This window comes from Pseudoalteromonas sp. 10-33 (genome assembly GCF_001469195.1).
In the GTDB taxonomy this organism is placed as follows: Bacteria; Pseudomonadota; Gammaproteobacteria; order Enterobacterales; family Alteromonadaceae; genus Pseudoalteromonas.
In genome coordinates, this window is sequence record NZ_LOFI01000009.1 from 1 (window position 1) to 57,671 (window position 57,671).

General features: G+C 40.2%; 56 protein-coding genes (1 of these 56 running past the window's edge). 31 read left to right on the forward strand and 25 right to left on the reverse strand.

Annotated elements, in window-relative coordinates:
• Positions 1-420 precede the first annotated feature (420 nt).
• Positions 421-957, forward strand: a complete 537-nt coding sequence (locus tag ATS76_RS07095) for a gamma carbonic anhydrase family protein (protein WP_058551602.1) — start codon at positions 421-423, stop codon at positions 955-957.
• Here the strand turns inward: ATS76_RS07095 and ATS76_RS07100 are convergent.
• Positions 940-1,200 carry a DUF1488 domain-containing protein gene (locus ATS76_RS07100; RefSeq protein ID WP_006794011.1) on the reverse strand — a complete coding sequence of 87 codons (261 nt, stop codon included), beginning with the start codon at positions 1,198-1,200 and terminating at the stop codon, positions 940-942. The genes ATS76_RS07095 and ATS76_RS07100 overlap by 18 nt on opposite strands.
• A complete protein-coding gene (gene aroE, locus ATS76_RS07105) occupies positions 1,197-2,021 on the reverse strand; it encodes a shikimate dehydrogenase (protein ID WP_006794010.1) in 825 nt (274 codons plus the stop codon). Before aroE ends, ATS76_RS07100 begins: the two co-directional genes overlap by 4 nt.
• A gap of 53 nt (positions 2,022-2,074) precedes the next feature.
• Between aroE and ATS76_RS07110 the strand changes: the two genes are divergently transcribed.
• Positions 2,075-2,512, forward strand: coding sequence for a group II truncated hemoglobin (locus tag ATS76_RS07110; protein WP_058551623.1), 438 nt, complete (start codon positions 2,075-2,077; stop codon positions 2,510-2,512).
• Positions 2,513-2,554: 42 nt separating this feature from the next.
• Here the strand turns inward: ATS76_RS07110 and hemF are convergent, their stop codons facing one another.
• From hemF to ATS76_RS07140, 6 genes are all read right to left on the reverse strand, one after another.
• A complete protein-coding gene (gene hemF, locus ATS76_RS07115) occupies positions 2,555-3,505 on the reverse strand; it encodes an oxygen-dependent coproporphyrinogen oxidase (protein ID WP_058551603.1) in 951 nt (316 codons plus the stop codon).
• A 1-nt stretch (position 3,506) separates the two neighbouring features.
• Positions 3,507-4,070 (reverse strand): L-threonylcarbamoyladenylate synthase, encoded by a 564-nt coding sequence (locus tag ATS76_RS07120; protein WP_006794007.1) that lies wholly within the window; start codon positions 4,068-4,070, stop codon positions 3,507-3,509.
• A gap of 24 nt (positions 4,071-4,094) precedes the next feature.
• Positions 4,095-4,664, reverse strand: a complete 570-nt coding sequence (locus tag ATS76_RS07125; RefSeq protein WP_010558124.1) for a DNA topoisomerase family protein — start codon at positions 4,662-4,664, stop codon at positions 4,095-4,097.
• A 118-nt stretch (positions 4,665-4,782) separates the two neighbouring features.
• Positions 4,783-5,256, reverse strand: coding sequence for a DUF494 family protein (locus ATS76_RS07130; protein ID WP_006794005.1), 474 nt, complete (start codon positions 5,254-5,256; stop codon positions 4,783-4,785).
• Between the two features lies 1 nt (position 5,257).
• Complete coding sequence (gene dprA / locus ATS76_RS07135; RefSeq protein ID WP_058551604.1) at positions 5,258-6,349, reverse strand: DNA-processing protein DprA; 1,092 nt, start codon at positions 6,347-6,349, stop codon at positions 5,258-5,260.
• A gap of 31 nt (positions 6,350-6,380) precedes the next feature.
• A complete protein-coding gene (locus tag ATS76_RS07140) occupies positions 6,381-7,502 on the reverse strand; it encodes a LysM peptidoglycan-binding domain-containing protein (protein WP_058551605.1) in 1,122 nt (373 codons plus the stop codon).
• A gap of 119 nt (positions 7,503-7,621) precedes the next feature.
• Between ATS76_RS07140 and def the strand changes: the two genes are divergently transcribed.
• From def to trkA, 4 genes are all read left to right on the forward strand, one after another.
• Entirely contained in the window at positions 7,622-8,128 is a 507-nt protein-coding gene (gene def / locus ATS76_RS07145; RefSeq protein ID WP_006794002.1) for a peptide deformylase, read from the forward strand.
• Between the two features lie 21 nt (positions 8,129-8,149).
• Positions 8,150-9,103 carry a methionyl-tRNA formyltransferase gene (fmt, locus tag ATS76_RS07150; RefSeq protein WP_058551606.1) on the forward strand — a complete coding sequence of 318 codons (954 nt, stop codon included), beginning with the start codon at positions 8,150-8,152 and terminating at the stop codon, positions 9,101-9,103.
• Complete coding sequence (rsmB, locus tag ATS76_RS07155) at positions 9,096-10,391, forward strand: 16S rRNA (cytosine(967)-C(5))-methyltransferase RsmB (RefSeq protein ID WP_010558121.1); 1,296 nt, start codon at positions 9,096-9,098, stop codon at positions 10,389-10,391. The genes fmt and rsmB overlap by 8 nt, the downstream gene beginning before the upstream one ends.
• Before the next feature lie 85 nt (positions 10,392-10,476).
• Positions 10,477-11,853, forward strand: a complete 1,377-nt coding sequence (trkA, locus tag ATS76_RS07160) for a Trk system potassium transporter TrkA (protein WP_006793999.1) — start codon at positions 10,477-10,479, stop codon at positions 11,851-11,853.
• A 67-nt stretch (positions 11,854-11,920) separates the two neighbouring features.
• On the opposite strand, the gene ATS76_RS07165 is transcribed toward trkA, so the two are convergent.
• From ATS76_RS07165 to ATS76_RS07200, 8 genes are all read right to left on the reverse strand, one after another.
• Positions 11,921-12,136 (reverse strand): calmodulin, encoded by a 216-nt coding sequence (locus ATS76_RS07165; RefSeq protein WP_006793998.1) that lies wholly within the window; start codon positions 12,134-12,136, stop codon positions 11,921-11,923.
• Between the two features lie 80 nt (positions 12,137-12,216).
• Positions 12,217-12,429 (reverse strand): calmodulin, encoded by a 213-nt coding sequence (locus ATS76_RS07170; RefSeq protein ID WP_006793997.1) that lies wholly within the window; start codon positions 12,427-12,429, stop codon positions 12,217-12,219.
• A 144-nt stretch (positions 12,430-12,573) separates the two neighbouring features.
• On the reverse strand, positions 12,574-12,786 hold the full coding sequence (locus ATS76_RS07175; RefSeq protein WP_006793996.1) for an EF-hand domain-containing protein: 213 nt from the start codon (positions 12,784-12,786) through the stop codon (positions 12,574-12,576).
• Between the two features lie 464 nt (positions 12,787-13,250).
• Positions 13,251-13,913 (reverse strand): flagellar brake domain-containing protein, encoded by a 663-nt coding sequence (locus tag ATS76_RS07180; protein ID WP_033019722.1) that lies wholly within the window; start codon positions 13,911-13,913, stop codon positions 13,251-13,253.
• 36 nt (positions 13,914-13,949) lie between these two features.
• Positions 13,950-15,401 (reverse strand): TrkH family potassium uptake protein, encoded by a 1,452-nt coding sequence (locus tag ATS76_RS07185; protein ID WP_008130797.1) that lies wholly within the window; start codon positions 15,399-15,401, stop codon positions 13,950-13,952.
• Between the two features lie 96 nt (positions 15,402-15,497).
• Positions 15,498-16,112 (reverse strand): YigZ family protein, encoded by a 615-nt coding sequence (locus tag ATS76_RS07190; RefSeq protein WP_006793993.1) that lies wholly within the window; start codon positions 16,110-16,112, stop codon positions 15,498-15,500.
• Between the two features lie 57 nt (positions 16,113-16,169).
• Complete coding sequence (gene pepQ, locus ATS76_RS07195; RefSeq protein ID WP_058551607.1) at positions 16,170-17,492, reverse strand: Xaa-Pro dipeptidase; 1,323 nt, start codon at positions 17,490-17,492, stop codon at positions 16,170-16,172.
• A 116-nt stretch (positions 17,493-17,608) separates the two neighbouring features.
• Positions 17,609-19,495 (reverse strand): transglycosylase SLT domain-containing protein, encoded by a 1,887-nt coding sequence (locus ATS76_RS07200; RefSeq protein WP_058551608.1) that lies wholly within the window; start codon positions 19,493-19,495, stop codon positions 17,609-17,611.
• Positions 19,496-19,687: 192 nt separating this feature from the next.
• Between ATS76_RS07200 and fadB the strand changes: the two genes are divergently transcribed.
• The 3 genes from fadB to tusA all read left to right on the forward strand — a co-directional run bounded on the left by fadB (position 19,688) and on the right by tusA (position 23,551).
• Entirely contained in the window at positions 19,688-21,847 is a 2,160-nt protein-coding gene (gene fadB, locus ATS76_RS07205; protein WP_008130792.1) for a fatty acid oxidation complex subunit alpha FadB, read from the forward strand.
• Positions 21,848-21,851: 4 nt separating this feature from the next.
• Complete coding sequence (fadA, locus tag ATS76_RS07210; RefSeq protein WP_008130791.1) at positions 21,852-23,021, forward strand: acetyl-CoA C-acyltransferase FadA; 1,170 nt, start codon at positions 21,852-21,854, stop codon at positions 23,019-23,021.
• Between the two features lie 290 nt (positions 23,022-23,311).
• Entirely contained in the window at positions 23,312-23,551 is a 240-nt protein-coding gene (gene tusA / locus ATS76_RS07215) for a sulfurtransferase TusA (RefSeq protein ID WP_006793987.1), read from the forward strand.
• Here the strand turns inward: tusA and ATS76_RS07220 are convergent.
• From ATS76_RS07220 to dnaA, 8 genes are all read right to left on the reverse strand, one after another.
• Positions 23,548-24,495, reverse strand: a complete 948-nt coding sequence (locus tag ATS76_RS07220) for a hypothetical protein (RefSeq protein WP_058551609.1) — start codon at positions 24,493-24,495, stop codon at positions 23,548-23,550. The genes tusA and ATS76_RS07220 overlap by 4 nt on opposite strands.
• Positions 24,496-24,601: 106 nt before the next feature.
• Positions 24,602-25,051, reverse strand: coding sequence for a hypothetical protein (locus ATS76_RS07225; RefSeq protein WP_058551610.1), 450 nt, complete (start codon positions 25,049-25,051; stop codon positions 24,602-24,604).
• Positions 25,052-25,154: 103 nt separating this feature from the next.
• Positions 25,155-27,224 (reverse strand): glycine--tRNA ligase subunit beta, encoded by a 2,070-nt coding sequence (gene glyS / locus ATS76_RS07230; RefSeq protein WP_058551611.1) that lies wholly within the window; start codon positions 27,222-27,224, stop codon positions 25,155-25,157.
• Positions 27,225-27,226: 2 nt separating this feature from the next.
• Positions 27,227-28,129, reverse strand: a complete 903-nt coding sequence (gene glyQ / locus ATS76_RS07235; RefSeq protein WP_013463645.1) for a glycine--tRNA ligase subunit alpha — start codon at positions 28,127-28,129, stop codon at positions 27,227-27,229.
• Between the two features lie 141 nt (positions 28,130-28,270).
• Positions 28,271-30,697: a DNA topoisomerase (ATP-hydrolyzing) subunit B gene (gene gyrB / locus ATS76_RS07240; protein WP_058551612.1), complete on the reverse strand. Its 2,427-nt coding sequence runs from the start codon at positions 30,695-30,697 to the stop codon at positions 28,271-28,273.
• 12 nt (positions 30,698-30,709) lie between these two features.
• Entirely contained in the window at positions 30,710-31,804 is a 1,095-nt protein-coding gene (gene recF, locus ATS76_RS07245; RefSeq protein WP_058551613.1) for a DNA replication/repair protein RecF, read from the reverse strand.
• 15 nt (positions 31,805-31,819) lie between these two features.
• The gene (gene dnaN / locus ATS76_RS07250; RefSeq protein ID WP_006793980.1) at positions 31,820-32,923 is read right to left on the reverse strand and encodes a DNA polymerase III subunit beta; all 1,104 of its coding nucleotides are present in this window, start codon (positions 32,921-32,923) and stop codon (positions 31,820-31,822) included.
• A gap of 13 nt (positions 32,924-32,936) precedes the next feature.
• Complete coding sequence (dnaA, locus tag ATS76_RS07255; RefSeq protein ID WP_058405172.1) at positions 32,937-34,325, reverse strand: chromosomal replication initiator protein DnaA; 1,389 nt, start codon at positions 34,323-34,325, stop codon at positions 32,937-32,939.
• A 518-nt stretch (positions 34,326-34,843) separates the two neighbouring features.
• Between dnaA and rpmH the strand changes: the two genes are divergently transcribed.
• From rpmH to glmU, 20 genes are all read left to right on the forward strand, one after another.
• Positions 34,844-34,978 carry a 50S ribosomal protein L34 gene (gene rpmH / locus ATS76_RS07260; RefSeq protein ID WP_004335215.1) on the forward strand — a complete coding sequence of 45 codons (135 nt, stop codon included), beginning with the start codon at positions 34,844-34,846 and terminating at the stop codon, positions 34,976-34,978.
• Between the two features lie 7 nt (positions 34,979-34,985).
• On the forward strand, positions 34,986-35,411 hold the full coding sequence (gene rnpA, locus ATS76_RS07265) for a ribonuclease P protein component (RefSeq protein ID WP_058405171.1): 426 nt from the start codon (positions 34,986-34,988) through the stop codon (positions 35,409-35,411).
• Positions 35,412-35,537: 126 nt separating this feature from the next.
• A complete protein-coding gene (gene yidD, locus ATS76_RS07270) occupies positions 35,538-35,813 on the forward strand; it encodes a membrane protein insertion efficiency factor YidD (protein WP_006793977.1) in 276 nt (91 codons plus the stop codon).
• 8 nt (positions 35,814-35,821) lie between these two features.
• On the forward strand, positions 35,822-37,456 hold the full coding sequence (yidC, locus tag ATS76_RS07275) for a membrane protein insertase YidC (protein ID WP_058405170.1): 1,635 nt from the start codon (positions 35,822-35,824) through the stop codon (positions 37,454-37,456).
• Between the two features lie 134 nt (positions 37,457-37,590).
• Positions 37,591-38,955: a tRNA uridine-5-carboxymethylaminomethyl(34) synthesis GTPase MnmE gene (gene mnmE / locus ATS76_RS07280; RefSeq protein WP_058551614.1), complete on the forward strand. Its 1,365-nt coding sequence runs from the start codon at positions 37,591-37,593 to the stop codon at positions 38,953-38,955.
• A gap of 939 nt (positions 38,956-39,894) precedes the next feature.
• The gene (gene mioC / locus ATS76_RS07285; protein WP_058551615.1) at positions 39,895-40,344 is read left to right on the forward strand and encodes an FMN-binding protein MioC; all 450 of its coding nucleotides are present in this window, start codon (positions 39,895-39,897) and stop codon (positions 40,342-40,344) included.
• A gap of 426 nt (positions 40,345-40,770) precedes the next feature.
• Positions 40,771-42,660 carry a tRNA uridine-5-carboxymethylaminomethyl(34) synthesis enzyme MnmG gene (gene mnmG, locus ATS76_RS07290; protein WP_058551616.1) on the forward strand — a complete coding sequence of 630 codons (1,890 nt, stop codon included), beginning with the start codon at positions 40,771-40,773 and terminating at the stop codon, positions 42,658-42,660.
• A gap of 15 nt (positions 42,661-42,675) precedes the next feature.
• The gene (rsmG, locus tag ATS76_RS07295) at positions 42,676-43,296 is read left to right on the forward strand and encodes a 16S rRNA (guanine(527)-N(7))-methyltransferase RsmG (RefSeq protein ID WP_058405166.1); all 621 of its coding nucleotides are present in this window, start codon (positions 42,676-42,678) and stop codon (positions 43,294-43,296) included.
• Between the two features lie 14 nt (positions 43,297-43,310).
• On the forward strand, positions 43,311-44,096 hold the full coding sequence (locus ATS76_RS07300) for a ParA family protein (protein WP_006793958.1): 786 nt from the start codon (positions 43,311-43,313) through the stop codon (positions 44,094-44,096).
• Positions 44,097-44,116: 20 nt separating this feature from the next.
• On the forward strand, positions 44,117-45,043 hold the full coding sequence (locus ATS76_RS07305) for a ParB/RepB/Spo0J family partition protein (RefSeq protein WP_058551617.1): 927 nt from the start codon (positions 44,117-44,119) through the stop codon (positions 45,041-45,043).
• A 142-nt stretch (positions 45,044-45,185) separates the two neighbouring features.
• On the forward strand, positions 45,186-45,566 hold the full coding sequence (locus ATS76_RS07310) for an ATP synthase subunit I (RefSeq protein WP_006793956.1): 381 nt from the start codon (positions 45,186-45,188) through the stop codon (positions 45,564-45,566).
• A 15-nt stretch (positions 45,567-45,581) separates the two neighbouring features.
• Entirely contained in the window at positions 45,582-46,439 is an 858-nt protein-coding gene (atpB, locus tag ATS76_RS07315; protein WP_006793955.1) for a F0F1 ATP synthase subunit A, read from the forward strand.
• Positions 46,440-46,492: 53 nt separating this feature from the next.
• On the forward strand, positions 46,493-46,726 hold the full coding sequence (atpE, locus tag ATS76_RS07320) for a F0F1 ATP synthase subunit C (RefSeq protein WP_004335261.1): 234 nt from the start codon (positions 46,493-46,495) through the stop codon (positions 46,724-46,726).
• Positions 46,727-46,767: 41 nt separating this feature from the next.
• Positions 46,768-47,238 (forward strand): F0F1 ATP synthase subunit B, encoded by a 471-nt coding sequence (gene atpF / locus ATS76_RS07325; protein WP_058551618.1) that lies wholly within the window; start codon positions 46,768-46,770, stop codon positions 47,236-47,238.
• 16 nt (positions 47,239-47,254) lie between these two features.
• On the forward strand, positions 47,255-47,788 hold the full coding sequence (gene atpH / locus ATS76_RS07330; protein ID WP_006793952.1) for a F0F1 ATP synthase subunit delta: 534 nt from the start codon (positions 47,255-47,257) through the stop codon (positions 47,786-47,788).
• A 14-nt stretch (positions 47,789-47,802) separates the two neighbouring features.
• Entirely contained in the window at positions 47,803-49,344 is a 1,542-nt protein-coding gene (atpA, locus tag ATS76_RS07335; RefSeq protein ID WP_006793951.1) for a F0F1 ATP synthase subunit alpha, read from the forward strand.
• A 60-nt stretch (positions 49,345-49,404) separates the two neighbouring features.
• The gene (gene atpG / locus ATS76_RS07340) at positions 49,405-50,265 is read left to right on the forward strand and encodes a F0F1 ATP synthase subunit gamma (protein WP_010558110.1); all 861 of its coding nucleotides are present in this window, start codon (positions 49,405-49,407) and stop codon (positions 50,263-50,265) included.
• A 33-nt stretch (positions 50,266-50,298) separates the two neighbouring features.
• On the forward strand, positions 50,299-51,684 hold the full coding sequence (gene atpD, locus ATS76_RS07345; protein WP_006793949.1) for a F0F1 ATP synthase subunit beta: 1,386 nt from the start codon (positions 50,299-50,301) through the stop codon (positions 51,682-51,684).
• 13 nt (positions 51,685-51,697) lie between these two features.
• Entirely contained in the window at positions 51,698-52,120 is a 423-nt protein-coding gene (locus ATS76_RS07350) for a F0F1 ATP synthase subunit epsilon (protein ID WP_058551619.1), read from the forward strand.
• Between the two features lie 292 nt (positions 52,121-52,412).
• Positions 52,413-53,771 carry a bifunctional UDP-N-acetylglucosamine diphosphorylase/glucosamine-1-phosphate N-acetyltransferase GlmU gene (gene glmU, locus ATS76_RS07355; RefSeq protein WP_058551620.1) on the forward strand — a complete coding sequence of 453 codons (1,359 nt, stop codon included), beginning with the start codon at positions 52,413-52,415 and terminating at the stop codon, positions 53,769-53,771.
• Positions 53,772-53,799: 28 nt separating this feature from the next.
• Here the strand turns inward: glmU and ATS76_RS07360 are convergent, their stop codons facing one another.
• On the reverse strand, positions 53,800-54,642 hold the full coding sequence (locus tag ATS76_RS07360) for a LytR/AlgR family response regulator transcription factor (RefSeq protein WP_058551621.1): 843 nt from the start codon (positions 54,640-54,642) through the stop codon (positions 53,800-53,802).
• Positions 54,643-54,785: 143 nt separating this feature from the next.
• Here ATS76_RS07360 and ATS76_RS07365 point away from each other — a divergent pair, with 143 nt between their 5' ends.
• Both ATS76_RS07365 and ATS76_RS07370 read left to right on the forward strand, forming a co-directional pair.
• Positions 54,786-56,015 (forward strand): acyltransferase family protein, encoded by a 1,230-nt coding sequence (locus ATS76_RS07365; protein WP_235590917.1) that lies wholly within the window; start codon positions 54,786-54,788, stop codon positions 56,013-56,015.
• 85 nt (positions 56,016-56,100) lie between these two features.
• On the forward strand, positions 56,101-57,671 hold the 5' portion of the coding sequence (locus tag ATS76_RS07370; protein WP_058551622.1) for a choice-of-anchor I family protein. It continues 223 nt past the right edge of the window; 1,571 of the gene's 1,794 nt are visible here — the first part of the coding sequence; its start codon is at positions 56,101-56,103; the stop codon falls past the right edge of the window.

The following is a 57,671-nucleotide window of genomic DNA, read 5'->3' on the forward strand; positions in this document are numbered from 1 at the left end:
TTGGCTGTTAGAACTCAATCTGTACGAGTGCCCACACAGATGATTGCTTTATATTGTTAAAGAACGTTGCGACGTTGTCGCTAGGGATGCGTATAATACATCCTTTATTTTTCGAGTCAATACTTTGTTTTAAACTTTCTTACGATAATTTAAAACCGAAGTTTTACTTAACTCTCTGATTAACTTTTGCCTCGCTATGCGTTGGCGCCTGCCGTCTCAGTGGGGTCGCATTATAGGGAGAACAGATTTTTACGCAAGTACTTTTTCAAAGAAAAACTAAAATAAAACACTGTTCGGTCAGTATATGAGCGAAAGCCCTTAAAACTGATAGTTTTATAAACAGTATAGGCTTTACTGGCACTGAAATAAGCACTACTGCTACACTAATACACTTAATATGTTTAATTTAAAGGTGCATATATGGCAATACGTTCTTATAAAGGAATTACCCCTGCGTTTAATAAGTCTGTTTATATAGACGAGTCGTCTGTATTAGTCGGTGATATTACTATAGGTGATGATAGCAGTGTATGGCCTTTAGTTGCTGCTCGCGGCGATGTTAACTATATTCGTATTGGTGAGCGCTCTAATATTCAAGATGGCAGTGTATTACATTTATCGCGTGCAACTAAAAGCAATCCAGATGGTTACCCTCTTATAATAGGCGATGATGTAACGGTTGGTCACAAAGTGATGCTACATGGGTGCGTGCTTGGTAACCGTATACTCGTGGGTATGGGTGCGATTATCATGGATAATGTAATTGTAGAAGATGATGTTATTATTGGTGGGGGCTCGTTGGTACCACCAAATAAGCGCCTGGAATCAGGCTATTTGTATGTAGGAAGTCCAGCAAAGCAAGCCCGTCCATTGACTGAGCAGGAGCTCGCTTTCTTAAAAATATCGGCAGATAACTATGTCCAATTAAAAGATGAATATCTAGCTGAAGCTAACTAATTCCACTTCAATTTGACCTGCCGAGTTATAACTTTCTTCTTCTATTAGTTGCTCGGCACGTTCTTCGTATTCAAAACGGTATTTTTCAAAATAATCTGTTGCGTGACTTTCATCCGTGAGTTTAAGTGTACTTATCGCAATAACACACTCCACCAGCATGCCACTCACTTGAGCAAAAAACACTAACTGGTGATCAGGCTCTCTAAACTCGAGTCTATCTATAAATTGTACAGCTTGGTTCATTTTAGTGAGCCTTGTTTAAGTGCTTTAACCACGGGGAGAATTTCTGGCATTTTGTTATGCCAAACATAATAAGCTTGTGCTGCCTGCCCTACCAACATACCACTACCATCTAAAAGCTTAGTATTGTTATTATGCTCTGCAACCCAGTTCATAAAAATAGTGTTTGTCAGTGAATAAAACATATCGTATGCAACATCACAGCATGTTAAGTGCTTTTTAGCTAAGGCTGGTAATTCGTTATTCATGCTACTAGACGTTGAGTTTACAATTAGTGAGTAATCGCTTACTGGTAAATCATCGAACCCATAGCCTGAAACTTTTCCGTATTCAGCAAATAGCTGAGCTAAGTCTTTTGCTTTTTGAGCGGTACGATTAACAATAATAATTTCTGCGGGTTTTTGTTCAAGCAATGGTAATATTACCCCCCTTGCAGCACCACCAGCACCAATTATTAAAATACGCTTATTTGTAATCACAACTTTGTTAGCAAGGAGGTCATTTACAAAACCAACACCGTCGGTGTTATCTCCTAATAATGTTCCATCGTTTCTTTTTTTAAGTGTATTAACTGCACCGACTATTTTAGCAAGCGGTGTAAGTTCATCAGCCATTGCAAACGCCTGCTCTTTAAATGGCATGGTAACGTTCGCACCTTTTCCACCTTGCTCAAAAAATGTCGATACTGTTTTTTCAAAGCTGTCGATAGGTGCTAATATTGCGCGATAGTCGATTTGCTCACCTAGCGAGATAGCAAATTGTTTATGTATCGCGGGGGATTTTGAATGTTTAATTGGATTTCCAAAAACCGCATATTTGTCCATTTTAAAACAACCTCTTTGCAGCTAAGTGCTGCCTATAATCGATGATAAATAATATGATTAAACGACTTTTTTCTAAATCTAAGCCTAAGAAAGTAGATCAAACACCTACACCTGAAAAAACGCCTTACGAAATCATTGGCGGAGAGAAAGGTGCACGCGCTATTTCTGAACGATTCTACGATATTATGGCCTCAGATGAATACGCTAAACCGTTATATGATATGCATCCTCAACCATTAGATAGAATTCGCCAAGTCTTTTTCGAGTTTTTATCTGGTTGGTTAGGTGGGCCTCCACTATTTGAGCAAAATCATGGGCAGCCCATGTTACGTAAACGCCATATGCCATTTTTAATTGACCAGAGCTTACGGGATCAATGGATGTATTGTATGAACAAAACTCTTGATATTGAAATTGACAACCCACTACTTCGAGAAGGGCTTAAAAATTCATTTGCTCAGCTAGCAAGCCACATGATTAACCAACATTAATCACAAACAATAAAAAAGACGCGAAAGCGTCTTTTTTATTGTTTATATTTGCCACTCTCGGGCTATTAGCTCTTCTGGTTTACTTGAAAGCCAAGCTTGTGGTCGCAAGTAATACTGATATAAGTTTGCCTCAAGGCTGTTTTCAGCTGGTGTAAAGTTATACTCCCAGCGAGCCAGTGGTGGCATCGACATTAAAATAGACTCTGTTCGCCCGCCACTTTGCAATCCAAATAATGTGCCTCTATCCCACACTAGGTTAAACTCAACGTAACGACCACGGCGGTAGAGCTGAAAGTCACGTTGCTGTTCAGTGTACTCATCGTTTTTGCGACGTTCAATAATCGGAATATAGGCATCTAAAAAGCCATTGCCGACTGACTGCATAAATGCAAAGCTTTGCTCAAAGCCTAGTTCATTTAGATCATCGAAAAATAAACCACCCACCCCACGTGTTTCATCACGATGTTTAAGGTAAAAGTACTCATCGCACCATGTTTTGTATTTTGAATAAACATCACTACCAAACGGCACACATATATCGTGTGCAACTTGATGCCAATGCTGTACGTCTTCAAATACCGGGTAAAAAGGGGTTAAATCAAAACCTCCACCAAACCACCATATTGGCTCTTCGCCCTCTTTTTCGGCTATAAAAAAGCGTACGTTGGCATGACTTGTTGGTACGTGCGGGTTTTTGGGATGAATAACAAGTGAAACCCCACAAGCATGAAAACTACGCCCTGCAAGCTCTGGCCTATGGGCGGTTGCAGAACCTGGCATGGATGCGCCAAATACATGAGAGTAATTTACGCCCCCCTGCTCAATTACGTTACCATCAGTAGTTACTCGAGTACGGCCACCACCGCCTTCAGCTCTTTGCCAGCTATCTTCGACAAATTTAGCACTGCCATCTGCAGCTTCTATCCCTTGGCAAATGGTATCTTGCAAAGCCATAAAGTAGGCTTTTACTTGTTCTAATAATTCGCTTTGCATATTACCCTCTAAATACTTTACCGGTCATGGCATCTTTTATTGTGCTGGGTTGTGTGTTTCCACCTAACGGCTCATCAACATAAAAGCCAACTTGATCAGCAAATTGCTCCTTTGCTTGCTCAATGCTTATTACTGTTTCTTGGCCTGTTAAATTTGCACTGGTTGATACCAGTGGCTTTCCAAACTCTTGGCATAAACGCTTAACTGTTGGGTGATTTGTTACCCTAACCGCAATGGTATCAAACTGCCCTGTTAACCATTTTGGTGTGCTTTTTGCCGCTGGCATAACCCACGTAATAGCAGCAGGCCAACTAGAAAATATGTCTGCACGTTTGTCCATAGGTACTTTAGCATCATCAACATACTTTAATAATTGCCCATAATTATCAGCAATTAAAATAAGGCCCTTTTCAACTGGTCGCTGCTTAATTGCCAATAATTTTTCAACAGCATGCTGATTATCGGGGTCACATCCTAAGCCGAACACAGCCTCTGTTGGATAAACAATAACTTCGCCTTCATTTAAACATGTAAGTGCTGAAGGCGTATTTGAAAGTTCTGACAAGATGGTCTCCAAAAATGTTAAACGTTATTGAGTAAGCTTATGCATGCAACTTTTTTGCGGGCATTGCAGTAGTGTACCATTTGCCATGTGTCTTTCTATTACGATGGGCCAATCACATTTTGGGCATGGCTGCTCTACAGGTTTATTATTAAGCGTGTATTTACAGCTAGGGTAGCTGTCGCATGAGTAAAATACTTTACCAAACTTATTACTGCGAGCAACTAAGTGGCCTTTTTTGCATTTTGGGCATGCTGGTAACGTAGCCTCTTGTTCCTTTTGCTCGTTGTCGTTTGCAATATAATGGCAATCAGGGTACCCCGTACAACCAATAAACATACCGTAACGGCCATTTTTAACCACCAGCGGTTTGCTGCATTGAGGGCAAGAGGAATCTTCAAGTACTTTTATTTCGTTACTTTCGTGTTGTACTAATGGCCTAATAAAGTCACATTGAGGGTAACTTGCACACCCCAAAAAAGGGCCTGACTTACTGTTGCGGATCACTAACTCTGAACCACACTGTGGGCATACTTCGTATTCTTTTTCTAAGGCGTGCTTATTCGCCGAGAAAAGCGAATGGTCGATTTTACTCATAGTGTTCCTAAGAGGTAAGTGAATTTTCGCCTAATATACCCAAACCACTTAAAGATACAAGCTATGCTATGCGCTTCATCTCTAGTAATTTGGGTTATATAAATAAATTCATAAGGTATTAATGCAATAACTCGGTGGGCTCATCAAAAATTAAGTCTTCCATTTGCTCATATGCTTCTTCAGAGCCGGGGACATTAAATAACACCATAAGCACTATCCACTTTAAATCATCTAAGCTAATCGCTGGCTTATCAAGTGCTGCAAGCTTATCCATAACCATTTCACGGGTAATACTGTTAATAACCCCAATTTGCTCAACAAACATTAAAAAACCACGGCACTCGACGTTTAACATATTGCATTCGCTTTCTGTAAATATACGAATAGCGCGCCCTGGGTTAGCGATTAAATAAGGAGATTCATCGCTGTGTTGTAAATCGGCTAACTGTTCTAGCCAATTTAAGGCTTTAAATATTTCTGGTTTATTAAAGCCTGCACGAACTAACTCGTCGGTTAATTCATTTTGCTCAGCAAAAATGTCAGCTTCGCTATGAATGTAATTTTCAAATAGATACATAAGAATATCGAACATGCTACCTTCCTACGCTAAGCCTAATATAACCATCTAAAATGCGTTCAATTTGATCGTCTAACTCTAAATCAAGCAACCTTGCCAGTACTTTATCTATTGGCCATTGAACACGGCGTACAATATCGTCAACAGTTGTTACCTCAAACCCAATACTGTTTAAAACTTCACAATCACTACTTTGCTGAAGCGTTTCTTCTTTACTATATAGACCGCTTTGATACGAAAAGCTCACTTCATCTAAAATATCTGTCACATTTTCAACAAGTTTAGCACCCTGCTTAATTAAAAAGTGGCTGGCTTGTGCAAGCGGGTTTTTAATAGAGCCTGGTACTGCAAACACCTCTTTATTTTGTTCAAGCGCATAACGCACAGTAATTAATGAGCCGCTTTTAATTTCAGCTTCAACAATTAATACACCTAAAGATAAGCCCGAAATAATCCTATTTCGACGAGGGAAATTATGTGCGTTAGCGGCGGTTCCGGGTAAAAACTCACTAATTAATAAACCACTATTGAGTACTTGTTCTGTTAATAGTTTATGGCGTTTAGGATAGTAAATATCAACACCCGTGCCTAATACCGCGATAGTTTTACCATTCCCTGCTAAAGCACCTTTATGTGCTGCGCCATCTATTCCTCTAGCCATGCCAGATGTCACAGTAATACCAGCCTTTGTTAATTCGTAGGCAAACTCGGAGGCTATTTCAAGCCCTGTTGGGGTGGCGTTACGGCTACCAACAATGGCTATTTGCGAGCTAGAAAGTAAAGACACATCGCCCTTACAAAATAGTAATAAAGGTGCGCTAGCTATGTGTTTTAGTGAATCTGGGTAACGTGTATCAAAAAAACAAATAACTTCAATATTATGCTCTGCAACAAGCCGCTCATAATGCTGTACTTTTTGCCAATCTGTATTGAGTAAATTACTGGCCTGATTAGCCGTTAACCCTAACTCGTGTAATTTAGCGTGGGGTAAGTCAAACAATGACTCAAGTGGGTGGTGTTTAGATAGGGCTAATAAGGTTTTTGTGCCTAATCCCTTACACATATAAAAGGCAAGCCAGTGAGCTAACTTGCCTGATGACTGATCCATGCTCTCTCCTAGAGCACCGACTCGCTACTTCTTAATGAATAACTGCAATATCTCCAACGCGAATTGGGTGCTGGTTTTTTGTTATTAATGCATAACTTACTTTGTCATACACTTTGAATACGATTAACTCGCCTACTTTTTCTTTAGGCATTTTCCATGTTGTATTATCTTCGTCAGCTTTATTACTAAACAACTGACTTGCATCAGATAACAGTTTTTCAAATTTACTTGAATCCTCTGGGTAACGAGGACCACGAGGGCCATCAATAACCGTAGGTGACTCACGCTCTAAATCTAAAACATGGCCTGGTTCAATATTTTGCTCGCTGCCTAAGTTTAGCACTACAATATCCATTCTGCTGAATTCTCTTACTTGGCGAGGAGACGCTATAACTTGCCCTTCAACTGGCTCTAGTGGGCGGTGAATATCAAAATAGGCTGGCAGCAACTGCCCCTCCATTGCTGGCATTAAAAAATCACCTTGTTTAATTTCTCGTTTTACTGACTCAACACGTAATGACGACGGCAAACCATTACTTTCATCGCCACTCCTAAACGCTCGCGCCATGCCAACGTACGATGCACGCGTTGCTAATACTTCGCCTGTGTTTAAATCTCTGTAGGGTTCACCCTCGTTGTAAATCGCATAAGCACCATGTACTTTTAAGTCACCTTTAACGTATAAAATATGGCCTAACGTTTGTGTTTTTGTGTTTTCGTTAGCACCTAACACATACGGCATATTTTTTATATCGTCGCTGTTAATCGCTTGCTCGTAACTTAAATAAGGTTTAATCATTTGCAAAGGTAAAGTGGTAATTGCATTCAACCCTTTTGGGGTAATACGTCCTTGAGGTGACAGCTTTCGGTACGCTTTATTAATAACTAAACGTGGATTTCCGTCAGCATCGTATATAAGTGCCAACGCATCACCCGGATAAATTAGGTGAGGGTTATCGATTTGCGGGTTCATTTGCCATAGTTCTGGCCACAACCATGGCTCATCTAAATAAATGCCAGATATATCCCACAACGTATCACCTTTTTTTACAACATACTGTTTTGGTGCATCTTTTTTTATTTTTAGCACATCAGCAATCGCCCCAAAAGAGGTGCTTAGTGCCAGTATGATTGCAACTAACGGAAATTTCATTGAGCTTCCTTGTATTGTTTTTTCATTATTATTGCCCAAAACCTGTTAAAGGTGAACGTGAATGGCTAAAATAAGAGCATACAATACCCTAAATTAAGCACAAGTGAAAAAGGTAACTAATGGCTAGGTTAGAAGTTTTAAGATTTCCAGATGAGCGTTTACGTACAATAGCAAAAGATGTTGCAGACGTTGACGACCAAGTTCGCCAAATTGTAAAAGACATGCTCGAAACCATGTACGACGAAAATGGCATTGGTTTAGCAGCAACACAAGTAAATATCCACCAGCGTATTGTGGTTATTGATGTCTCTGAAGAGCGTGACGAACCACTGGTATTAATTAACCCGCAAATCATTAAAAAAGATGGGTCAACGATTAGCGAAGAAGGCTGTTTGTCAGTGCCTAACTCGTACGCAAAAGTAGACCGAGCAGAAACAGTGACTGTGGCTGCACTAAACGAAAACGGTGAAGAATTTGTGTTAGACGCAGATGAGCTATTAGCTATTTGTATTCAACACGAACTAGACCACCTACAAGGCAAGCTATTTATTGATTACTTATCTCCATTAAAGCGCCAACGTATTCGTAAAAAGCTTGAAAAAGAAGCTAAGTTTGCAGCACAGTAATCAGTACCTTAGGAAAACTCAGTGATCCAACCATTACGCATAATATTTGCCGGTACGCCGGATTTTGCCGCACGCCATTTAAAAGCGCTAATAAATAGCGAACATGAAATTGTGGGCGTATATAGTCAACCAGATCGCCCAGCAGGTCGTGGTAAAAAATTAAAAGCGAGCGAAGTTAAAGCGCTAGCACTTGAAAATGACTTGCCTGTTTTTCAGCCTCAGTCATTAAAAAATGATGAGGCACTTGCAGAGCTCACCGCTTTAAACGCCGACATAATGATTGTGGTGGCCTATGGATTAATTTTACCCAAAGCTATTTTAAATGCGCCACGCTTAGGCTGCTTAAACGTGCATGGTTCTATACTACCTCGCTGGCGTGGTGCTGCGCCTATTCAACGTGCAATTTGGGCAGGTGACGAGGAAACGGGCGTAACCATAATGCAAATGGATGAAGGCTTAGATACCGGCGACATGCTGCATATTAGCCGCTGCCCTATTAGTGACACAGAAACCAGTGCCAGTTTATATAACAAACTAGCAGAGTTAGGTCCTAGTGCATTAATCAACACCGTTAATAAGCTAGCTAATGACGACATTACCCCTGAGCCTCAAAATGATGCGCTAGCTAACTACGCTAAAAAACTCTCTAAAGAAGAAGCAAATATAGATTGGTCTATGAGCGCCGTGCAAATAGAACGTAATATTCGCTCTTTTAATCCTTGGCCAGTGTGTTTTACCCAAATGGGCGAACAAACCGTAAAAATATACCAAGCGAAAGTAGTTGATCAATCAGGTAAGCCAGGCGAAATATTAACAAGTGATAAAAACGGTGTTGTGGTTGCCTGTGGTGAACACGCTTTAAGTATTACTCAGTTACAACCGCAAGGTAAAAAACCAATGGCAATTAGCGACTTTTTAAATGGTCGCAGTGACTGGGTTAGCCCTGGCACACTATTAGGCGAAAATAATGAATAAAGTACAAAACGTACGAGCGCTAGCCGCTGAGACTTTATATAACGTGGTTGATAAAGGCGCTTCGCTTAATCAAGAACTACCATTTGCAAGCCAAGGTTTACCACCAAAAGACAAAGCACTGTTACAGCAAATTTGTTATGGCGTATTACGCTACTTACCTAGCCTTGAAAACTACTGCCAACATTTAGTAGAAAGCCCACTAAAAGGTAAACGCAGAATTTTTCAGTTTTTACTTTACGTAGGTATTTATCAATTGCAGCACATGCGCGTTCCACCGCATGCAGCAATAAGCGAGACCGTAAATGCACTGGGTCAAATGCGCGCACTAGGATTAAAAGGGTTAATAAATGCTATTTTACGTAGCTTTCAACGCCAGCAAGCAGAGCTTGAAGAAAAAGCAAAGCTTATTCCAGTGTGTTTATACAACCACCCCAATTGGTTTATTAAACAGGTAAAAGAAGCCTACCCAGAAAACTGGGAAGCCATACTTGAAGAAAACCAGCAACAAGCGCCAATGTGGTTACGTGTAAATCAATCACAATTTAGCACGCAAGAATACAGCGATATGCTAACGGCTAACGATATAGAACATACATTAAACCCAAACTTTATAGATGGGATTAAACTAGCCAAGCCGCGTGATGTTTTTTCACTTCCTGAGTTTGATACGGGTGCTTGTTCAGTGCAAGATGCAGCAGCGCAATTAGCTGCTCGCTTTTTGGAGCCAAAAGATGATGACGTTATTTTAGATGCCTGTGCAGCACCTGGCGGTAAAACATGCCATATATTAGAGCTTGCCGACGCCGACGTACTTGCACTTGATAGCGATGCCACTCGCCTTGAACGCGTAAAGCAAAACTTAACCCGTATAGGTTTAGGTGCCGACCTACAATGTGGTGATGCATCGCAACCGCACACATGGTGGGACGATGAACAGTTCGATCGTATTTTATTAGACGTGCCTTGTTCAGCAACCGGCGTTATTCGTCGCCACCCTGATATAAAATGGCTACGCCGTGCATCCGACATTGAAGACTTAGCCGCACTACAAGGCGATATACTCAATAGCATTTGGCCTCTACTCAAGCCTGGTGGTACATTGGTATATGCAACATGTTCGGTTCTTCCAAAAGAAAACCAACAACAAGTTGCTAAATTTTTAGCTAATAACGATGACGTAGAGCATATTCCTCTTCATGATAAAGACACCCTCACCACACCGGGTTTACAGCTACTTCCGGGTGAAAGTGATGGTTTTTATTACGCTAAAATGGTTAAAAAAGCCTAGTTAAACAGGGCTTAATAACGCGTACAACAAGCCATTTTTAAATTTAAAAATGGCTTTTTATTACTACTTAATACACTGGTAAATAATGAAAATAATCATACTCGGTGCTGGACAGGTTGGCGCCACGCTAGCTGAAAACTTAGTAGGCGAACAAAACGAAATTACCGTAGTAGACATTGACGGTAATCGTATACGCGAACTGCAAGATAAATACGACCTTCAAGGTGTAATGGGCCACAGTGCTCACCCTGATGTTTTGCGCCGCGCCGGCGCAGACGATGCCGATATGATTATTGCGGTAACCAGCTCAGATGAAGTAAACATGGTGGCGTGCCAAGTGGCGTATAGTATTTTTAATACACCCACTAAAATTGCCCGAATTCGCTCTGAGCAGTATTTAAAATACCGTGAAAAACTTTTCCAAAACGATGATTTACCAATCGACCATTACATTGCCCCAGAAGCGTTAGTTACTAAGTATATACGCCGCTTAATTGACTACCCTGGCGCATTGCAAGTATTGCAGTTTGCCGATGGTATGCTCTCGCTAGTTGCAGTAAAAGCCTATTACGGTGGTTTATTAGTGGGCTATGCCTTATCTGCATTAAAAGAGCATATACCCAATGTAGAAACTCGCGTTGCAGCTATTTACCGTCAAGGCAAAGCCATTAAACCGCTCGGTACAACCGTTATTGAAGCCGACGATGAAGTATTCTTCATTGCGGCAACCAAACATATACGCGCCGTAATGAACGAACTGCAGAAGCTTGAGCGTTCATACAAAAAAATAATGATTGCTGGTGGCGGTAACATTGGTGCAGGCCTTGCTCGCTCTCTTGAAAAAAATCACACCGTTAAGCTAATAGAGCGCAGTAAAGAACGTGCTGAACAGCTTTCAGAAATGCTCGACAACACGGTAGTATTTTGTGGCGACGCCTCCGATCAAGAACTTCTTTCTGAAGAACATATCGAACAAGTGGATGTGTTTATTGCCGTTACCAACGACGATGAAGCCAATATTATGTCGGCCATGCTTGCCAAACGCATGGGCGCGCAAAAAACCATGGTGCTTATTCAACGTGGTGCGTATGTAGACCTAGTACAAGGTGGCGAAATAGACATTGCCATATCGCCGCAACAGGCAACAATTTCTGCATTGTTAACCCATGTACGTCGAGGTGATATTGTTAACGTGTATTCATTGCGTAAAGGGGCTGCAGAGGCTATTGAAGCAGTTGCTCATGGCGATGAAAATACCTCCAAAGTAGTTGGCCGTGCAATTGCCGATATAAAACTACCAGCCGGAACAACTATTGGGGCCATTGTGCGTAACGACGATGTACTTATTGCCCACGACGACACCATTATTATGTCGGGCGATCACGTGATTATGTTTTTAATTGATAAAAAACATATCAACGTAGTAGAAAAGCTCTTCCAAGTAAGTGCTATATTTTTATAACGCATCAAACACAAAAAAGCCGCTGAACATGGCGGCTTTAGTGGAGTATGATTGGGGCTTATCAATGCTACTGTACTTTGGCAAATTCTTCTTTAGAAAGCTCACCATTTCCATCTGTGTCTAAATCTTTAAAAATTTTCACTAATTGTGAGTTTACTTGAGCTTCTTCCATGCTGATAACACCGTCACTGTTGCTATCAAACGATGCAAAGTCTACCGCTGCATAAGCTGCTGAAGAAGATGCTAAAACTAAAACCGCAAGTGTTGTATTTAATGTTTTCATAGTGATGTTCCTAGTAAAATGAGAAATCCTTTTCTAAGATCCCTGTCTGTGAAAAATAGCTAAACCAATACCGGTTAACTTTAAAATTTTGCAAACTCGTCTTTAGACAGCTCACCGTTACCATCTGTATCTAGCTCTGTAAACTCAGCCATTAAATCGGTGTCTATTGCCGCTTCACTTGGGCTAATTGCTCCACTGCTGTCGGTATCTAAACTGTCAAAATCTGATGCTGCAAACGCAGCTGAAGAAGACGCTAATGCAATAAGTGCTAATGCTTTATTTAAATGTTTCATAACTTAATCCTTCATGCTTAATGTTCTATCAAAAAAATGGGCTTATTCCCTTTTAAAATGGTTTCACTTCCTTGTTATCCTTTTTCGTAAGCTCCCTTGCCTACTTAGGTTGTCTTTGGCAACTCAGGACTCCATTTACTGAATTTAGGCTTTTGAAAACTCTTCTTTTGATAACTCACCATTTTGGTCTGTATCGAGCTCTGAGAACATGCTCATTAATTTTGCATCAACTGATGCTTCGGCTTGGCTAATTGCACCATTACCGTCTACATCGAGTGTATTAAAGTCAGAGCCTGCAAAAGCGGCTGACGAAGAAGCGAGTGCGATAAGTGCTAATGTTTTATTAATGCGTTTCATAGTATGTATCCTTCAAGTTGTATGTGAGTGATTGGTACTTACTGTTAATCACGTTTTTCGATTAGTACAACCAGACTATTACAACTTAAATGCCAATATTTATTAGTTTATATTTTTCAGTGCCTTACGTGTTAAATACTGAAAAAAGTGCAAATTTAAGCATTATTTTTGTAGCTATTTAGCAACGCTGGTTTAATTAAAAACTATAAGTTATTAAAAATCAGGCATTTAGGTTTAATGTAAAAAACCACAAAGCGAAGTTATTTAAATGATCAAGGTGTTATTAGGTATTGAGCAGGAAGTTTTAAACTGAACAAGGTGTAAAAATAAAATAAAATATAAAAAATTTGAATGCTATATCTCTGTTTTTATTTAATAAAAAATAATAATTTAGAGGTTGGTAATTTATTTTCGTTCATAAAGTAAAAAGTCGCTATTTTGTTGCAAAATAGCGACATTAAAACCTAATCGGCATCGAGTTCTATCATAGCGGGGTCAATAAAGTGCTCTTTCATAAAAGCTTTCATCTCTTCTTTACTGGCTAATAACTTAATACCGCAACGCACGCCTGTATTATGATCTTTCACGCTGCACACTTCGCCTTCAAAGCCTTTGCTATTACTACCTAATACCACAGTGCATTGTGAGTCTTTGATGCTTTCTAGATCTGCGTCAGTTTTTACATCAAACATAGCCCCCGTTAGCGAAATATCTTTTATAACACCATCGAGTACCTTGTCATCACTGAGTTTAAGTTTTGCAGGTAATAGAGTTGGAATACGGGTTTGCGAACGTAAACTAAATAGCTGAACTTGCTTGGGGTAGTTTATAAAAATCAGCCTAACGGGGTGTGATGCAATAGATTTAATTTGCTGTCTAAACGCAATTATTTGTCCATCGTCACCCTCTATTAATGCTCTTACAACTACGGTGACGCCATCTCGTAAGTAATCATTTGCACCCGGTAAACGTTTGGCTGTAGGGAAGTTTAAAATAATAAACTTTTCGTCAAGCAAGCCTACCATTTCTGTTTTCACGCGCTTACTGCTAGTGGGTGTTAATATTTCTAAGTCAACTAAACTGCCAACCGGTATATTATTTAATTTATCTGCATGTGTTGCTGGCATATCCATTCCATAAACATAGTAGTAAAACGTTGTGTTTTATCCGCGCCAAAACGTAGGCGTAAATAACACAAGCAAAGTAAAAATTTCTAGTCGGCCAAATACCATTGCAATAGTCAGCAACCATTTAGCGCCGTCGGTTATTGCACCATAATGCGAGGCAACATCACCCAACCCTGGGCCTAAGTTATTTAAACACGCTGCCGTGGCCGAAAACGCCGTAATATTATCCATTCCCGTGCCCATAAGCGCCAGCATAATAATAATAAATACTAAGGCATAGGCAGAGAAGAACCCCCACACAGCTTCTACAACCTTATCGGGCAATGCTTTACGGCCAAGTTTGATTGAATAAATAGCACGAGGGTGCACTAAGCGGTTTAGCTCACGTACGCCTTGCAGGTAAAGTAAAAACACGCGCACCACTTTCATACCGCCCCCGGTAGACCCTGCACAGCCACCAATAAAGCTCGAAAATATTAATAAAATAGGTAAAAACAGCGGCCACGTTGAAAAGTTATCGGTAGCAAAACCTGCCGTTGTACTCATTGATACCGCTTGAAATAGTGCTTGGTCAAGAGTTTCATCACCATTGGCGTATATCTCGTTCGACGACAACACAGTAAAACAAATAACCACCAGCGCCAATTGAATGCATAAAAATACTTTAAACTCGGGGTCGCGAATGTAGACCTGCACGTTCCGGCTTGCCACCGCAGCGTAGTGCAAGGAGAAGTTAATAGCGGCAATGATTAAAAAGAATACACAAATAAAGTTAATAACCGGGCTGTCGAAATGGCCCATAGAAGCATCATAAGTCGAAAACCCACCAATGGCGACGGTAGAAAACGCATGACAAATGGCATCAAACCAATCCATCCCTGCCGCCCAATACGCCAACATACAGGCAATGGTTAACGACACATAAATATACCAAAGATGCTTTGCGGTATCGGCTATGCGAGGGGTCATTTTTGAATCTTTTACTGGGCCGGGGATTTCAGCACGATACAACTGCATTCCACCAACACCTAGCATGGGCAGTATTGCAACAGCTAATACAATGATCCCCATACCGCCAAACCACTGTAATTGCTGGCGATAAAACAGCACTGACTTAGGTAAATATTCAATCCCCGTCAGCACCGTAGCGCCTGTAGTTGTTAAACCCGAAAAGGCTTCAAACACCGCATCAGCAAGGGATAAATTAGGCTCTTGTAAAAAGATAAGAGGCAAGGATGCGAATGCCCCCAGTACCAACCAAAACAAAACCACAATTAAAAAGCCTTCGCGGGCTTTTAAATCCCCGTTTTCATGTCGGTTTGGGTAATACGCTATTAAGCCAATAATAATACTGAAAATAAACGCTAAAACAAAAGGAACACCACCACCATCTTTATAAATTAAAGACACCACAGCAGGTGGCACCATGGTAATACTAAACAGCGCAACAAGTTGCCCAAGAATTTTTATGATGGTACGAAATTGCATTTAGCTAATCGCTTTTATTATTAGTAAATTCAGGCTCAACTGCATTAGCCTGGTTAAATAGAATGAATATGCATTATATGCAACTTGTGTAGGTTATTACTCTTTAATAGTTAACTCAACTGCGCCGTGACTTAAATCAAAAATATCTTTAATTGCTTGCTGTGCTTGGCGGCTATCAATGGTGATCACCCAATCAATATTAGCAGTAAATTGCTTTTCAATGTTGAGCACTTGGTAGTGCGTTTTAAGTAGCTGCTCAATTGCGCCTTGCATACTGTATTCACTACTGCCAATTAGCTCAACACTTGGAACTTTAAGTACGGTGTCTAATTTGGCTAATGCATTATTTAACGACCCGCCATAAGCTCGCACTAACCCGCCAGTTCCAAGTTTAATTCCTCCAAAATACCGGGTTACCACGGCAGTAACTTCACCAAGTCCCGATCCCACCAGCACATTTAACATTGGTTTACCGGCCGTACCATTGGGTTCACCATCATCTGAAAAACCATACACGTGGCTGCCACCGGGGTTACCTGCCACATGGGCCCAACAATTATGCCGAGCATCGCTGTATTTATCTTCAATACTTTTAATAAAAGCTTTAGCTGCGGCTAAATCGGGAGTATGTGCAATATGCACAATAAACGTGCTTTTTTTAATTTCTTCTTGGTGAAACACAGCACCGGCTGGGTATTTATATTCTGACATATTTTACTTAACCAAAAAAATGGGGCCATTAGGCCCCTTCTCTTGCTAACTTATCACTTAATCTAAGTGTAAGTCGCGCGTCATATTTTCTAAACTATCATCGTGCACAATAATGTTATCTTCAATACGAATACCGCCATAAGGTTTAAACGCTTCAACCTTATCCCAGTTGATGTATTGCTTGTTGTCGGTTTGCGCTAAATCACCCAACAACGAATCAATAAAGTACAAGCCAGGTTCAATAGTAAACACCTGATTTTTCTCTATCATACGTGTACAACGTAAAAATGGATGCCCTTCTGGAGATGCTTGATGAGTACCTTTGTCGTCACTCATAAAGCCGCCCACATCGTGTACTTGTAAACCAAGGTGATGCCCTAAACCATGCGGAAAGAAAGTAGAGGTGATTTTACGCTCTACAATATCTGCAGCCGGTAAGTTAACTATATTAAAGTCGCTAAGAATTTGCGCTATGCGGTTATGACACTCAACATGTAAGTCGCCGTAAAGCATACCTGGCTTTAATCCTTTGCCTAATTCAATTTGCGTCGTCGTCATCGTATTAACTAGCTCAGCAAATTCACCCTGCTTTTTGAAGTCATAAGTACGCGTTATATCTGCGGCGTAGCCGTTAAAGTTTGCGCCAGCATCAATTAAAAATGAGTTATGCGTTTTCGGTGCGTTTGGCTCAAAATGAGTGTAATGCAAAATAGCGCAGTTTTCGTTAAGCGCCACTATATTGCCATACGGCATTTCGTTTTCGCTTTGGCGTGTAGCCATAAGGTACGCTTGTTGAATATCAAACTCACTACCCCCATTAAAAAAAGTGTCGCGTGCAGCTTTATGGCCATCAACCGCTATGCGGTTAGCATTACGTAAACACTCAAGTTCATACTGCGTTTTGTATGCTCTATTAAAGTGTAAATAGTTAAGCACGGGCTCTGGGTTCATTATGCTAAAGCCAAGTGCTTGAGCTACTTCTATGTATTCGCCCATGTAAGCGTACTTTGCTTTGTCATAAGGAAGTAGCTTTTCAACCTGATCGGGTTGTAACAATAGTTCTATATCAAAATACTCAGCCCAAAAATCACGTGGTTCGTCAGGTACTTTATGCCAAAAATCAACAGGACGATAAAAAATAAGCTTCGGTTTGTCGCTACCATTAACAACAATCCAGCAATGTGGATTATCAATAACAGGTAACCAAGCTTTAAAGTGAGGATTAACTTTAAACGGGTAATACATGTCGTCTAAAAATTGGCGCTTTGCTTGGCCAGAGTGAATAACTAATCCTTCTAACCCTTCGCTTTCGCAAATTGTACGAGTACGCTGCTGCAGTGTTGCAATGTGTTCGGCGTATAAAACGGCTAATTTATCCATTGTTAATCCATCTGTTAAATTTAACTTGCTTTGAGTCTACCACTTATAGCTATTACGCTCAAAAAAGGGGGATGGCCCACTGTGAGCACAATCCCCCTTATTTAAACTTATGTTTACTAACCGCCTATTTTCATTTCCAGTATAGGAGCCAGTAAATTACCCTCTCGGCCCATACGAGTATGATATACCTGCCTGTAAGCAAATACATTTTTGACATAATCGCGTGTTTCTCTATACGGAATAAGCTCTATCCATAACTCTGCTGGCATTGCATCATCAGGCACCCAACGTTTTATACGATGGTAGCCTGCGTTATAAGATGCTGTAGCAAGTATTTCGTTACCATGGTTTTTCTTTTTCAAGTAACGTAAATAACTGGTACCTAGCCTAATATTTGTTTTAGGTTGATATAATCGACTATTAGACACACTGCCTTTATTTACATACTTAGCGGTACTTGGCAGCAATTGCATTAAACCTCGTGCATTAGCACTTGATCGCGCGTCAGGAGCAAATGAGCTTTCACGCCTTGCAATAGCAATACTCCAAGCTACATCTATTTTATTACGCTTGCTGTAGCGCTCAAATATGTCTTGAAAAGCAAATGGAAAACGTTGTTCAACATTATCCCAGGCTTTTATTTTTGCGAGTGTGAATATCGTGCTGTCGTGCCACCCCAAATTGGTAGATAAAACAGAGGCTGCAAGCTTTTCTTCTTCATTTGAGGTATTTGTTAAGTAATTCCATTCACGTCTCGCTGAAGTAACACGATCTAACTCATATAATGCTTTTGAACGTTTAAAACCAGGGGCATTACTCACCTTTGCGATTAATTGCTCACTAACCACTTTTGGTTGATTATTTAGATCAACCGGCAAACCTAAACGCGCAGCGGCTAAAAAACCGTAGTAGTCTCGGTTAGTCGCAATACTTTGCCACATTTTTTTAGCTGTTTGATCGTCACCGCGTTCTGCATAACTATACGCAAGCCAATATTGCTGACCTAAGCTAAGATTTTCTTTGCCTGTAAAAAACGCAGCAATACCTGCCCAATCTTGGGTTTTAAGCATGTTACCAAGCTGCCATTGCATTAATTTGTTGTCTTGGCGCTCTTTTGGCACTTTGTTTAACCAAAAACTGGCTTGCTTATGTCCGCTAGAAGCAAGTGATAAAGCAAAGGTGTAGTATAAATCTGCCTTTTCTTTATCGCTGTAGTTAAACATACGCTCTATTTTTTCCCATGCGCGCAGCGCTAGTTCTTTGTCGCGCCAAATTAGACGCTTAACACCATAAAGTGCAATTTCACCCTCTTTAGGCGATTTATTTTTATAGCGATATAACCCCGCCGCAGCGCTTGGGTCGCGGCGAACTTTTAAATATAAGTCAGCAAGGTAACGCTCATTTTTTGGTAAAAGTGTTTTTAAATAAGGTAGTAGGCTTTGCGTTCCGCCTTGCGCGGCAAGTGTAATTCGTTGCCATACAGTATCGGCATTCATATAGCCTTTTTTGCGCCAGTACGAGAATAACGAATCGCACTCCTTAGGTTGTGACTTTCCCACCGTCCATAAATCAGTCACCTGATTTAAAATGGCTTTTTCTGGGGCACCTAAATCTAATTGATACCCCAAATATGTACAGGTGTATTCAGCGTTACTGGTGTCGCGGTAATTACGAATATACGCCGCTTTTCTATTGTTTTTTTCAAGATACTCCAGCCATACTTTACGAACGGGCCATTCAAGTGGCGTATGCTGATATATATTTAAGTAATCTTCTATTTCTGCTTGATATTTTATGCTCGGGTTTCGTTGCCAGTATGTTTTTTCTACATACGGTTTTAGTGGGTGGTTTAGGTTATTAACTACGTTTTTAAACTCGCGGTAACTTGCGTTGCGTACTTTTTTTTCAGCATCTAAAAATGCGTCGTTATCGATGCTAGCCTCGGCAGAATAAAGAGGAAAAATAAAAGCAGCTGCCGCAAAACTAAATAATTGTTTTTTCATAATGTCCTTTAATAAAAAATTAAAGTAGTGAATAAAAGCTTTTTCACCACCTTAGCACCAAACCAGCTATATTTTAACCAGTCGTTTGTAACCGAGTTAAATTTTTCGTTGCATTTTTTACTCAAAGCAAGCACACTGATTGAAATGCAAACTCATCGTACCAGTCTTAGTTCGTCAACTAGGGAGAATAAAATGTTATATAAAAGCGATTCCTTTGAAGTTAGCTTCCTAAAGGAAAACATCGCCGAGTTTAAGTTTTGTGTTGCAGGTTCTGTAAACACATTATCTCAAAAAACTCTTTCAGATTGTGCAGCAGCATTAAAAGAATTAGCTGCTAATTCTGATATCAAAGGCATGGTTTTTACCAGTGATAAAGACCACTTTATTATTGGCGCCGACATCTTCGAATTTTTACCTACATTTACTAAACCTGAAGAAGATTTAGTCGTGTGGATCAAAAACGCAACTGACGTTTTTGATGCAATTGAAGATCTTCCATTCCCAACTCTAAGCGTTGTAAACGGCTTAGCACTTGGCGGCGGATGTGAGTGGGCACTTGCTACCGATTATCGTGTTGCAAGCGAAAGCGCTAAAATGGGCCTACCAGAAGTTAAACTTGGCATAATGCCTGGTTTTGGTGGCACAGTGCGCTTACCACGTATCATTGGCGCAGATAACGCCATGATGTGGATCACTTCTGGCGCTGAAAACCGCGCAGCTGACGCCCTTAAAGTAGGTGCGTTTGACGCAGTAGTTAGTGCTGACAAACTTTTAGAGTCAAGTGTAGCAACACTTGAGTTAGCGATTGCAGGCAAGCTAGATTGGCAAGCAAAACGCAACGCAAAACTACAGCCACTTAAATTAAACCGTGTTGAGCAAGGTATGAGCTTTGCTATGGCAGAAGGTATGGTAATGGGTAAAACCAAAGGCCACTATCCTGCTCCGGTTATGGCAGTGCGTACTATTAAAGCAGCGGCAAACTGTACTCGCGATGAAGCAATGGCAATCGAAAATGCTAACTTTGCTAAACTTGCGCGTACCAACGAAGCTGCAGCGCAAACGGGCATTTTCTTAAATGACCAATTCATCAAAGGTAAAGCACGCAAACTTGCTAAGCACAGCGATGTAGAAATTAAACAAGCTGCAGTATTAGGCGCGGGTATTATGGGTGGCGGTATTGCATATCAGTCTGCTTATAAAGGCACACCAATCATAATGAAAGACATCCAACAAGATGCGCTTGATTTAGGTATGGGTGAAGCGTCTAAATTATTAGGTGCAAAAGTTAAGCGTGGCCACATGCCAATGGAAAAAATGTTGGCAACACTAAGCAAAATTAAGCCAACACTTAACGATGCAGACCTACAAGACGCTAACATTATTGTTGAAGCCGTTGTAGAAAACCCTAAAGTTAAGCAAGCAGTATTAGCAGACCTTGAAAAGAACATGCCAGAAGGCACTGTACTTACATCAAATACGTCGACTATTTGTATTGACCTACTTGCTGAAGCACTTGATAAACCAGAAAACTTCTGTGGTATGCACTTTTTCAACCCAGTGCCAAAAATGCCATTAGTAGAAATTATCCGTGGTGCAAAAACGTCAGACAAAACAATTAACGCAGTCGTTGATTACGCCCTTAAACTTGGCAAGTCTCCTATTGTTGTAAACGATTGCCCAGGCTTTTTTGTAAACCGTGTTTTATTCCCTTACTTTGCAGGCTTTAGCAAATTAGTTGTTGAAGGCGCTAACTTTGCAAAAGTAGATAAAGTAATGGAAAACGTATTTGGCTGGCCTATGGGTCCGGCTTACCTACTTGATGTTGTAGGTATTGATACGGCTTATCATTGTACTGGCGTAATGGCTGACGGTTTCCCTGAGCGTATGGCACGTGCAGAAAAAGATCCGGTAACTGTTTTTGCTAACGAAAAACGTTTTGGTCAAAAGAACAAAGCAGGTTTTTACAAGTACGAAACAGACCGTCGTGGTCGTCTTAAAAAATCAAGCGATGCAACAGCCGTTGAGCTACTAGCGCCAATTACTGATGCACCGAAAGAATTCGATAAGCAAGAAATCATTGACCGTTGTATGATTCCAATGATCAACGAAGTACTTCTTTGTTTACAAGAAGGCATTGTTGCTTCTCCACAAGAAGCTGATATGGCCCTTGTTTACGGCGTTGGTTTCCCTCCATTTAGAGGCGGCGCGTTCCGTTACTTAGATCAAACTGGTTTAGCTAACTTTGTTGCAGCAGCAGACAAGTACGCTCACCTAGGTGCGATTTACCAAGTATCAGAGCAAACTCGCAAATGGGCTGAAGAAGGCCGTGTTTTCTATAAGGTGGAAGGTTAATATCATGAATAATCCAGTAATTGTAGATTGTATCCGCACACCAATGGGTCGCTCAAAAGGCGGCGTATTTAAAAACAAGCGTGCGGAAGACTTAAGCGCTCATTTAATGAAGGGCTTACTAGAACGCAACCCAGCGGTTGATCCAGCATCAATCGACGACATTTATTGGGGTTGTGTACAGCAAACATTAGAGCAAGGCTTTAACGTTGCACGTAACGCATCACTACTTGCGGGTATTCCACACTCAGTACCAGCAACCACAGTTAACCGTTTATGTGGCTCGTCAATGCAAGCATTGCACGACGCAGCACGCGCCATTATGACGGGCGCTGGCGACACTTACCTAATTGGTGGTGTTGAGCACATGGGTCACGTTCCTATGACTCACGGTAACGACTTTCACCCAGGCTTAGCAACTTCAATTGCACAAGCGTCTGGCTCTATGGGTTTAACAGCAGAATACCTTGCTACTATTCACGGTATCAGCCGTCAGCAGCAAGATGAATTTGCATACCGCTCGCACCAACGTGCACATGCTGCAACGGTTGAAGGCCGTTTCCGCCGCGAAATTTTAGCAATGGAAGGTCATGCAGCAGATGGTTCTTTAATTTTAGTTGAAGATGATGAAGTAATTCGTCCTGAAACAACAGTTGAAGGTTTATCTCAGCTTCGCCCAGTATTTAACCCTGCTTCGGGTTCTGTTACAGCGGGTACGTCTTCAGCACTTTCTGACGGCGCATCAGCCATGTTAGTAATGAGCGAAGAAAAAGCAAAAGAGCTAGGTTTACCAATTCGTGCGCGCATTAAAGCAATGGCGGTTGCCGGTTGCGATCCATCAATCATGGGTTACGGCCCAGTACCAGCAAGTAAAAAAGCACTTGCCCAAGCTGGTATCACTATTGATGACATCGACGTAGCTGAGCTTAATGAAGCCTTTGCTGCGCAATCACTACCAGTACTTAAAGACTTAGGTTTAGCTGATGTGGTTGACGAAAAAGTTAACTTGAATGGCGGCGCTATCGCACTGGGTCACCCTCTGGGTTGTTCTGGTTCGCGTATTAGCACCTCGCTAATTCACTTAATGGAAGACAAAAATGCTAAGTACGGTTTAGCGACAATGTGTATTGGTTTAGGCCAAGGTATCGCAACTGTATTTGAGCGTGTTCAAGACTAATACTCTTAACACGTAAACCATCTTGGTGAGTAAAAAGGCGCACTGACGAAAGTTAGTTCGCCTTTTTTATTTGCCAAATTTTAAGGCGCTATACTAACGCAATTTAGATTTGTGTTGTTGTGATCGGGTTTATAATTTGGCGTTGATATAAATACACTTAAATTAAAACTGATCCAGATCTAAGTAAATTAGTTAATTTATACTTAAAATTACGCTAAACTTTGGCGCAACAAAAAATCTGACTACTTGTAAAGTCACAGATTTGAAAACTATTTACAGGCATACGCACTATGAATTTTGATAACCCCGATCACCAATTAGATGCCATTGGCCTTCGCTGCCCCGAGCCAGTAATGATGGTACGTGCTGCTATTCGTAAAATGAACGACGGTGAAACCCTGCTTATAACTGCTGATGACCCCTCAACCACCCGTGATATTCCAAGTTTTTGTGTATTTATGGATCACACGCTGGTGGCTAAAGATGCCGATGAAGCACCGTATAGGTATGTGGTGAAGAAAGGGCTTTAAGGCTCATCGCTCAAATACTGTGTTCTTATTAAATTATTGCTTTTGAAGTGAGAATTATTTTTTTCTTCTAAATAATGAGCCACTCGGAACCACTCAAAATCCAAGTGAAATTTCTTTTTATTGTTAACTACTAATGCTGGTGGCCCCAAGAGTCTATTCATGTTTAAGTCTATATTTTGAACAAGTAACTTACTAAAATAATCTTCAGCCTCATTTACTGATTTATTCACCAAAGTACGTAGTTTAATCATTAAATCAAAAATCCCCTCAAAATAACCATCTATCGCTTTGTTGAGGTCAACTAGATCAAACTTTAACAGCTCATCTTTAAATGCAGAGTTTAACCCCTTTAACAACTTTATCTTTTCTTTCTCTTCCATTGCCGATAATACGAGTGGAATCTGAAATTTTGTTGTTACACCGTTTCCATGTTTACTTTTAGATGGATATTTTAAAGTTAACCTATTTACAGGTAACATTTTATGTTGGCATAAATTTCTCAAGTTGCAGCATAGAACATAATATTGATTATCTTTAAAGACCTTCTCTCTTTCTATTAATAGTTCAGGTAACAAAGATTGATCAATATCATTAATTATCGAAAACTTATCACGTTTAATATACAGTCGATCTAAAACTAATTTTCCAGTATTCAAAATACTCAAATAGGATATATTTAATTTAGTACGGCTTTTTTGATTTTCTATATAAGCATGTACCTCAGAGAAACGTGAAAACTCTTGTGAGAGCTGAGCCATAGTAAGCAATGATTTGAATGTTTTAACTTCCTCTATCAAAACATCAAATAAATTTTCTATCTCAAGTTTTCTTGAGAATACTCTATATTTTTTTAAGCACTCATTTGAGTCTAATTCAGTTAACTTACTTTGTTCAAACCTGGGCTTATCATTTTCTAGGTAGCAATACTCTATATAATTATTCAATGCGCTACCCCTTATTCCAAAGGTTCAATTTCATATTAACGTCCTTGTGACAAATCTATAAGTTTACTCGAGCAACTAAAATCTGACGGCTTATAGCTTGCAGCTCTTACTTCTTTGTTATTGTCACTTTTGGCTCATCATAGTCACTAAAATCAATGCTTACTATGTATGTGCCTTTTATCGCAGGTGTGTAACTAAAGTAATTATAAATAGTATTACAGTCTGCCGTTGCAGCTTGCCCAAGTGTTAAACTTTGACCTTGTGGGAATGAGTCGCTGTAACCACAGTTAAAGCCTTCACTAAAATCGGCATCGGCAATTTTGAATTCGTACACTTTACCCGGTGTGCTAAATTTTACCTGCGCTTGATACAGTGCTGGGCCCACTAAGCTAAATTGGTACTGTGGCTCTGCGTCCCATAAAGTAAAATCGCCTCGCAGGTACATGGTGCGGTCGAGTTCTTTTTGTGGCAATACATCGTTAATTGATATTTGGCTTGAACATGCACTGAGTAACCCAGCAACAGCGAGTGGTATTATTTTTTTTATTGAAATCATCAATTTTCATCCTATTCATTATACCTATTAGCTTAATTAAGTTAGGTAGGTATTAAAACTAAAAAGCCAGCGTTATGCTGGCTTTTTAAATTGCTAATGGTTGTTATTTTTGTAAAACAGAAATATCTGCAATATCCAAAAATAAACCACTTAACTGGCTTAATAGCGCAAGGCGATTTTGCTTAACCGCTTCATCGTCGGCCATAACCATTACGTTGTCAAAAAAGTTGTCAACACTTTCACGAATGCCTGCCAATTGGCTAAGGGCCTCTTGGTAGTTTCCATCGGCATAAAGTGGTGCAAGCTCAGTTGCAAATTTTGCCACTTGTGATGCCAACACTTTTTCAGCGTCGTCGCTTAATAAGCTCTCATCAACGTTACCTTGGCTTGTGATATCATTTTTGGCAAGAATATTACTTACACGCTTATTAGCGGCTGCAAGCGCTTCTGCTGCGTCTAAAGTACGGAAGTGGCTTACGGCTTTAACACGACGGTCAAAATCAACTGGTTTAGTTGGACGACGTGCTAGAACAGCTTGAATCACATCTACTTCAATGCCTTCGTCTTGATACCAAGCGCGGAAGCGCCCTAGCATAAAATCAAACACATCTGTTGATACATTTAGATTAGTTAGCTTATCGCCAAACAATGTTTGTGCTTTTGCTACTAGGTCTAAAATATCAAGAGGTAACTCTTTTTCTACCATAATACGCAGTGCACCAATAGCAGCACGACGAAGTGCAAATGGGTCTTTATCGCCTTTTGGTGCTTGGCCTATACCAAAAATACCCACCAGCGTATCAAACTTATCTGCAATGGCTACTGCACAACTAATTAGGTTTGTAGGTAAGTTGTCGCCTGCAAAGCGTGGCATGTATTGCTCGTTTTGTGCAAGCGCTACATCTTCTGCTTCACCGTCAAAGCGAGCGTAATGCATTCCCATTACACCTTGTACATCGGTAAATTCCATTACCATTTCGGTCATTAAGTCTGTTTTACTTAATAGGCCTGCACGTTTCGCTAAGTCTTTATCTGCGCCTAATTGCTCAGCAATATACCCTGCAAGTTCGCTAATACGCTCAGACTTATCTTTAAGCGTGCCTAACTGCTTTTGAAATAAAACGGTATCAAGCGATTCTAAACGGCTTTCTAATGTTTTCTTTTTGTCGGTCTCAAAGAAGAACTGTGCATCAGCCAAACGTGGGCGTACAACTTTTTCGTTACCAGAAATTACTACGCTTGGATCTTTACTCTCGATGTTAGATACAAACAAAAACTTATTTAAAAGCTTGCCGTTTTGATCTAATAACGGGAAGTATTTTTGATCATCCTTCATGGTGTAAATTAGCGCTTCGGCTGGTACATCTAAAAATGCTTCTTCAAATGTTGCCGTTAAAGTAACTGGCCACTCTACTAGTGATGTTACTTCTTCTAGTAAATCTTCATCCATTGCAACAACAGCGTTAACTGCGCTTGCAGCTTCTTCTATTTGTGCACGTATTTGCGCTTTACGTTGTTCGTAATCTGCAATAACGTAAGCAGATTTAAGTACATCAAAAACCTCATCAGCATGATTAATGCTAATTTTTTCTGGGTGATGAAAACGGTGACCTTGAAGTTGGTTACTTACTTGCTTACCAAGAATCTCACCTTCTAGCAATTCGCTACCAAATAAAATAGTGACGGTATGAACTGGGCGAATAAATTGTGTTTTATTCGCACCCCAGCGCATTGGCTTTGGTATTGGTAATTTACTTAACGCTTTTGCGATAGCATCTGCCATTAGCGTTTTAGTTTCTTGCCCTGCTACTTTAGCTATGTGCAATAACCATGCGCCTTTATCCGTTTCAAGTGTTTGTGCTTCACTTACCTCAATACCACAACCGCGTGCCCAACCCATTGCTGCTTTTGTAGGGTTACCTTCACTATCAAATGCTGCTTTAGTTGCTGGGCCGCGCTTTTCAACTTCTTTGTCCTGTTGTTTAGCTTCAAGTGCTTTAACTTGTAAACCTAAACGACGAGGCGATGCATACCAGCTTACGCCTTGATGTGCTAATTCTAGCGATTCTAACTCTTGAGTTAAATTTGCAGCAAATGCCTCGGCAAGTTTACGCAACGACTTTGGTGGTAACTCTTCAGTGCCAATTTCTACTAATAAATTTTGTGCTGTCATGCTTACTTATCCTTACACAGCGGGAAACCAAGCGCTTCGCGTGCATCGTAATAACTTTGTGCACACGCTTTTGATAACGCACGAACACGTAAAATATAACGCTGACGTTCTGTTACCGATATAGCATGGCGCGCGTCTAATAGGTTAAATGCATGCGATGCTTTCATCACTTGCTCGTAGGCAGGAAGTGGTAAATTTGCTTCTATTAACTTTTGGCTCTCAGCTTCACACTTATCAAACTGCGCAAACAAGTCTTCTACGTTTGCATGTTCAAAGTTGTAAGTAGATTGCTCTACTTCATTTTGATGAAATACATCGCCGTAGGTTACACGTCCTAATGGACCATCTGCCCATACTAGGTCGTAAATACTATCTACGCCTTGAATGTACATTGCTAAACGCTCTAGGCCGTAAGTAATCTCGCCAGTTACTGGTGAGCACTCTAAGCCACCTACTTGTTGGAAGTAGGTAAACTGCGTTACCTCCATACCATTTAACCAAATTTCCCAACCTAAGCCCCATGCGCCAAGCGTTGGAGATTCCCAGTTATCTTCTACAAAGCGTACTTCGTGAGTAAGTGTATCAATACCCATAGCCGCTAATGAACCTAAGTAAAGCTCTTGGATGTTATCTGGCGATGGCTTTAGTACTACCTGAAATTGGTAGTAATGTTGTAAGCGATTTGGATTTTCACCGTAGCGACCATCCGTAGGACGACGACACGGTTGAACGTATGCGCTCGACATTGGCTCTGGGCCAATAGACTTTAAAAATGTTTGCGGGTGAAATGTCCCTGCGCCCACTTCCATATCAAGTGGTTGAATAATGACACAGCCTTGCTGCGCCCAATAATCCTGTAAAGCCAGGATCAAACCTTGGAAGGTTTTTACGTCGTATTTTTGCATATTTGGCTTTTTACTATCTAAGAAGTAGCGTGAAAATTACCCTTAGTATACCGTGTGTACACTCAGGTTTTAAGCAGTTTGTTTATTTGTAGAAAATAAAAAAGGAGCCATTAGGCTCCTTTTTATTATCAAAATATGTTTTTACACGTCTAGGTTAACTACGCGTAGTGCGTTCGTTTCAATAAATTCACGACGTGGCTCTACCTGATCACCCATAAGTGTTGCAAATAACTGATCCGCGCCAACAGCGTCTTCGATAGTTACTTGTAACATACGGCGTGCACCTGGATCCATGGTTGTTTCCCACAGTTGATTTGGGTTCATCTCACCTAATCCTTTATAGCGTTGAATATAGATCCCACGCTTAGATTCAGTGATCAACCATTCCAAAGCATCCACAAAGTTATCAACAGGTTTTGTTTTCTCACCACGTTGAATATAGGCACCTTCTGTAATGATGTTTGCAATGTTAACACCAGTCACAGCAATGCGTTGGTAGTCACGTGACGTGATAAAGTCGTAGCTCAGTACATGAGACTTATCTACACCGTGTTGACGAATATTCACAACTGGGTAGTACAAGTTACGCTCTGCATCATACTCAGTTGCAGCGTTGAAGATAGTTGCATCTTCGTCACGGTCTACTAGGTCATCAACAAGCTCTTTTGTCCACGCAATTACTTTAGCTTCATCTTCAAGGTCTTCTTTTGTTAACTCGCTTTGGTAGATTAAACGTTCCATTACCGTATTAGGGTATTTACGTTTTAAGCGCTCGATTACTTTAACTGTGTTTTGATAATCGTGAACTATTTCCTCTAACGCTTCACCTTCAAGTGCTGATGCATCGGCACTTGTGTATAGCGCTGCGTTATTTAGTGCAAGCGATGTTAAGTAGTCAACAAGTGCAGGATCGTCTTTTATGTAGCGTTCTTGCTTACCTTTTTTCACTTTATAAAGCGGTGGTTGAGCAATATAAATATAACCGCGCTCTACAATTTCTGGCATTTGACGATAAAAGAACGTAAGCAACAAGGTACGAATGTGAGAACCATCCACGTCAGCATCGGTCATTATAATGATACGGTGGTAACGTAGTTTTTCAGGGTTATATTCATCACGGCCAATACCACAGCCTAACGCAGTGATTAGCGTTGCCACTTCTTGTGAAGACAGCATTTTATCAAAACGTGCTTTTTCAACGTTTAGAATTTTACCTTTAAGCGGAAGAATCGCTTGATTCTTACGGTTACGACCCTGCTTGGCTGAACCGCCAGCAGAGTCCCCTTCCACTATGTAAAGCTCTGATTGCGCAGGATCTTTTTCCTGACAATCGGCTAATTTACCCGGCAAACCGGCAAGGTCCATAGCGCCTTTACGACGTGTCATTTCACGTGCTTTACGTGCTGCTTCACGTGCACGTGAAGCATCAATAATTTTCCCAACAACAATTTTTGCATCTACTGGGTTTTCTAATAAAAACTCAGTGAATTTTTCAGCCATTGCTTGTTCTACCGCAGACTTAACTTCGCTAGATACTAGCTTGTCTTTTGTTTGCGATGAAAACTTAGGATCTGGAACTTTAACACTAATTACAGCAGTCAAACCTTCACGCGCATCGTCACCGGTTGCGTTACTCGTTGTTTTTGCTTTCTTGTTAAAGCCTTCTTTTTCCATAAAGTTATTAAGTGTACGTGTTAGTGCAGATCTAAAGCCAGCTAAGTGAGTACCACCATCACGTTGTGGAATGTTATTTGTGAAACAGTAAATGTTTTCTTGGTATGCGTCATTCCATTGCATTGATACTTCAACGCTAATTCCGTCTTCAACACGCTCATGTGTAAAGTGGAATACACCTTTATGAATAGGTGTTTTATTGCGGTTAATGTATTCAACAAATGCCTGAATACCACCTTCGTATTTAAAGTGATCGCTTTTATTTTCTTCACGCTCATCATTTAAAATGATGCTAACACCGGAATTCAGGAACGACAGTTCACGTAGGCGTTTTGCTAAAATATCGTAATGAAAATCTAAATTAGTGAATGTTTCTGCACTAGGCCAAAAGCGTAGTTCTGTCCCCGTAGTTTCAGAGTCACCAATGACAGCGAGTGGTGCATCTGGCACACCCATAGTGTAAAACTGCTCATGAAGTTTGCCTTCGCGACGCACGGTTAGTTTTAATTTTTCTGAAAGTGCGTTTACAACCGAAACACCTACACCATGCAAGCCACCTGATACTTTATAAGAGTTATCATCAAACTTACCACCAGCGTGAAGTACCGTCATGATTACTTCGGCTGCCGAAACGCCTTCTTCTTCATGGATAGACACTGGGATACCACGGCCGTTATCTCTAACCGAAACAGAGCCATCTAAGTGAATCGTTACAAAAATATCATCACAATGACCGGCTAAGGCTTCGTCTATTGAGTTATCAACGACCTCAAACACCATGTGGTGTAAGCCTGTGCCATCATCGGTGTCCCCTATATACATTCCAGGACGCTTTCTTACTGCGTCTAATCCTTTAAGTACTTTAATACTCGACGAGTCATAATTCTCAGACATGGTTAATCCCACTTATCTTGTTATTAGGTTGCCATGTTTCACGTGGAACATTTGTAGTTCTCGTTGCATGGGTTCCACCACAGCAGAAATACTCTCAGATAAAATTGAAGAAATAAATATTTGAGAACGACAGTGTGACAATAATTGTCCAACTTTCTCTTTTGTATCTTCGCCTAACTCTGAGGGTAAATCATCTATTAGCAATATAGATTGCTTATCGGTCTCTGACTCAATTAAGCTATTTTGCGTTACTTTTAACGCATACAATAATAACTTTAACTGCCCGCGTGAGAACGTATTCTCTACACTGTTGCCAGCGACACTAAAACTAAAGTCAGCCTTATGAGGGCCTTTACTTGTAAATCCTTGGCGAGAATCTCGCTCAAAGCTTTGTTCTAATGCATCGTTAAGAGATTCATTCTCTTTCCAGCCTGCATTAAACGTCATTTCTAAATCGCGTATAAGCGTTAATTCTGCACACATTTTACCAAAAAACTGCTGCTTAAACCTACTTATATACGCCATTCTCAATATATTTATTTCTTCAGCCAGTCTAACAAATTCTTTGTCCCAAAACTTAATTTGGTCAAAATAATTCTTAGGCTTAGACTTTAACAGTGCATTGCGTTGTTTTAATACTTTATTAAACGATTGCCACAGGTAAAAAAACTCATGTTCCACGTGGAACAATCCTAAATCTAAAAATTTTCTGCGCTCTTTTGGGCCACCAAAAAACAATGAATAGCTTTCAGGGGTAATTATTTGAACAGGCATAAGTTGTGCGAGTTCAGATATTTTCCGGCTCGCTTTACCTTGAATCTTTAAATTTGTTTCACCTAATCGCGTTTTACTAATACCAATAGGAATTGATAAATCATGAACCGTTTTTCGGCCATGAATTACAAACTGGTCCTGTTGGTGTGCAATTATGCTTTTATGTTTTGGTGTTCGAAAAGACTTGCCGTGAGAAAGGTAATAAATAGCTTCTAATAGACTGGTTTTCCCGCTGCCATTTTCACCATATATAATATTAACGCCATTAACAGGTTCTAGCGTCAGCGCCTCAATATTACGAAAATATTTGAGGCTCAAATGACTTAAGCTCATTATATGTTTATGATCTTATAAACGCATAGGCATAACAACATACATAGCTTCATCATCACCAGCGCCTTCTATTAAAGCACTGCTGTTTGAATCTGCTAACGTAAACTGTACATCTTCGGTTTTTAATGTGTTTAATACATCTAAAACATACGAAACATTAAAACCAATTTCTAATTCATCACCTTGGTAATTTACTTCAACAACCTCTTCAGCTTGTTCTTGCTCTGGATTGTTAGCAGTAATTTTTAATAAACCATTTGATAAATTTAAGCGTACACCACGAAACTTTTCATTCGACAAGATAGATACACGCTGAAACGCATTTCGCAACCATTCACGGTTCGCAATAATTGTTTTGTCACCGCCACGTGGAAGTACACGTCGGTAATCAGGAAAACGCCCATCAACAAGTTTACTTGTAAATGTAAACTCAATATCAATAATACGAATGTGGTTAGCACCAAATTGAATAGTTACTAGCTCATCATCGGCAACCATAAGGCGCATAATTTCTTGTACACCTTTGCGCGGTATGATTAATTGGCGCTGGGTATTTAATGATTGAGTAAGTTTTTTCTGTGCAATAGCCAAACGGTGCCCGTCGGTAGCCACCGTTTTAATATCACTGTTATCAACTTCAAACGACATACCATTTAAGTAATAACGTACATCTTGGTTTGCCATTGAAAAGTGTGTGCTTTCAAGTAATTTACGAAGCTCTAAACGTGTTAGTTGAAATTCAACCTCACCGTCCCATTCTTCTAAATTGGGAAAATCAGCAGCGGATAATGTCGTTAATGAAAAACGACTTTTACCACTGGTTAATAACAACTGGTGATCTTGTAAGCTTAAAGTAATGTCTGAACCTTCAGGTAAGCTTTTACAAATATCGAGTAATTTTTTAGCGGGTAAAGTAAGTTTTGTGTCAGCAATGTCATCACCTACAAAAACACCAGACACTAATTCAATTTCAAGGTCGGTCCCTGTCATCGAAAGCTGTCCGTTTTCTACTACTAACAAAACGTTAGATAAAATTGGTAACGTATGCTTTCGCTCAATTGCGCCCGATACTTGTACCAATGGCTTTAAAAATTGTTGTCTTGATATTGTTATTTGCATAATAAAGTCAGCCCTAAGATGACAATGTTCTTATTAAATTTTGATAATCTTCTTTGATTTCGTGGCTTTCATCACGTAGTGATTTTATTTTACGACACGCATGTAAAACAGTTGTATGGTCTCGACCGCCAAAAGCATCGCCAATCTCAGGTAAGCTGTGATTAGTGAGTTCCTTAGACAACGCCATAGCAACCTGACGAGGTCTTGCTATAGAGCGGCTTCGGCGTTTAGAAAGTAAATCCGACACACGAATTCGATAATACTCAGCCACTGTACGCTGTATATTATCAATTGTGACAAGCTTATCTTGCAGTGCCAATAAATCACGCAGTGCTTCTTTTACAAAGTCGATAGAGATAGGACGCCCTGTAAAGTTTGCATTTGCAATTACGCGATTAAGTGCCCCTTCAAGCTCACGAACATTTGAACGTAATTTTTTTGCAATGAAGAAAGCCACTTCGTGTGGTAAGTTAATTTTACTTTGCTGCGCTTTTTTCATCAAAATCGCTACGCGCGTTTCAAGTTCTGGCGGCTCTATAGCAATTGTTAAACCCCAACCAAAACGAGACTTAAGTCTGTCTTCAACCCCTTCAATTTCCTTAGGGTAACGATCGGAAGTTAAAATAATTTGTTGGTTGCCTTCAAGTAACGCATTAAAGGTATGAAAAAATTCTTCTTGAGAACGCTCTTTGTTTGCAAAGAATTGAATGTCATCAATCATTAATGCATCAACACTGCGGTAATAACGTTTAAATTCTTCTATTGCGTTATTTTGTAGCGCTTTAACCATGTCTTGTACAAAACGTTCAGAATGCATATAAACAATTTTTGCATCAGGCTTATTAGCCATAATGCCATTGCCTACTGCATGGAGTAAGTGCGTTTTACCTAAACCTGTTCCACCGTATATAAATACAGGGTTAAATGCAGAGCCAGGATTATCGGCCACTTGAGTTGCAGCCGCTTTTGCTAGCTGGTTAGATTTACCCTCAACAAAACTATCAAAGGTATAGTTTTCTTTAATATTAGATTTATAACCAGATTTAGGTGCTGGCTCAACAACCGGCTTTTGCTCTCGCGGTTGTTGCTTTGCTGATGCTTGCGTATTAGGTGCAGATTGCGTTTCTATAACAGGTGCAACTTGTGTGTTTAACAGCGGCTTACTACCTACATCAAAACGCAGTTCAGGTGCTTCATCACCACAAATTTCTACAAGTAATTCGTTAATTCGATTAAGGTATTTTTCTCTTACCCAATCAAGCACAAAGCGATTAGGTGCATAAATAGTCAGAGTATCTTCGGTACTTTCTGCTTGAAGTGGTCTTACCCACATACTGAACTGCTGCGAAGGCAATTCATCTTGCAATACATATAAACAACTTTGCCAAACCGACAGATACACAGTTAAACTCCCAGAGATATAATTTTTATTCCCGCACATCAAAAATGGTTAAATACCATGCATTTATTGCGTTTAAATAGCCAAATAAGCGGCCCAAGACCAAGTATTATGAAGGCAGTTTATCCACAAGTAAAAGGCTGATTTTTATAAAATGATGTATAACGTTATAAAAAAGAACTAACAGACTGATTTAGTTATGTTTTTAATTATTTACTTGATAATAGATCATAACAAAATAACACCAAGATCGCGAACCAATTCTACGATCCAATTTACTTTTCCCCGGCTTTTATTCACTTTTTATACAAGGGCTGTGGAAAACTTCTTATTTATGATGATCCTACTAGATCACGCTTTATGATCCCCAGCTGCTTGCTTAATAAACACAGTGCTTAACGCGTAATTATGATTGACTTTAAGTCGTTTCATCTATAATATCTCGCGCTCGCAATGGCACCTGTGCCAGGATCGCGACCTGCATAGGATGTTTTAACTTTAACCGATCGGATGAGATTGTTATGAAAAGAACTTTTCAACCTAGCGTTTTAAAACGCAAACGTGCACACGGCTTCCGTGCTCGCATGGCAACTGTAAATGGCCGTAAAGTATTAGCACGTCGCCGCGCTAAAGGCCGCAAAGTTCTTTCTGCTTAATTTATAAGTGGAAGACTTTAGCTTTGGCAGGGAGTTACGTCTGTTAACTCCCTCGCATTACTCTCGTATATTTAACGAACCCGCTCGGGCTGCAACTCCTTACTTCACTCTATTAGCTAAACCCAATGACCAAGGTAAACCTAGGTTAGGACTTACTGTTGCTAAAAAACGTGTAAAAAAGGCATGCCAACGAAACCGTATTAAACGTCTTGCTCGCGAAAGTTTTCGTTTAAATCAACACAACATTGATAACATTGATATTGTGCTTATGGTTAAAAATGGTATTGACGAACAGTCTAATGAAGAATTAACCAAGCAACTGACTAAGTTATGGCGAAAAATTAATGAACGCTGTAAACCAGGTGCGCCTAAGCCTCCACCCTTTAAGAAACGCCCAAACAAATCAGCTAAATCTAATAAACAAACCCAATAGCAATAGAATTACAGGGTTAATTAATGTATCTTTAGCTCACCTTTTAATCATGCATTTAAAATTTCCAATAGAGCCTTTAAATACATGATATCTATCTCACTAAATTTAACTAGGGGCATAAACATCATGAGGTTACTTAAACCACTTGTTGCTTTACCGACATTATGTTTAGTGTTATTGATCCGCGGTTATCAAAAGTGGATTAGCCCGCTATTAGGTCCGCATTGTCGTTTTAATCCAAGCTGCTCACATTACGCAATTCAAGCAATAAAATTGCATGGATTGATAAAAGGAAGTTGGTTAGCATTAAAACGCATATTAAAATGCCATCCTTTACATTCAGGTGGTGATGACCCAGTACCTGAAAAAATAACCCATATTAACCACCAACACGAGAAATAAGAGCTGTTATGGAATCGCAACGCACGTTTTTATTCATTGGCCTAATGCTAGTGTCGTTTTTATTGTTCCAAGAATGGAATAATGATTATAACCAGCCAAAAGTCGATCCAAGTGCCACAACACAAACACAACAAGCAAATTCAACTGAATCAGATGATTTTATACCTTCATCGTCAGAATCTGGCTTACCGGCTTCAACAACATTAGCTAAACGTTCTGTTATAGAAATTAAAACAGACGTGTTTAAAGTTAAAATCGACACCAAAGGTGGTGATATTGTTGAATCAGACTTACTTCAGTATGAAGAGGTGAAAGGCGAAGAAACACCTTTCATGCTGCTGGGTGAATTTGATGGTAATCAATACTTTTCACAAAGTGGTTTAATTGGTTTAAATGGTCCTGACGCATCTGCAAACGGTCGACCTACTTACCACAGCGAACAAACATCTTATACCTTAACCGGTGATGAGTTACGTGTACCGCTGCAGTTTACTGACAGCAACGGTGTTAGCTTTACTAAAACGTATGTATTTAAAAAAGGGCAGTATGACGTTGGCTTAGAATACACAGTAAACAATACAACCAGTGCGCCTATTCAAGTACAGCTTTACACGCAAGTTAAGCGCACAGTACAAGAAAAAGGCAGCTTAGTTGATCAAAACTATTTAGGTGCAGCTTACGGTACTGACGAAGAACCGTACGAAAAGTACAGCTTTTCTGACATGGCTGACAAAAACCTAAATGAAAGCACACAAGGTGGTTACATTGCATTTATTCAACATTACTTTGTAAGTGCGTGGGTACCAAAACAAGATCAAACCAACACCCTGTATAGCTTAATTACGAGCAGTAATGCCGCAATCATTGGTACAAAAGCACAACCAGTTAATGTACAAGCCGGTACTGAGCAAACTATTACTTCTATTTACTACATGGGCCCTAAAGAGTCTGATGTATTAGAAGCGCTTCACCCTGACTTAGACCTAACTGTAGACTACGGCTGGTTATGGTTTATTTCACAGCCACTATTTGTATTACTAAAATGGCTTTACAGTATCCTTGGTAACTGGGGTTTAGCAATTATTGCTATCACTATTATTGTTAAATCATTGATGTACCCGCTAACTAAAGCGCAATATACGTCAATGGCTAAAATGCGCGCCCTTCAACCAAAAATGGCTGCATTAAAAGAAAAATATGGTGATGACCGTCAAAAATTCGGCCAGGCCACAATGGAAATGTACAAAAAAGAGAAAGTAAACCCAATGGGTGGCTGTTTCCCTATTTTGTTACAAATGCCAATATTCTTAGCGTTGTTTTATGTATTTTTAGAGTCAACAGAACTTCGCCATGCTGAGTTTATGCTTTGGTTAACTGATTTATCAGCACAAGACCCATACTACGTATTACCAATTTTATTTGGTGCAAGTATGTTTATAACTCAGAAGCTTCAACCAATGACGGTTACCGATCCAATGCAGCAAAAAATGATGACCTTTATGCCGGTTATCTTCTCTGTATTCTTCTTATGGTTCCCATCAGGCTTAGTACTTTATTGGTTAGTATCTAACCTTATTTCAATCGCGCAAATGCTTTATATTTATCGCGGTATGGAAAAGAAAGGAATAAAAGTAAGAGGCTAACTTAGCCCTACTTATCAAAAAGGCGACTTAGGTCGCCTTTTTTATTGCCCATTTTTTATCAGAGCATTCGCGAGTGGTAATTTCATAGGTTACAATAGCGCCATAACGTACACATTGTTGGTAAATTAAATAGCATGATCAATCAAGACACAATTGCAGCACAAGCAACCGCCCCCGGCCGTGGTGGTGTTGGTATTATTCGGGTTTCTGGCAGCCTTGCTAAAAGCGTTGCCGAGCAAGTTATTGGTAAAATACCAAAGGTGAGATACGCCGATTACGTACCATTTAAAAACTTAAACGGTGATCAGCTTGACCAAGGTATTGCTATTTATTTTGCCGGACCGAACTCATTTACTGGCGAAGATGTACTTGAGTTGCAAGGCCATGGCGGCCCAGTTGTGCTTGATATGCTACTTAAAGAAATTAGTAAAATAGAGGGTGTACGTTTAGCAAAACCAGGTGAATTCTCTGAGCGTGCATTTATGAACGACAAACTTGATTTAACCCAAGCAGAAGCAATTAGTGACCTTATTAATGCCACCAGTGAACAAGCCGCTAAAAGCGCCTTACAATCGCTTCAAGGTGAGTTTTCCAAACACATAGATACCCTGGTTGAAAAAGTAATCCACCTTCGTATGTACGTAGAAGCTGCAATCGACTTTCCAGATGAAGAAATAGACTTTTTGTCTGACGGTAAAGTAAGCGGTGATTTAAACGCAATTATAAATCAGCTAAACACCGTAACTAACCAAGCCAAACAAGGCAGTATAATGCGCGAAGGTATGCGTGTAGTTATTGCAGGTCGTCCTAATGCAGGTAAATCAAGCTTGCTTAATGCCCTAGCAGGCCGAGAAGCAGCAATCGTAACCGAAATAGCAGGTACCACCCGCGACGTGCTACGCGAACACATTCACATTGATGGCATGCCACTGCATATTATCGATACCGCAGGTCTTCGTGAAAGCCCAGACCGCGTAGAACAAATAGGTATTGAGCGCGCATGGGAAGAAATAAACCAAGCCGACCGCGTTTTATTTATGCTTGATGGCACCGATACCGTCGATACCGACCCACATAAAATTTGGCCAGAATTTATGGCAAAATTACCAAAAGGCATGGGGGTTACAGTGATCAGAAATAAAGCCGATTTGTCGGGTGATATTGTAGGCCTAGATGAACACCAACAATACCCAGTCATAAGCTTAAGTGCTAAAAATGCAGATGGTATTGAGCTTGTACGAGAGCATTTAAAAGCCTGTATTGGTTTTGACGGCGCAACAGAAGGTGGTTTTATGGCTCGTCGCCGCCATTTAGATGCTCTAGAGCGCGCAGCTTATCATTTAGATACGGGTAAAACGCAGCTTGAAATGCATATTGCGGGTGAAATTTTGGCCGAAGAGCTACGCTTAACGCAGCAATTTTTAAACGAAATAACGGGTGAGTTTACTTCAGACGACCTACTAGGAAAAATATTTAGCTCGTTCTGTATCGGTAAATAAAAGACCTAACAACTAAATAATTAAAAATTAAGGGCGTAAAAATGCCCTTTTTTTCTGCCCAAGTTAAGCCTTCCTATATCAATATATGAGTATTTTTTAGATAAGCTAAGTGCTATTTTAGGCTCTCAATTACTCTAAATTAGTATATTTAAATGCTTATTAATGGCCTACTTTACAAGATATAACCGCCTAATTAGGGTGATAAATCCCCCACATACGAATAAGTTAAGCCAATATAATTAACCTTAAAACAAACTAAAATCACTGTTTTTAATATTTTGTTAGCTAAATTGCAGCCATATTTGGCTATATACCAAAAAATAAAGCGATCACAAATGAGTATTAATCGCGCTATCCACCGGCTAAAACATATAAAAACATGTGCCAATATTTCAAAAATTTAAAGTTTAGTCAGATCAGTTATCCACAATTCCTACTTTTTGAACAAAACCCTAAAAATTTTTAACTGAAAAACACGTTATTAACTCTATTTTTAGTAAAAAACAGCCGTAATAAAATTTAATTTGGTATTTATTTAGTAAGATCATATTTAATTGATCACTTTTAAAAATTGTTTTAGATCTTAATAATCAGTTATCAACACCCTTTATATCCACATTATGATCAACTTCATTTTTATATTAAATATTCATCACATTTGCACTTACAAATAATTAAAATCAATAACTTACAAAATTTAAGGCTAATAGGATATAGAGTTAAACAGAGCTTCCCCCAATCTTATTAACAGCTTGATCAGAAGATTACATTTAAATATTTTATGTTACAGCCATATAAATCAATAACTTAAATTAATTTTAAACAATGATCTAAAAATCAACCTAAAAATAGTTATCCAAACTAACACTCTTCTCTTTACTGCTGTTTTTACTCGGCTATCATAGGCAGCAATTAAAACTAATGCGATCACAACTAATCATGAGTTCAGTAAATATTATTGTTGGCAGCCAAATGGGATCGGCCGAGTACGTTGCAGAGCAATTAAGCGATGAGCTTAATAACCAAGGTATTGAAACTCAACTACATGATCATCCTGAGTTTAATGAAATAGATCAACACAATACGGTATGGCTAATATGTACATCTACTTATGGTGCAGGTGATTATCCCGATAACCTTTTAAGTTTTGTAGAACAAGTAGCTCAAACAACTGATTTAAAACATTTAAAATTTTCGGTTATAGCACTAGGCGATACCAGCTACGACACATATAACTTAGCAGGGCGCAATATAGAAGCACTACTGCTCGAAAAAGGCGCTATAAAAGTAGCAGAACGCTTAGAGTTAAATATATTAGACGAATCACTCCCTGAAGACACAGCACTAGCTTGGTTAGATGCTTGGGTGTCTCAAACAGGATTAAAATAAAGAGATCAAGTTAAATTCAATATAAAAGTTACCCACAATTTACTAATAATTTAATTAATAATGTGGATAAAGATTGAATAAACTGCATTTTAGAGCATGCTTATCCATGGGATAAGATCTAACTAATCCCCCTCTGTGTATAAAGTGGCTTTTTGATCAGTGCTTATTTGTGGGATGATCCGATCATATTAACACCTTTAGATCTGATCTAATTTAATGTTTTTAAACAAGATCTAAAGCTTATCAACAGAAAATCCGATCAGTAGTAGTAATAGTATTAAAAGATCTCTTTAAAAGATCCTTTATATTATTAGAGATCACTTACTTAGATCTGAGCACAGTTTAATCATTTATCTTCTGCTCATTTCTAGGTAGAATACGCTCCCTTTTGAAGTTTACCGGTTTGATTTAAGTAGGATCCCATTAATGATTTTTCATGAAAATTTTGACGTTATCGTAGTAGGTGGTGGACATGCAGGCACTGAAGCCGCATTGGCAGCTGCCCGTATGGGGATGAATACCCTGCTACTGACTCACAATATGGATACCCTTGGTCAAATGTCTTGTAACCCAGCAATTGGTGGGATAGGCAAAGGTCACTTGGTAAAAGAAATAGACGCCCTTGGTGGTGCAATGGCACAAGCTATTGATAAAGGCGGGATCCAATTTCGTACTTTAAATTCTTCAAAAGGACCGGCTGTTCGTGCAACCCGAGCACAAGCCGATCGCGCTTTGTACAAAGCGGCTATTCAAACAACGTTACAAAATCAAGAAAACTTAAAAATATTTCAGCAATCGTGTGACGATCTAATTGTTGAAAACGATCGTGTTACTGGCGTAGTAACTCAAATGGGGTTACGTTTTAGCGCACCCAGTGTAGTACTTACTGTAGGTACCTTTTTAGGTGGCCAAATACACATAGGTTTAGAAAACTACAAAGGTGGACGTGCTGGCGATCCGCCATCAATTGCTTTAGCACAGCGTCTTCGCGAACAACCATTTAGAGTAGATCGTCTAAAAACAGGGACTCCACCACGTATTGATGCCCGTACGGTTGATTTTAGCAAAATGCAAGAACAACCAGGTGATACGCCTACACCAGTGTTTTCATTTTTAGGTAAACAAAGTGATCACCCGCAACAAATACCGTGTTACATCACTTACACAAATGAAAAAACACACGATGTTATACGAAAAAATTTGCATCGTTCACCTATGTACTCGGGTGTTATAGAAGGGATTGGCCCGCGTTATTGCCCATCTATTGAAGATAAAATTGTCCGCTTTGCCGATAAAGACAAACACCAAATATTTGTAGAGCCAGAAGGTTTAACATCTTACGAGCTTTACCCTAATGGCATTTCAACAAGCCTACCATTTGATGTGCAATTGGAAATAGTGCAATCGATTACTGGTTTTGAAAATGCACATATTTGCCGACCTGGTTACGCAATTGAATACGATTACTTTGATCCACGTGATTTAAAACAATCATTAGAAACTAAATTTATTGAAGGTTTATTCTTTGCAGGCCAAATAAACGGAACTACAGGCTATGAAGAAGCCGGAGCGCAAGGCTTAATTGCTGGTATGAACGCAGCGCTTAAAGTGCAAGGTAAAGATTCGTGGACGCCACGTCGTGACGAAGCATACGTTGGTGTATTAATTGACGACTTAGCAACGCTTGGTACAAAAGAACCGTACCGTATGTTTACTAGCCGTGCAGAATACCGTTTATTATTGCGTGAAGATAATGCCGATATTCGTCTGACCGAAAAGGGCCGTGAGCTAGGTTTAGTTAATGACGAGCGCTGGCAAGCATTTAACGAAAAAATGGAAGTGATCGAGAAAGAAAAACAACGCATAAAGGACACGTGGATTCATAAAGATCATAATGCTGTTGATCAGGTAAACGCATTATTAAAAGCGCCATTAACGCGTGAGGCAAGTTTAGAAGAATTATTGCGTCGTCCTGAGATCCGTTATGATGATCTAATGGCTATTGAAGGCTTAGGATCTGAATTTACAAATAAGGCGGCTTTAGAGCAAGTTGAGATCCATACTAAATACGCAGGTTACATTGCGCGTCAGCAAGATGAGATCAACAAACAGCTTCGTCATGAAGAAACAATTTTACCAAAAGAGTTTGATTATAAAACCGTGTCTGGTTTATCAAATGAGGTGGTGGCAAAACTAGAAGAGTCTCGTCCAGACACTATTGGTCAAGCCTCGCGTATTTCTGGTATCACACCCGCGGCTATTTCGTTATTATTAGTGTATCTGAAGAAGCAAGGCTTATTACGCAAATCTGCGTAATGGTAAGGGCACCTAGTGTTACAACAACAATTAACTACATTGTTAGCGCAAACTGATATTGCGCTAACAGAAAAACAACAACAACAGCTTGTTCGTTACGTTGAGCTATTGGATAAGTGGAACAAGGCGTATAACTTAACCTCAGTACGTTTGCCTCAAGAAATGATGGTAAAACATATTATGGACAGCCTTGTTGTTGCACCTCATTTACCCGGTCATCATTATATTGATGTGGGTACAGGCCCAGGCCTTCCTGGCATTGTATTAGCCATTGCACTTCCTAATACCCAATTTGTTTTACTCGACAGTTTAGGTAAACGTGTACGCTTTTTAATGCACGTTAAGCATGAACTTGGGCTTGATAATGTGACCCCGGTGCAGTCAAGAGTTGAAGAATATCAACCAAGTGTTAAATTAGATGGCGTACTCAGTCGTGCATTTGCTTCATTACAAGATATGGTTGACTGGTGCTCGCACTTAATTGATCATTCGGGTCAATTTATTGCGCTTAAAGGCGTTTACCCTAGCGAAGAGTTAGAGTCACTACCAGCTGGCGTAAAATTTGAGAAAAAAATTGCATTAGAAGTACCTGAGTTAGATGCACAACGACATTTAATTATTCTTTCTAAAGACTAGGGATCAGAGACACAGTGGCAAAAGTCATCGCATTGGCAAATCAAAAAGGGGGTGTAGGTAAAACTACGACCGCTGTTAATCTCGCTGCGTCTATGGCCGCAACGAAGCGTAAAGTGCTGTTAATTGATCTCGACCCGCAAGGTAATGCCACTATGGGCAGTGGTGTAGATAAGTATGGCGATGTACCTACTATTTACGACCTACTTATTGAAGATAAGCCCATTGAAGACGTGATCATTAAAGAAACGTCTGGCGAATACCATATGATTGCAGCAAACGGAGACGTAACCGCTGCTGAAGTTAAGCTAATGGAATTATTTGCCCGTGAAGTACGCCTTCGTAATGCACTTGAAAAAATTCAGGACCAATACGAGTTTATATTCATAGACTGCCCGCCTTCATTAAATATGCTCACTGTTAATGCTATGGCCGCTGCCGATTCCATTTTAGTGCCAATGCAATGCGAGTATTATGCACTTGAAGGCTTAACTGCATTAATGGATACCATCACGCAGTTGGCTAAATTGGTTAACCCCGAATTAAAAATTGAAGGCATATTGCGCACTATGTACGATCCGCGTAACCGCCTAGCAAACGACGTTTCAGAACAATTAAAACAACATTTTGGTGATAAAGTGTATCGCACTGTGATCCCGCGCAATGTTCGTCTAGCCGAGGCGCCAAGTTTTGGCGCTCCTGCTATGTATTACGACAGAGCATCAAGTGGCGCAAAAGCGTATTTAGCACTTGCCGGTGAAATGCTGCGCAGAAAAGAAAAAACAGCGTCCGTTGTCGCCTAACTTTGAGGTAAAAAAATAACATGTCTGCTAAAAAACGAGGTTTAGGCCGAGGACTCGATGCACTTTTAAGTTCGTCTAAGCCTGCACCCAGCGCCAGCAAGGAACAAGACACACAAAACGTAACAGAGGTTGTTCAAAGTACAGTAAGTGCTACAGATAACCCATTACAAACATTGCCTATTGAGTTTTTGCATTCAGGCAAGTACCAACCTCGTAAAGACATGTCTGAAGAGGCACTCGAAGAACTTGCCAGTTCAATTCGATCACAAGGTATTATACAACCCATTGTAGTTCGCCCTATTGCTGATAACAGCTATGAAATTATTGCCGGTGAGCGTCGTTGGCGCGCAGCGCAAATAGCTAAGCTCGACACTGTTCCGTGTATCATTAAAGATGTACCCGATGAAGCCGCCGTTGCTATTGCCCTGATTGAAAATATTCAGCGTGAAGACCTGAACGCAATGGAAGAGGCGGTTGCACTAAATCGTTTATTAAATGAGTTTGAATTAACACATCAACAAGTGGCTGATGCGGTTGGGAAATCAAGAACTACCGTAACAAACTTATTACGTTTAAATAATTTAAACAACGATGTAAAAATTCTGTTAGAACATGGTGACATAGAAATGGGTCATGCGCGCTGTTTACTTGCACTTGAAGGTGAAGCACAGTCTGACGCTGCACGAACGGCCGTTGCAAAGGCACTTACTGTAAGAGAGACTGAAAAATTAGTGCGCGCAATTTTAGAGCCTGCACCCGCCAAGCAAGAACACCAAAAAGACCCAGATGTTAAACAGTTAGAACAACAATTAGCAGAAAACCTAGGTGCTAAAGTAGAGATAAATTACAACAAAAAAGGCAAAGGTAAATTGGTTATTTCATATACTAATTTAGACGAGCTTGACGGCATTTTGAATCGTATTAATCACGACAATACCCACCATTGATCTATTACATGTCTAAAAAGAGACATTTGTAGCAAATTTGTGTTACAAACACTCTACTCAAGTTGCAAAACTGGCAGGATACAGTATAATTTCGCCAGTTTTCACACCCTAACGATTTGAATGCCATTAAGGTTAACAAAAAGTGAATAATAAGTTAGCAAGTCCGTATAGGCTTGCCGCATTTAAATTAATTTGTCTTCAGGGTGTTGTAGCATTATTTGCTGCCGTAATTATTTTTATTGGTTTGGGAGTTGAAGCCAGTCTGTCAGCGTTAGCTGGTGGCGCAGTCGCGATACTCCCTCACTGTGTTTTTGCACTTTACGCCTTTCGATTTATGGGCGCGAGTCGTGCAGAACAAGCGTATAACGCGTTAAAACGCGGTAACGCTCTAAAGTTTATGCTGACAATCATTTTGTTTGCGCTAGTACTAAAGCATTTTCCGGTAGTTTTACTGCCCTTTTTTAGTATCTATGTACTAGCTTTATTCACTGGATTGTTTGCACCCGTTTTTTTTAAACATTAACTTTTGGGATATAACATGGCTGCAGAAGAAGTTACTCTATCTAGCCATATCCAGCACCACTTAACCAATGCTAAGATGTGCTCGACCGATGCCGGTCTAGCCTTCAATAAAGCATGTACGGACAGTGGTTTTTGGACATGGCATGTAGATACCCTCGCATGGTCAATCGGACTAGGTCTTATCTTTTTATGGATCTTCCGTAGTGCCGCTAAAAAATCAACATTGGGCGTACCAGGTAAATTTCAGTGTTTCATTGAAATGATTGTTGAGTTCGTTGGCGACAACGTACGTGACACTTTCCATGGTAAAAGCAAGCTGATAGCACCATTAGCATTAACGATATTCGTTTGGATATTTTTAATGAACTTAATGGATTTAATCCCAGTTGACTTCTTGCCTGCATTTGCTGGTTTAGTTGGTGAGCAAGCTTTTGGCATGGACTCACACGACGTATACATGAAAATTGTACCAACAACAGATATAAACTTAACAGCAGCACTAGCGCTAGGCGTGTTTATATTAATGATTGGTTACTCAATTAAAATTAAAGGTATCGGCGGTTTTATTAAAGAGCTAACACTTCACCCGTTTAGTTCAAACAATACAGCTATGCAGATTCTTTTAATCCCATTCAATCTATTACTAGAGCTTATCGCATTGGTTTCTAAGCCATTTTCACTGGCACTGCGTTTGTTCGGTAACTTATATGCAGGTGAACTAATCTTCATCCTTATAGGTGCGATTGGCTTAATGCAACTACCGTTGCACTTTGTTTGGGCTGTATTCCATATCTTAGTAATCGTATTGCAAGCATTCGTATTCATGATGCTAACAATCGTATACCTAAGTATGGCAAGTTCAGATAATCACTAATTTATAACTTTTAATTTTTACTTTTAATTACAATTGAAACTTTGGAGAAAAAAATGGAACTAGTATTAGGTCTTAAGTACATCGCAGTAGCTTTACTTATCGGCTTCGGTGCAATCGGTACAGCAATCGGTTTTGGTAACATGGGCGGTAAATTCCTTGAAGCATGTGCGCGTCAACCTGAGCTTGCACCATCGCTACAAGTTAAAATGTTTATCCTTGCTGGTCTAATCGATGCTGTAGCAATGATTGGTGTTGGTATCGCGATGGTATTGTTGTTCGTACTTTAATTTTATTTTTTGAACAGCTTACTATTTAAGGAGGAGCGGTTGTGAACTTAAACGCCACTCTTATCGGTGAATTAATTGCGTTTACGGTGTTCGTACTTTTTTGTATGAAATTCGTATGGCCACCACTAAACGGTGCAATTGAAGCTCGCCAGAAGAAAATCGAAGATGGTTTAGCTGCCTCTGATAGAGCCGAAAAAGACTTAGAACTTGCGCAACAAAAAGCTGCAGAACAGCTTAAAGATGCAAAAGCTCAAGCGGCTGATATCATTGATCAAGCTAAAAAGCGTGCCGTGCTAATTGTTGATGAAGAAACCGTTCGTGGTCAGCAAGAGCGTGAAAAAATTATTGCTCAAGGGCACTCTGAAATTGAATCAGAGCGTAACCGTGTGACAGAAGAGCTACGTAAGCAAGTAGCAACACTGGCTGTGGTTGGCGCAGAGAGAATTTTAGAGCGTGAAATCAATCAAGCCGCACATAGTGACATCGTTGAAAAACTTGTCGCTGAGCTGTAATTAGGAGGGTATGAGCATGTCTGAATTGACTACTATCGCTCGCCCATACGCTAAAGCGGCTTTTGAACTTGCCGTTGAAAAAGGCGCTATTGAAAGCTGGAATGACATGTTGTTTTTCGCTGGCCACGTTGCCAGCGACGAGCAAGCATCAGCCATTTTAGCTGGATTGCCTACTGCTTCTGCACAAGCTGAGTTATTTATTAACTTATGCGCAGAGCAGCTCAACGAACAAGGTCAGAACCTAGTGAAGGTGATGGCTGAAAATGGACGTTTGATTGCACTGCCTGAGGTTGCACAGTTATTCGCTGCGTTTAAAGCAGAGTATGACAAAGAAATCGATGTAGACGTGATTTCGGCAACCCCTCTTACTGCAGCGCAGCAAGAGTCATTGGTAGCGACACTTGAAAAACGTTTCGCACGCAAAGTTAAGCTGAATTGTAGTGAAGACGCGTCAGTAGTTGGCGGCCTTATTATTAAGGCAGGCGACACTGTAATCGACGGCTCTGTACGCGGAAAATTAAACCGCTTAGCCACAACACTACAATCGTAATTGGGAAAAAGAGCATGCAACTTAATTCCACTGAAATTTCAGAACTAATCAAACAACGTATTGAGAAGTTCGAAGTTGTAAGTGAAGCTCGTAACGAAGGTACAATTGTATCTGTTACTGACGGTATCATCCGCATCCACGGTCTAGCTGACTGTATGCAAGGTGAGATGATTGAGCTTCCTGGCAACCGTTATGCTATCGCACTAAACCTTGAGCGCGACTCAATTGGTGCAGTAGTAATGGGTCCGTACGCTGACCTTACTGAAGGCGTAAAAGTATACACAACTGGTCGTATCTTAGAAGTTCCTGTTGGTGCTGGCTTACTTGGTCGTGTTGTTAACACACTAGGTGCTCCTATCGATGGTAAAGGCGCTTTAGATAACGACGGTTTTGAACCTGTAGAAAAAATTGCACCAGGTGTAATCGAGCGTCAATCTGTAGATGAGCCAGTTCAAACTGGTTACAAATCTATTGATGCTATGATTCCAGTTGGTCGTGGTCAGCGTGAGCTTGTAATCGGTGACCGCCAAACAGGTAAAACTGCACTAGCAATCGATGCAATCATCAACCAAAAAGACACAGGCGTTAAGTGTGTGTACGTAGCGGTTGGTCAAAAAGCATCTACTATTGCTAACGTAGTACGTAAATTAGAAGAGCACGGTGCACTTGCAAATACTATCGTAGTTGTAGCATCTGCTTCTGAGTCTGCGGCACTTCAGTACTTAGCACCGTTCTCGGGTTGTACTATGGGTGAATACTTCCGTGACCGTGGTGAAAACGCATTAATCGTATATGATGATTTATCTAAGCAAGCTGTTGCTTACCGTCAAATCTCATTACTACTTAAGCGTCCACCAGGTCGTGAAGCATACCCAGGTGACGTATTCTATCTTCACTCGCGTCTTTTAGAGCGTGCATCGCGTGTAAACGCTGATTACGTTGAAAAGTTCACTAACGGTGAAGTGAAAGGACAAACTGGTTCATTGACGGCATTGCCAATCATTGAAACTCAAGGCGGCGACGTTTCTGCGTTCGTACCGACTAACGTTATCTCTATCACCGATGGTCAGATCTTCTTAGAAACTGACTTATTCAACTCAGGTATCCGTCCGGCAGTAAATGCTGGTATCTCGGTATCTCGTGTTGGTGGTGCTGCACAAACTAAAATCGTTAAGAAACTAGGTGGCGGTATCCGTCTAGCCTTAGCTCAGTACCGTGAATTAGCTGCGTTCTCGCAGTTCGCGTCTGACCTTGACGATGCTACACGTGCTCAACTTGAGCATGGTGAGCGTGTAACAGAGCTAATGAAGCAGAAACAGTACGCGCCAATGTCTGTTGCTGAAATGTCTTTGTCGTTATTTGCAGCTGAGAAAGGTTATCTTAAAGATATCGAAATCGCTAAAATCATGGATTTCGAAGCAGCTTTACTTTCTTACGCAAGTAGCACATACGCAGAGCTTGTGGCTCAAATCAATGAAACTGGTAACTACAACGCCGAGATTGAAGCGCAACTTAAAGAACTTCTAGAGAAGTTCAAGTCTACGCAAACTTGGTAATTTAGTTATTAATGGTGCGCTTTAGTTTACTAAAGCACACCTTGATTCGGAGAGAGAGTCATGGCCAGCGGAAAAGAGATTAAAAGCAAGATCGGGAGTATTAAAAATACTCAAAAGATCACTAGCGCAATGGAAATGGTTGCTGCGTCTAAAATGAAAAAGGCGCAAGAACGAGTGGCTTCAAGCCGTCCATACGCTGACAAATTACGCAAAGTGATTGGTCGTGTTGCTCAAGCAAATCTTGATTTTACTCACCCGTTCTTAGAAGAACGTGAAGTAAAACGAGTTGGTTATATTGTTATCTCTACTGACCGTGGTCTGTGTGGCGGCTTAAACTCAAACGAGTTTAAGAAAGTTGCATTAGACATAAAAGCATGGAAAGAAAAAGGTGTAGACGCAGAGTTTGCAACTTTAGGCAGCAAAGCTGCTGGTTTCTTTCAACGCTTTGGTGGTCAAGTGCTTGCTAAAAAAGCAGGCCTAGGAGATAAACCTTCAGTACAAGACGTTATTGGTCCTGTAAAAGTAATGCTTGATGCATTCTCTGAAGGTAAAATTGACCGTTTATTCCTGGTATATAACAACTTCGTTAATACCATGAAGCAAGAGCCAACAATAGATCAGTTACTCCCTTTGCCAAAAGCTGAAGAAGAAGTATCTGCCCACACATGGGACTACTTATACGAACCAAACCCAGACGCTATTTTAGAGTCTTTGTTAGTTCGCTTTGTAGAGTCTCAGGTATACCAAGGTGTGGTTGAGAACGCTGCCTCTGAACAGGCTGCCCGTATGGTTGCAATGAAAGCTGCAACTGATAACGCTGGCGACCTTATGGATGAGTTACAGCTTGTTTACAACAAGGCCCGCCAAGCGGCAATCACACAAGAAATTAGTGAGATTGTTTCTGGTTCAGCCGCAGTTTAATGCTTCAGGCAAAGATTAACGAGAGGAATAGACATGAGTTTAGGTAAGGTCGTCCAAATTATCGGTGCCGTTGTGGATATTGAATTTTCACAAGACAACGTGCCAGCCGTATATGACGCGCTAAAAGTAACAGATGGCGATTTAGCTGGTTTGACTCTAGAAGTTCAACAACAGCTAGGTGGCGGTGTGGTACGTACTATCGCACTAGGTACTACAGACGGTTTACGTCGTGGTGCAGCAGTATCAAACACAGGTGAAGCGATTCAAGTTCCAGTTGGTAAAGCAACACTTGGTCGTATCATGAACGTACTTGGTGAGCCAATCGATGAAGCTGGCCCAATCGGCGAAGAAGACCGTATGTCTATTCACCGTGCAGCGCCTTCATACGAAGAGCAATCAAGTTCAGTAGAGCTTTTAGAAACAGGTATCAAGGTAATCGACCTTGTATGTCCGTTTGCTAAAGGTGGTAAAGTTGGTTTATTCGGTGGTGCCGGTGTTGGTAAAACCGTAAACATGATGGAACTTATCCGTAACATCGCAATCGAGCACAGCGGCTACTCAGTATTCGCAGGTGTTGGTGAGCGTACTCGTGAGGGTAACGATTTCTACCATGAAATGAACGATTCAAACGTACTTGATAAAGTATCGCTTGTATACGGTCAGATGAACGAGCCTCCAGGTAACCGTTTACGCGTAGCGTTAACAGGTCTTACTATGGCTGAAAAGTTCCGTGACGAAGGTCGCGATGTACTTTTCTTCGTAGATAACATCTACCGTTACACACTTGCGGGTACAGAAGTATCTGCACTACTTGGTCGTATGCCATCAGCAGTAGGTTACCAGCCTACACTAGCTGAAGAAATGGGTGTACTTCAAGAGCGTATCGCATCTACTAAGACGGGTTCAATCACATCAATCCAAGCGGTATACGTACCTGCGGATGATTTAACGGATCCATCTCCAGCAACAACGTTTGCTCACTTAGATGCAACAGTAGTACTTTCACGTGATATCGCATCACTTGGTATTTACCCAGCGGTAGATCCACTTGATTCATCTTCACGTCAGCTTGACCCATTAGTAATTGGTCAAGAGCACTACGATACAGCGCGTGGCGTTCAAACAGTTCTTCAGCGTTACAAAGAACTTAAAGACATCATCGCAATCCTAGGTATGGACGAGCTTTCTGACGAAGATAAGCAACTTGTATCTCGTGCACGTAAAATCCAACGCTTCCTATCTCAGCCGTTCTTCGTGGCAGAGGTATTTACAGGTGCGTCAGGTAAATACGTTTCACTTAAAGACACAATTGCTGGCTTCAAAGGCATTTTAAACGGTGAGTTTGATGACCTTCCAGAGCAAGCGTTCTACATGGTTGGCTCTATCGAAGAAGCTCAAGAAAAAGCCAAAAGCATGTAATTAGGAGGGTAGTATGACAGCTATGACTGTACATCTTGACGTAGTAAGCGCAGAGCAGAACTTGTTTTCTGGTTTGGTTGAATCGATTCAAGTATCTGGTAGTGAAGGTGAGCTTGGTGTTAATGCCGGTCACGCGCCACTACTAACTGCCCTTAAACCTGGTATGGTGCGTTTAGTTAAGCAATTTGGTGAAGAAGAACTCATTTACATTGCTGGCGGTACACTAGAAGTTCAACCGAACATAGTGACCGTACTTGCAGACACAGCCGTTCGTGGTGAAGACCTAGACGAACAAGCTGCAGAGCAAGCTAAACGTGACGCTGAAGCGCAAATGGCAAAAGGTGCATCGTCAGAACTTGATTACAATCAAGCGGCAATGCAACTAGCTGAAGCGGTAGCACAACTACGTGTTATTCAGCAATTACGTAAAAAGTAAGCCTATCTGGTTTATAAAAAAGCCCACTTTATGTGGGCTTTTTTGTGCTTGTTGCTAAGGTCCGTGTTTAAATTTAAGCTTTTTTTTAGTCGTAGAAGTTATTAACTGAGCTTTTCACTTATATCCTTCACCAATCCTCGCTACAATAACGCTATTCAATTAAGTCTATTTTTCAGTCAAGATTCAGTACTAGCAAATTAGTTTACTGAGTATTTGCACAGGGCGTGACTTACGCAATCTTCTGTATAAACAGACTTGTTAACTAAAACAACGGAAAAAGGAAATTGTTTTAATGGCTCTAACAACAGTAATTCTTGCTGCGGGTAAAGGTACTCGTATGCGTTCTGCTTTGCCTAAAGTACTGCATAAAGTGGCAGGTAAACCTATGGTGCAGCACGTTATAGATAACGCAAAGGCATTGGGCGCAACCACAACTAACTTAGTTTATGGGCACGGCGGCGAACTATTACAACAACAACTTGCCGATAACGATGTAAAGTGGGTACTGCAAGCAGATCAATTAGGTACCGGCCATGCTGTTGCACAAGCAAATCCTCATATTAACGATGACGATACCGTATTGGTTTTATACGGTGACGTTCCTTTAACAAAACAATCAACACTTGAGCGCTTATTGGCTGTAACACCTAAAAATGGGCTAGCGGTATTAACCGTTAACTTGGTTAATCCAAGTGGCTACGGTCGTATGCTGCGTGAAAATGGCAAGCTTGTTGGTATTGTTGAGCAAAAAGATGCAAGCGCAGAGCAGTTACTTATTAACGAAGTAAACACCGGTATTATGGCGGTTAACGGCAAACTGTTAAAAACCTGGTTGGGCAACTTATCTAACAATAATGCCCAAGGTGAATACTACCTAACAGATATAGTGGCTATGGCGCACAGTGAAGGTGTAGAAATTACATCGGCACAGCCAGATCATGCAATGGAAGTTGAAGGCGCAAACAACCGCGTACAACTTGCAGGCCTTGAGCGAGCTTTTCAAGCGTGGCAAGCAGAAGAGTTAATGTTAAATGGTGCCACCCTAGCTGACCCAGCTCGTATTGATGTTCGTGGCGACGTTAAAACAGGCGAAGACGTATTAATTGATATAAACGTTATTTTTGAAGGTAATGTAACTCTTGGCAATAACGTACACATTGGCCCTAATTGCGTCCTTAAAAACTGTACCATTGGCGATAACGTGGTAATAAAAGCGAATACATTAATTGAAGACGCATCAGTTGCAGCTAAATGTACACTTGGCCCTTATGCACGCCTTCGCCCAGGTGCGGTTATGGAAGAAGACTCTCACATTGGTAACTTTGTTGAGATGAAAAAAACCCGTTTAGGCAAAGGCTCTAAAGCTAATCACTTAAGTTACTTAGGCGATGCTGAAATTGGTGAAAAAGTAAATATTGGCGCAGGTACAATTACCTGTAACTACGATGGGGTGAATAAAGCAAAAACCATTATTGGCGATAATGCTTTTATTGGCTCAAATTCATCACTTGTTGCCCCTGTAAATATTGGTGCAACAGCAACTGTAGGAGCGGGCTCTGTGATCACTAGCACCGTTGAAGACGAGCAGCTGGCAATAGCACGTTCAAAGCAACGTAACTTAACCGGTTGGAAACGCCCAGTTAAAAAATAATAATGAAAGGCTACTTAGGTAGCCTTTTTTATTGCAGCTTAAGTTTAAATTGCCCTTTATAACGCCTTGAAAGGTTGAGCACTTTACCTGTAGTTAGTTTTATTTCGCTGTCTCCACTGGGTAGTGGTGTAATACATTCTACTTTATCGAGCTTTACGCCATGGCTTCGGTGAATCCTACAAAAGCCAAGCCCCTCTAGTTGCTTGCTTAATTCAGTGAGCGTCACTCTTAAAGGGTAAATGGACGTGCCAATGTGTAAGTTTACATAATTGCCTGAAGATTCAAGCCAATCCACATCGTCAATTTTTATAATAAATTCTTTACCCCGCTTTTTAACTAATAAGCGATTAATAGTATCAGTATTGTGTTGCTCACTTTCATCAATAGACGAAGCCTCCCCTAGTAGCTGTTTAACAATATACTGATAAACTTTAATAAGGGTGATAAAGAATAAAAAACTTATCGCATCTTTTTGGTATTCATATAAAAATTCAAACCAGCTGAGCCCAAAGTTGTAGTGAAGATTATTTAACAAATAAACGAGCTTACGCCCTCCAACCATTACACTAATATGTAACGCGCTGAAAATAACAGACGACACAAAGTAAATACACAGTGAAAGAGCAATATTGTTCCAGTCAAAAGGCACCTTTCTTAACAGCCACACTACAGCCGGAAATATAAGTAATGTGCTAAACGCACTTGAATACTCCCATACAAACGGCTCCCATAATAAAAAAGGCAGTCTCCCGTCTCTTTGTGCTTCCATTATTTGAGTTGTCGCATTAACCGTATTGTTAATTACAACGTAGCTAAACAGAAGTAACGCAGCATAAAAAGTTTGAAAACGTTGAAAGTGTTGAAGGTTCATTATGTGTGCTTTTATATTTATAGGCGACAGCTATCCCTGTAAACCACCTTTTATCACTATTGCTTGTAATATAAGCACTTATGCATGGTTTTTGCGAGTTATTTTAGGTTAACTACCCGTAACATAAACACATTGGTTAATGTATGAGTACTCAATTAAACGTATTACTACCTATGCACACTCGCCATTACTTTATTGATTGGTTGAGAGTAATTGCATTTGCGACTCTCATTTTTTATCACATAGGTATGCTGTACAGCCCAAATTGGGGATTTCATTTTAAAAGTAATTATACGTTTGAGCTCGTAGAGTCTTTTATGTTGATGTTTTCTCCTTGGAGAATGTTACTAATTTGGTTTATATCAGGGGTGGCACTTCGTTTTATGCTTGATAAAGTAAGTGGCTATAAACTACGTGCCTTATTTGTTTTAAAGCGTTCTATTTTTATATTACTGCCCCTGCTGGTGGGGTTATGGTTAATTGTACCTTTACAACTTTATGCCGAAATGCATCAACAAGGCGTTATAGATATAACGTACTGGCAGTTTTATTTAGCGTTTTTAGATACCAGTAATAGCATGTTTGTTAATTACCAGTCTGGCGTATGGCCGCATGTTGATGTAAATCATTTATGGTATTTACGTTCTTTATGGCAGTTTATGCTTATTGTTTTTATATACTCATTAGTAGCAAAGCTTTCTATTTTTTCTTTTTTATTAACCACGGTTAAAGTAAACCTATCATTTTCTATGCTCACAGGCCTATTAGTAATAGCCATGTTGCTTGCTAATAATTATTTAAAAGGTGATGCAATACGCGAAGTAAGCGGCTTTATACTTTTATTTACAGGATACCTGTTAGCCAAGAATACTTATTTTTGGGCAAGTTTAAATCAATATCGTTGGGTATTGTGTACAAGCTTTATCCTATTGTATGTGTGCATTGTTTTGGCGTATCTGAGTGTATTAGATTTACCAAATTATGTTTGGGTCACTATATATAATACTCAAAGAGTTGTTGGAGTGTTCGCCATGCTCACCTTAGCGCAGCGCTTTTTAAACTTTAAAGCACCTTACCTAAATACACTAAATAGCGTGGTGTTTCCCTTTTACGTATTACATCAAAGTGCATTAATTATTTTATGTTTTATGCTGCGGCCTTTTAATTTTGGCCCCGTGGTTGAGTTATTTTTAATTACAGTGGGTACTTGGGGGGCGTGCGCAGCTATTACATTAGTGGTAATGCGCTTTGATGCTCTGAGGCCCTTTTTGGGTATTAAAATTAAAAACAGCTATTCACCAAAGCTAAAAAAGGCCGGTTATATTTTGGGTATGTTGCTTATTTTACCGTTAGCCTATCAGCTGGTTTTTTAAGGTAAAAAAGCTTTATTAAAAGTGCCACAACTTTGTAATACCTCTGTGTTGATATTTACGTAATACCACACTAAGAGAAATTACAATGTTAAAAAAATCTATAATAACGCTTTCACTTTTATCTATACTGACCGGTTGCTCATTAGATGGCGATGATGGTCAAAGTGGCGCACAGGGTTTACAAGGTGTACAAGGAACTGCAGGTGAGAATGGAATTAACGGCACCAACGCTAACTCAGCTTTAACCATGAGTTTAGTAGGTAGAGCAGTACTCAATGCACAAAGCCCAGAAGGTGCAGCCGAAATAGTCGCTTATCAAGCATCAAAAAAATGGATTTACGCTATTAATAGCTCGGGCAATACAGCGGTTGTAAATATTATTCCTGCCGACACCTTCGATACAGCTGCTTTAGCGCAGGATAACGAAGGCATTGTAAATACAACTAACTTAAGTACGGCAATTACACTTACCTTAAACGACAATACCCCCGGTGACGCAAACAGCATAGCAATAGACGAAAATAACCAATTACTTGCTGTAGCCATGGCCGCAAAAAACGTTGGTGAAATGGGCCAAGTTGCCTTTTACGATATAAGCGGCGATACACCAATCTTTATAAAAAATGTAACCGCTGGTTTTTTACCCGATATGGTTACTTTTAGCCATGATGGAGCAAAAGTGGTTGTTGCCAACGAAGGGGAACCTAACGGCGACTATAGTATTGATCCACAGGGTTCTATCAGCATTATCAATGTTAATGATGGTGTAATTGCCGACAATGCTACCAATATTGATTTTACAGCATACAACGATAAGCAATCTGAACTTGAAGCACTCGGACTGGTATTTGCTAATCCAGCAGGGCGCACCATAAATGGTAATTTAATCAATACCACCGTAGCTATGGACTTAGAGCCAGAATACGTCAGTATTTCTAAAGATAACAAATATGCCTACGTATCGATTCAAGAAAATAACGCACTAGCCATCGTTAATTTAGAAGATAACTCTCTTGAGTTAAAAGGGTTAGGGTTTAAAGACTGGTCTAGCTTGCAAATAGACGCATCAGATAAAGACGGCGGTGTTAATTTTAAATCATACCCTGGCTTATATGGCATGTATCAGCCAGACACAATTTCAAGCTTTAGCTGGAAAGGCGCAAACTTTATAGTGTCGGCTAATGAAGGTGATGCACGCGAATACTTTTTTGATACAACCAATGAGGCAGATTGCATAGCTAAAGGCGGCGTAGATTTCGATGACGACGATGGTTGTCTTGCTTACATAGATGAAAGCCGCGTCGAAGACCTAACGCTTGCTGCTAATTTTGATTACTTAAATAACGACGATAACGACATCGGCCGTTTAAAAGTGACAACGGTTAAAGGTGATACTAATAACGATGGCCAATACGAATCGCTTTATGCCTATGGCGCACGTTCGTTTACTATTTGGGACAGTAATGGGCTGGTGGTGTTTGACTCAGGCGACGACATAGGCCGTATAACTGCATCTGTACATGGCGAAGCCTTCAATAATAATGAAGATGAAAATAAAGGCGATACACGCTCAGACGATAAAGGCGCAGAACCTGAAGCGCTCACCATAGGTACAATTGGTGAACGCACCTTTGCATTTATTGGACTCGAGCGTAT

What these genes read in the sequence shown, in the direction of transcription:
- glyS (WP_058551611.1), bottom strand. Translation starts at nt 27,224, where the DNA reads ATGACAGCACAAAATTTATTAGTAGAAATTGGCACTGAAGAGTTACCA.
- ATS76_RS07165 (WP_006793998.1), bottom strand. Translation starts at nt 12,136, where the DNA reads ATGAAAACATTAAATACAACACTTGCGGTTTTAGTTTTAGCATCTTCT.
- ATS76_RS07125 (WP_010558124.1), bottom strand. Translation starts at nt 4,664, where the DNA reads ATGAGTAAAATCGACCATTCGCTTTTCTCGGCGAATAAGCACGCCTTA.
- rsmB (WP_010558121.1), top strand. Translation starts at nt 9,096, where the DNA reads ATGAATAAAGTACAAAACGTACGAGCGCTAGCCGCTGAGACTTTATAT.
- ATS76_RS07100 (WP_006794011.1), bottom strand. Translation starts at nt 1,200, where the DNA reads ATGAACCAAGCTGTACAATTTATAGATAGACTCGAGTTTAGAGAGCCT.
- ATS76_RS07095 (WP_058551602.1), top strand. Translation starts at nt 421, where the DNA reads ATGGCAATACGTTCTTATAAAGGAATTACCCCTGCGTTTAATAAGTCT.
- ATS76_RS07185 (WP_008130797.1), bottom strand. Translation starts at nt 15,401, where the DNA reads ATGCAATTTCGTACCATCATAAAAATTCTTGGGCAACTTGTTGCGCTG.
- fadB (WP_008130792.1), top strand. Translation starts at nt 19,688, where the DNA reads ATGTTATATAAAAGCGATTCCTTTGAAGTTAGCTTCCTAAAGGAAAAC.
- mnmE (WP_058551614.1), top strand. Translation starts at nt 37,591, where the DNA reads ATGATCAATCAAGACACAATTGCAGCACAAGCAACCGCCCCCGGCCGT.
- def (WP_006794002.1), top strand. Translation starts at nt 7,622, where the DNA reads ATGGCTAGGTTAGAAGTTTTAAGATTTCCAGATGAGCGTTTACGTACA.
- atpA (WP_006793951.1), top strand. Translation starts at nt 47,803, where the DNA reads ATGCAACTTAATTCCACTGAAATTTCAGAACTAATCAAACAACGTATT.
- atpH (WP_006793952.1), top strand. Translation starts at nt 47,255, where the DNA reads ATGTCTGAATTGACTACTATCGCTCGCCCATACGCTAAAGCGGCTTTT.
- tusA (WP_006793987.1), top strand. Translation starts at nt 23,312, where the DNA reads ATGAATTTTGATAACCCCGATCACCAATTAGATGCCATTGGCCTTCGC.
- yidC (WP_058405170.1), top strand. Translation starts at nt 35,822, where the DNA reads ATGGAATCGCAACGCACGTTTTTATTCATTGGCCTAATGCTAGTGTCG.
- atpB (WP_006793955.1), top strand. Translation starts at nt 45,582, where the DNA reads ATGGCTGCAGAAGAAGTTACTCTATCTAGCCATATCCAGCACCACTTA.
- trkA (WP_006793999.1), top strand. Translation starts at nt 10,477, where the DNA reads ATGAAAATAATCATACTCGGTGCTGGACAGGTTGGCGCCACGCTAGCT.
- dprA (WP_058551604.1), bottom strand. Translation starts at nt 6,349, where the DNA reads ATGGATCAGTCATCAGGCAAGTTAGCTCACTGGCTTGCCTTTTATATG.
- fadA (WP_008130791.1), top strand. Translation starts at nt 21,852, where the DNA reads ATGAATAATCCAGTAATTGTAGATTGTATCCGCACACCAATGGGTCGC.
- ATS76_RS07365 (WP_235590917.1), top strand. Translation starts at nt 54,786, where the DNA reads ATGAGTACTCAATTAAACGTATTACTACCTATGCACACTCGCCATTAC.
- ATS76_RS07110 (WP_058551623.1), top strand. Translation starts at nt 2,075, where the DNA reads ATGATTAAACGACTTTTTTCTAAATCTAAGCCTAAGAAAGTAGATCAA.
- atpD (WP_006793949.1), top strand. Translation starts at nt 50,299, where the DNA reads ATGAGTTTAGGTAAGGTCGTCCAAATTATCGGTGCCGTTGTGGATATT.
- ATS76_RS07200 (WP_058551608.1), bottom strand. Translation starts at nt 19,495, where the DNA reads ATGAAAAAACAATTATTTAGTTTTGCGGCAGCTGCTTTTATTTTTCCT.
- ATS76_RS07225 (WP_058551610.1), bottom strand. Translation starts at nt 25,051, where the DNA reads ATGATTTCAATAAAAAAAATAATACCACTCGCTGTTGCTGGGTTACTC.
- ATS76_RS07175 (WP_006793996.1), bottom strand. Translation starts at nt 12,786, where the DNA reads ATGAAACGCATTAATAAAACATTAGCACTTATCGCACTCGCTTCTTCG.
- yidD (WP_006793977.1), top strand. Translation starts at nt 35,538, where the DNA reads ATGAGGTTACTTAAACCACTTGTTGCTTTACCGACATTATGTTTAGTG.
- recF (WP_058551613.1), bottom strand. Translation starts at nt 31,804, where the DNA reads ATGAGCTTAAGTCATTTGAGCCTCAAATATTTTCGTAATATTGAGGCG.
- atpE (WP_004335261.1), top strand. Translation starts at nt 46,493, where the DNA reads ATGGAACTAGTATTAGGTCTTAAGTACATCGCAGTAGCTTTACTTATC.
- gyrB (WP_058551612.1), bottom strand. Translation starts at nt 30,697, where the DNA reads ATGTCTGAGAATTATGACTCGTCGAGTATTAAAGTACTTAAAGGATTA.
- ATS76_RS07360 (WP_058551621.1), bottom strand. Translation starts at nt 54,642, where the DNA reads ATGAACCTTCAACACTTTCAACGTTTTCAAACTTTTTATGCTGCGTTA.
- rpmH (WP_004335215.1), top strand. Translation starts at nt 34,844, where the DNA reads ATGAAAAGAACTTTTCAACCTAGCGTTTTAAAACGCAAACGTGCACAC.
- aroE (WP_006794010.1), bottom strand. Translation starts at nt 2,021, where the DNA reads ATGGACAAATATGCGGTTTTTGGAAATCCAATTAAACATTCAAAATCC.
- ATS76_RS07180 (WP_033019722.1), bottom strand. Translation starts at nt 13,913, where the DNA reads ATGCCAGCAACACATGCAGATAAATTAAATAATATACCGGTTGGCAGT.
- ATS76_RS07350 (WP_058551619.1), top strand. Translation starts at nt 51,698, where the DNA reads ATGACAGCTATGACTGTACATCTTGACGTAGTAAGCGCAGAGCAGAAC.
- ATS76_RS07305 (WP_058551617.1), top strand. Translation starts at nt 44,117, where the DNA reads ATGTCTGCTAAAAAACGAGGTTTAGGCCGAGGACTCGATGCACTTTTA.
- ATS76_RS07130 (WP_006794005.1), bottom strand. Translation starts at nt 5,256, where the DNA reads ATGTTCGATATTCTTATGTATCTATTTGAAAATTACATTCATAGCGAA.
- ATS76_RS07190 (WP_006793993.1), bottom strand. Translation starts at nt 16,112, where the DNA reads ATGTCAGAATATAAATACCCAGCCGGTGCTGTGTTTCACCAAGAAGAA.
- atpG (WP_010558110.1), top strand. Translation starts at nt 49,405, where the DNA reads ATGGCCAGCGGAAAAGAGATTAAAAGCAAGATCGGGAGTATTAAAAAT.
- ATS76_RS07170 (WP_006793997.1), bottom strand. Translation starts at nt 12,429, where the DNA reads ATGAAACATTTAAATAAAGCATTAGCACTTATTGCATTAGCGTCTTCT.
- pepQ (WP_058551607.1), bottom strand. Translation starts at nt 17,492, where the DNA reads ATGGATAAATTAGCCGTTTTATACGCCGAACACATTGCAACACTGCAG.
- glyQ (WP_013463645.1), bottom strand. Translation starts at nt 28,129, where the DNA reads ATGCAAAAATACGACGTAAAAACCTTCCAAGGTTTGATCCTGGCTTTA.
- mnmG (WP_058551616.1), top strand. Translation starts at nt 40,771, where the DNA reads ATGATTTTTCATGAAAATTTTGACGTTATCGTAGTAGGTGGTGGACAT.
- ATS76_RS07140 (WP_058551605.1), bottom strand. Translation starts at nt 7,502, where the DNA reads ATGAAATTTCCGTTAGTTGCAATCATACTGGCACTAAGCACCTCTTTT.
- hemF (WP_058551603.1), bottom strand. Translation starts at nt 3,505, where the DNA reads ATGCAAAGCGAATTATTAGAACAAGTAAAAGCCTACTTTATGGCTTTG.
- mioC (WP_058551615.1), top strand. Translation starts at nt 39,895, where the DNA reads ATGAGTTCAGTAAATATTATTGTTGGCAGCCAAATGGGATCGGCCGAG.
- glmU (WP_058551620.1), top strand. Translation starts at nt 52,413, where the DNA reads ATGGCTCTAACAACAGTAATTCTTGCTGCGGGTAAAGGTACTCGTATG.
- dnaN (WP_006793980.1), bottom strand. Translation starts at nt 32,923, where the DNA reads ATGCAAATAACAATATCAAGACAACAATTTTTAAAGCCATTGGTACAA.